This window comes from Streptomyces sp. NPDC005303 (genome assembly GCF_040607335.1).
Taxonomy (GTDB): domain Bacteria; phylum Actinomycetota; class Actinomycetes; order Streptomycetales; family Streptomycetaceae; genus Streptomyces.
Genome location: NZ_JBEXGM010000032.1, coordinates 56144 through 98352 on the forward strand (window position 1 = coordinate 56144; position 42209 = coordinate 98352).

Annotated in this window: 39 protein-coding genes, 1 tRNA gene and 3 pseudogenes (1 of these 43 cut by a window edge); 19 read left to right on the top strand and 24 right to left on the bottom strand. The window is 69.9% G+C overall.

The window, feature by feature from the left end; translation table 11 throughout:
* Positions 1 to 1261, top strand: partial view of an AAA family ATPase gene (locus ABZT93_RS32535; RefSeq protein ID WP_356111434.1) — the 3' portion only. Its footprint begins 1616 nt before the window's first position; only the last 1261 of its 2877 coding nucleotides appear in the window; its start codon lies off the left edge, out of view; it ends in the stop codon at positions 1259 to 1261.
* A 356-nt stretch (positions 1262 to 1617) separates the two neighbouring features.
* On the opposite strand, the pseudogene ABZT93_RS32540 reads toward ABZT93_RS32535, so the two are convergent.
* The 14 genes and pseudogenes from ABZT93_RS32540 to pdhA form a co-directional block, all read right to left on the bottom strand.
* Positions 1618 to 1728 (bottom strand): annotated as a pseudogene (locus ABZT93_RS32540) (hypothetical protein); the annotation flags it as partial.
* Between the two features lie 165 nt (positions 1729 to 1893).
* Positions 1894 to 3009: a 1,2-phenylacetyl-CoA epoxidase subunit PaaE gene (gene paaE, locus ABZT93_RS32545; protein ID WP_356111436.1), complete on the bottom strand. Its 1116-nt coding sequence runs from the start codon at positions 3007 to 3009 to the stop codon at positions 1894 to 1896.
* On the bottom strand, positions 3009 to 3533 hold the full coding sequence (paaD, locus tag ABZT93_RS32550; RefSeq protein ID WP_356111438.1) for a 1,2-phenylacetyl-CoA epoxidase subunit PaaD: 525 nt from the start codon (positions 3531 to 3533) through the stop codon (positions 3009 to 3011). Before paaD ends, paaE begins: the two co-directional genes overlap by 1 nt.
* Positions 3527 to 4393: a 1,2-phenylacetyl-CoA epoxidase subunit PaaC gene (gene paaC / locus ABZT93_RS32555; RefSeq protein ID WP_356111440.1), complete on the bottom strand. Its 867-nt coding sequence runs from the start codon at positions 4391 to 4393 to the stop codon at positions 3527 to 3529. The genes paaD and paaC overlap by 7 nt, the downstream gene beginning before the upstream one ends.
* Before the next feature lie 9 nt (positions 4394 to 4402).
* Positions 4403 to 4729 (bottom strand): 1,2-phenylacetyl-CoA epoxidase subunit PaaB, encoded by a 327-nt coding sequence (gene paaB / locus ABZT93_RS32560; RefSeq protein ID WP_356111442.1) that lies wholly within the window; start codon positions 4727 to 4729, stop codon positions 4403 to 4405.
* Positions 4726 to 5700: a 1,2-phenylacetyl-CoA epoxidase subunit PaaA gene (gene paaA / locus ABZT93_RS32565; RefSeq protein ID WP_356111443.1), complete on the bottom strand. Its 975-nt coding sequence runs from the start codon at positions 5698 to 5700 to the stop codon at positions 4726 to 4728. Before paaA ends, paaB begins: the two co-directional genes overlap by 4 nt.
* Before the next feature lie 37 nt (positions 5701 to 5737).
* Complete coding sequence (locus ABZT93_RS32570; protein WP_356111445.1) at positions 5738 to 6589, bottom strand: enoyl-CoA hydratase-related protein; 852 nt, start codon at positions 6587 to 6589, stop codon at positions 5738 to 5740.
* Positions 6580 to 7446 carry a 3-hydroxyacyl-CoA dehydrogenase family protein gene (locus ABZT93_RS32575; RefSeq protein ID WP_356111447.1) on the bottom strand — a complete coding sequence of 289 codons (867 nt, stop codon included), beginning with the start codon at positions 7444 to 7446 and terminating at the stop codon, positions 6580 to 6582. The genes ABZT93_RS32570 and ABZT93_RS32575 overlap by 10 nt, the downstream gene beginning before the upstream one ends.
* Positions 7443 to 8204, bottom strand: coding sequence for an enoyl-CoA hydratase/isomerase family protein (locus tag ABZT93_RS32580; RefSeq protein ID WP_356111449.1), 762 nt, complete (start codon positions 8202 to 8204; stop codon positions 7443 to 7445). The genes ABZT93_RS32575 and ABZT93_RS32580 overlap by 4 nt, the downstream gene beginning before the upstream one ends.
* Positions 8201 to 9382, bottom strand: a complete 1182-nt coding sequence (locus ABZT93_RS32585; protein ID WP_356111451.1) for a thiolase family protein — start codon at positions 9380 to 9382, stop codon at positions 8201 to 8203. Before ABZT93_RS32585 ends, ABZT93_RS32580 begins: the two co-directional genes overlap by 4 nt.
* Positions 9375 to 11081 carry a phenylacetic acid degradation protein PaaN gene (gene paaN / locus ABZT93_RS32590; protein WP_356111453.1) on the bottom strand — a complete coding sequence of 569 codons (1707 nt, stop codon included), beginning with the start codon at positions 11079 to 11081 and terminating at the stop codon, positions 9375 to 9377. The genes ABZT93_RS32585 and paaN overlap by 8 nt, the downstream gene beginning before the upstream one ends.
* Positions 11082 to 11157: 76 nt before the next feature.
* Positions 11158 to 12525, bottom strand: coding sequence for a dihydrolipoamide acetyltransferase family protein (locus ABZT93_RS32595; protein ID WP_356111455.1), 1368 nt, complete (start codon positions 12523 to 12525; stop codon positions 11158 to 11160).
* Positions 12522 to 13541 (bottom strand): alpha-ketoacid dehydrogenase subunit beta, encoded by a 1020-nt coding sequence (locus ABZT93_RS32600; RefSeq protein WP_356111457.1) that lies wholly within the window; start codon positions 13539 to 13541, stop codon positions 12522 to 12524. The genes ABZT93_RS32595 and ABZT93_RS32600 overlap by 4 nt, the downstream gene beginning before the upstream one ends.
* A 5-nt stretch (positions 13542 to 13546) precedes the next feature.
* Positions 13547 to 14683, bottom strand: a complete 1137-nt coding sequence (gene pdhA, locus ABZT93_RS32605) for a pyruvate dehydrogenase (acetyl-transferring) E1 component subunit alpha (RefSeq protein WP_356111459.1) — start codon at positions 14681 to 14683, stop codon at positions 13547 to 13549.
* A 120-nt stretch (positions 14684 to 14803) separates the two neighbouring features.
* Here pdhA and ABZT93_RS32610 point away from each other — a divergent pair, with 120 nt between their 5' ends.
* On the top strand, positions 14804 to 15304 hold the full coding sequence (locus ABZT93_RS32610) for an Lrp/AsnC family transcriptional regulator (RefSeq protein WP_356111461.1): 501 nt from the start codon (positions 14804 to 14806) through the stop codon (positions 15302 to 15304).
* Positions 15305 to 15327: 23 nt separating this feature from the next.
* On the opposite strand, the gene ABZT93_RS32615 is transcribed toward ABZT93_RS32610, so the two are convergent.
* Positions 15328 to 17064: an aldehyde dehydrogenase family protein gene (locus ABZT93_RS32615; RefSeq protein WP_356111463.1), complete on the bottom strand. Its 1737-nt coding sequence runs from the start codon at positions 17062 to 17064 to the stop codon at positions 15328 to 15330.
* A 5-nt stretch (positions 17065 to 17069) separates the two neighbouring features.
* Positions 17070 to 18116, bottom strand: a complete 1047-nt coding sequence (gene hisC, locus ABZT93_RS32620) for a histidinol-phosphate transaminase (protein ID WP_356111465.1) — start codon at positions 18114 to 18116, stop codon at positions 17070 to 17072.
* Positions 18117 to 18456: 340 nt separating this feature from the next.
* Between hisC and ABZT93_RS32625 the strand changes: the two genes are divergently transcribed.
* On the top strand, positions 18457 to 19116 hold the full coding sequence (locus ABZT93_RS32625; RefSeq protein ID WP_356111466.1) for a hypothetical protein: 660 nt from the start codon (positions 18457 to 18459) through the stop codon (positions 19114 to 19116).
* Between the two features lie 86 nt (positions 19117 to 19202).
* Here the strand turns inward: ABZT93_RS32625 and ABZT93_RS32630 are convergent, their stop codons facing one another.
* The 3 genes from ABZT93_RS32630 to ABZT93_RS32640 all read right to left on the bottom strand — a co-directional run bounded on the left by ABZT93_RS32630 (position 19203) and on the right by ABZT93_RS32640 (position 22561).
* Positions 19203 to 20405, bottom strand: coding sequence for a beta-ketoacyl-[acyl-carrier-protein] synthase family protein (locus ABZT93_RS32630; RefSeq protein ID WP_356111467.1), 1203 nt, complete (start codon positions 20403 to 20405; stop codon positions 19203 to 19205).
* A gap of 66 nt (positions 20406 to 20471) precedes the next feature.
* Positions 20472 to 21869 carry an NAD(P)-binding protein gene (locus ABZT93_RS32635; RefSeq protein ID WP_356111469.1) on the bottom strand — a complete coding sequence of 466 codons (1398 nt, stop codon included), beginning with the start codon at positions 21867 to 21869 and terminating at the stop codon, positions 20472 to 20474.
* Positions 21866 to 22561 carry a hypothetical protein gene (locus ABZT93_RS32640; protein ID WP_356111470.1) on the bottom strand — a complete coding sequence of 232 codons (696 nt, stop codon included), beginning with the start codon at positions 22559 to 22561 and terminating at the stop codon, positions 21866 to 21868. Before ABZT93_RS32640 ends, ABZT93_RS32635 begins: the two co-directional genes overlap by 4 nt.
* Positions 22562 to 22935: 374 nt before the next feature.
* On the opposite strand from ABZT93_RS32640, the gene ABZT93_RS32645 reads away from it, so the two are divergent.
* The 7 genes from ABZT93_RS32645 (at position 22936) to ABZT93_RS32675 (ending at position 29415) form a co-directional block, all read left to right on the top strand.
* Positions 22936 to 23931 carry an acyl-ACP desaturase gene (locus ABZT93_RS32645; RefSeq protein WP_356111472.1) on the top strand — a complete coding sequence of 332 codons (996 nt, stop codon included), beginning with the start codon at positions 22936 to 22938 and terminating at the stop codon, positions 23929 to 23931.
* A complete protein-coding gene (locus tag ABZT93_RS32650; protein ID WP_356111474.1) occupies positions 23928 to 24746 on the top strand; it encodes a cupin-like domain-containing protein in 819 nt (272 codons plus the stop codon). Before ABZT93_RS32645 ends, ABZT93_RS32650 begins: the two co-directional genes overlap by 4 nt.
* Entirely contained in the window at positions 24725 to 24874 is a 150-nt protein-coding gene (locus ABZT93_RS32655) for a hypothetical protein (RefSeq protein WP_356111476.1), read from the top strand. The genes ABZT93_RS32650 and ABZT93_RS32655 overlap by 22 nt, the downstream gene beginning before the upstream one ends.
* A gap of 236 nt (positions 24875 to 25110) precedes the next feature.
* Positions 25111 to 25183 (top strand) — tRNA-Ser (locus ABZT93_RS32660).
* A 152-nt stretch (positions 25184 to 25335) separates the two neighbouring features.
* Positions 25336 to 26523 carry a hypothetical protein gene (locus tag ABZT93_RS32665; RefSeq protein WP_356111478.1) on the top strand — a complete coding sequence of 396 codons (1188 nt, stop codon included), beginning with the start codon at positions 25336 to 25338 and terminating at the stop codon, positions 26521 to 26523.
* Positions 26430 to 27647: a hypothetical protein gene (locus ABZT93_RS32670; RefSeq protein WP_356111481.1), complete on the top strand. Its 1218-nt coding sequence runs from the start codon at positions 26430 to 26432 to the stop codon at positions 27645 to 27647. Before ABZT93_RS32665 ends, ABZT93_RS32670 begins: the two co-directional genes overlap by 94 nt.
* Before the next feature lie 190 nt (positions 27648 to 27837).
* Positions 27838 to 29415 (top strand): ABC transporter substrate-binding protein, encoded by a 1578-nt coding sequence (locus ABZT93_RS32675; RefSeq protein ID WP_356111483.1) that lies wholly within the window; start codon positions 27838 to 27840, stop codon positions 29413 to 29415.
* A gap of 330 nt (positions 29416 to 29745) precedes the next feature.
* Here the strand turns inward: ABZT93_RS32675 and ABZT93_RS32680 are convergent, their stop codons facing one another.
* Positions 29746 to 29889 carry a hypothetical protein gene (locus tag ABZT93_RS32680; RefSeq protein ID WP_356111484.1) on the bottom strand — a complete coding sequence of 48 codons (144 nt, stop codon included), beginning with the start codon at positions 29887 to 29889 and terminating at the stop codon, positions 29746 to 29748.
* A 339-nt stretch (positions 29890 to 30228) separates the two neighbouring features.
* Between ABZT93_RS32680 and ABZT93_RS32685 the strand changes: the two genes are divergently transcribed.
* The 3 genes from ABZT93_RS32685 to ABZT93_RS32695 all read left to right on the top strand — a co-directional run bounded on the left by ABZT93_RS32685 (position 30229) and on the right by ABZT93_RS32695 (position 31420).
* Complete coding sequence (locus ABZT93_RS32685; protein ID WP_356111486.1) at positions 30229 to 30600, top strand: hypothetical protein; 372 nt, start codon at positions 30229 to 30231, stop codon at positions 30598 to 30600.
* Positions 30558 to 31127 carry a hypothetical protein gene (locus ABZT93_RS32690; protein ID WP_356111488.1) on the top strand — a complete coding sequence of 190 codons (570 nt, stop codon included), beginning with the start codon at positions 30558 to 30560 and terminating at the stop codon, positions 31125 to 31127. The genes ABZT93_RS32685 and ABZT93_RS32690 overlap by 43 nt, the downstream gene beginning before the upstream one ends.
* A gap of 83 nt (positions 31128 to 31210) precedes the next feature.
* A complete protein-coding gene (locus tag ABZT93_RS32695) occupies positions 31211 to 31420 on the top strand; it encodes a hypothetical protein (protein WP_356111490.1) in 210 nt (69 codons plus the stop codon).
* Between the two features lie 161 nt (positions 31421 to 31581).
* Here the strand turns inward: ABZT93_RS32695 and ABZT93_RS32700 are convergent, their stop codons facing one another.
* Positions 31582 to 33456 (bottom strand): hypothetical protein, encoded by a 1875-nt coding sequence (locus ABZT93_RS32700; RefSeq protein ID WP_356111492.1) that lies wholly within the window; start codon positions 33454 to 33456, stop codon positions 31582 to 31584.
* A gap of 290 nt (positions 33457 to 33746) precedes the next feature.
* On the bottom strand, positions 33747 to 35240 hold the full coding sequence (locus tag ABZT93_RS32705) for a hypothetical protein (protein ID WP_356111494.1): 1494 nt from the start codon (positions 35238 to 35240) through the stop codon (positions 33747 to 33749).
* 1471 nt (positions 35241 to 36711) lie between these two features.
* On the opposite strand from ABZT93_RS32705, the gene ABZT93_RS32710 reads away from it, so the two are divergent.
* The 6 genes and pseudogenes from ABZT93_RS32710 to ABZT93_RS32735 all read left to right on the top strand — a co-directional run.
* Positions 36712 to 36903: a hypothetical protein gene (locus ABZT93_RS32710; RefSeq protein ID WP_356111496.1), complete on the top strand. Its 192-nt coding sequence runs from the start codon at positions 36712 to 36714 to the stop codon at positions 36901 to 36903.
* Between the two features lie 109 nt (positions 36904 to 37012).
* The gene (locus ABZT93_RS32715; RefSeq protein ID WP_356111498.1) at positions 37013 to 38245 is read left to right on the top strand and encodes a PQQ-binding-like beta-propeller repeat protein; all 1233 of its coding nucleotides are present in this window, start codon (positions 37013 to 37015) and stop codon (positions 38243 to 38245) included.
* Positions 38232 to 38594 (top strand): transposase, encoded by a 363-nt coding sequence (locus tag ABZT93_RS32720; protein WP_356111500.1) that lies wholly within the window; start codon positions 38232 to 38234, stop codon positions 38592 to 38594. Before ABZT93_RS32715 ends, ABZT93_RS32720 begins: the two co-directional genes overlap by 14 nt.
* A 364-nt stretch (positions 38595 to 38958) precedes the next feature.
* Entirely contained in the window at positions 38959 to 39366 is a 408-nt protein-coding gene (locus ABZT93_RS32725) for a hypothetical protein (RefSeq protein WP_356111501.1), read from the top strand.
* Between the two features lie 375 nt (positions 39367 to 39741).
* Complete coding sequence (locus ABZT93_RS32730) at positions 39742 to 40074, top strand: hypothetical protein (RefSeq protein ID WP_356111503.1); 333 nt, start codon at positions 39742 to 39744, stop codon at positions 40072 to 40074.
* 326 nt (positions 40075 to 40400) lie between these two features.
* Positions 40401 to 40761 (top strand): annotated as a pseudogene (locus tag ABZT93_RS32735) (transposase); the annotation flags it as partial.
* Between the two features lie 22 nt (positions 40762 to 40783).
* On the opposite strand, the pseudogene ABZT93_RS32740 reads toward ABZT93_RS32735, so the two are convergent.
* Positions 40784 to 41403 (bottom strand): annotated as a pseudogene (locus tag ABZT93_RS32740) (transposase family protein); the annotation flags it as partial.
* Between the two features lie 84 nt (positions 41404 to 41487).
* Positions 41488 to 41940, bottom strand: a complete 453-nt coding sequence (locus tag ABZT93_RS32745) for a VOC family protein (protein WP_356111509.1) — start codon at positions 41938 to 41940, stop codon at positions 41488 to 41490.
* Positions 41941 to 42209 lie beyond the last annotated feature (269 nt).

The window sequence follows — 42209 nt, forward strand, 5'->3', positions numbered from 1 at the left end:
AGCCGACGACAACCCCGCGGGCGAAGCGGCGGCCCTTGCCCTGGCGGCCCTGGGAGAGTCGTACGAGGGCGAGACGGAAGCGGCCGCCGGATTCACCGACGCCGCTTCCCGGCTCGCGGATGCGCTGACCGACCCGGGCCTCACGGATCTGTGTGAGTCGTTGGGATGGCTGGCCTGGGCGGAGGCACTGCTGGAGCGCTACCCCGACGCCGAACGGCACTTCACCAGGGGGCTCGACATCGCCCGGCGTGGCGGCCGGCTCCACGTCCTGCCGCACCTGTTGACGAGCAAGGCCTTCGTCCACCTCACCACCTGCCGCCTGCCGTCCGCACTGGAGGCGGCCGAGGAAGCGGAGACACTGGCGCGGGCCGCGGGCAGCCCCGACCTTCTGGCGTTCACCCTGGCCATCAAGACGCTGGTGCTGCTGCTGGGCCGTCCTTTCGGCGACGACAGTGCCCTGAGAACCGCTGAGGAGGCTGTCGCGGCGGCCGGCGGGAGCAAGGGCTGGTGGCCCGCCCTGGCCTGGTGCATGCTCGGGCACGCGACGTTCGTGAGCGGAGACCCGCACCGTGCCCAGGAGGCCATCATGACGGCCGGCGGCGGCCGTGAACTTCCCCTGCTGCAACCCTCGATCCGGCCGGGACAGCTGGACACCCTCACCGGCGCGGCCCTCGCGGCAGGCGACGTCGACCAGGCCGGACGCTGGGCGGCGCAGGCCGCGCGCGAGGCTGACCGGCTCGGTCTCGACGGGCAGCGCGCAGGCGCCCTGCGAGCCGAAGCATCGCTGGCCGAGCACCGTGGCGACACCGGCAGGGCCGTTCGCCTCCTCGAAGCGGCCGCACAGGGATACGTCCGCTGCGGCCAGCGCCTGTGGGAGGCGTACGCCCTGCTCCGTGCGGCGCCCCTGGTACAGCGCACCGGGCAGGGCACGCGCGCCGCCGCCATGTGGCACCGCGCCCACCGGATCGCCGTGGACGGCGGCGCACGCCTGCTCGTGGACCTGGCCGAGCTGACTCGCCCTCAGGTGATACCTCAGACGCCCGTAGTCCCGGTGGAGCTGGCGGAACTGACGGTACGTGAGGTGGAGGTGGCCGGGCTGCTGGCGGAGGGCCTGAGCAACCAGGACATCGCCGCCCGACTCCACCTCAGCCGGCGCACCGTCGAAACGCACCTGTCCTCGATCTACCGCAAGCTGTCCGTACCGTCCCGTTCGGCCCTGACCCGCCTCATGACCCGCATCGGGCTGGGAGCCGGATCGTGAGCGGTCCGGTAAGTCCTGAGCCCGCATGAACCGCAGTGGACGCGCCCGGCGCGGGCTGCACGCGGTGCTCGCGGGGTGGAGGGCTGGATCAGGTGTGCATCGCGTACAGGAAATGGTCCTTGCTGCCGACGTACACGGTCCTGTCTGCGCCCATGTACACGGTCCCGTCGACGACCGTCGGCGTCCACAGCGGCCGGCCAATGGGGGCGTCGAGCGCTGGCTGTCGCGGCCCCCGCTCCGGTAAGGACCCCTTTCACCTGGCGATGACGCCGGTCGCCCGCACGGCCCGCCGCAGGAAGGTGCCGGGCGAGGGACTCCGGCCTCTGACGGTCGGCGAACAAGGATCCAATCCGGTCTCAGCCAGGGATGGTTCGGGCAAGTGAGGGGGTGCCGCTGTTCAGCATGATGCGAGTGAGGCTCGCGCGGTTGGAGACGCCGAGTTTGCGATATGCCTGTCCCAGGTGGGTCTCGACCGTTCAGGGTTCGGGCGGGCCGGGCGATGTCGGTCACCAGGCTCCATACCCAGCGACGGAGTTGCTTCCGCACAGATGTCACAGGACACCCGCGGCCCCTCGGCACACCCCACAGGTTCCTGATCATGGTCGGGCCTTCCGGCCGGCCGGCGTCGTACCTCAACTGTCGAAGTCGACCGTGAGGGTGTCGGAGGCGGCGAAGGTCTGGCAGGTGAGGACGTAGCCCGCGGAGACCTCCGCCGGGTCCAGCGCGTAGTTGCGGCGCATGTCGGCCCGGCCGTGGGTGACGAGGGCACGGCAGGTGCCGCAGACTCCGCCCTTGCACGCGAACGGCAGGTCGGGGCGGACCTGTTGGGCTCCGTCGAGGACGGTGCTCTGGCGCGGGGCGGAGAACGTGGTGGCCCTCCCGTCCAGGACGACGGTGACCTCGCTCGTCGGACGGTCGTCCGTGACGTCGTCGTGATCGGCCGTGGTCCGTGCGGGAGGTTCCTCGTCCGCGTGGAACAGTTCCTGGTGGACGCGGTCGGCCGGTACACCCAGTCCGGAGAGGACAGCGTGGGCGTCGCGGACCATGCCGTGCGGGCCGCACAGCCACCAGTGTTCGGCGTCCCGCGCGTCGATGAGGCCGTCGATCAGCGCGGTGAGCCGCCCGGTGTCCAGGCGTCCCGAGAGCATGTCCGCCTCGCGCGGTTCACGGGAGAGGACGTGGACGAGTTGGAAGCGGGCGGGATACCGGTCCTTGAGGTCGGCGAGTTCGTCGGCGAACATCACCGAGCCGGTGCGCCGGTTGCCGTACAGCAGGGTGACGCGTGAAGTGTCGTCCGCGCCGAGGACGGAGGCGGCGATGGAGAGCATCGGCGTGATGCCGGATCCGGCGGCGACGAGCACATGGTGGCCGAGTTGACCCGGATCGCCGAGGTCGGGGGTGAAGGCGCCAGTTGGACCCATCACGTGCAGGGTGTCCCCCGGCCGTATTCCGTGGACGAGCCAGGAGGAGAACAACCCGCCGGGTACGGCGCGGACACCGATGCGGGGCGGCGTCCCGGCCGGTGAGCAGATGGAGTACGAGCGCCGCTCGTCGCGGCCGTCGATCTCGCGGCGCAGGGTGAGGCACTGTCCGGGGAGGAAGGCGAATTCCTCGGCCAGTCGGTGGGGGATCTCGAAGGTGAGGGCTGCGGCGTCGGCGCACAGCGGCTCGACGGCGGCGACGCGCACGGTGTGGAAGGCGGGACGGCGGCGGGCCCGTGGGGCGGCGGTGATCGCGGGGTCGGTCATCAGAGGTCCTTGATGTGTTCGAACGGCTCCAGGCAGACGTGGCAGCGCCGGAGTGCCGTGCAGGCGGTGGAGCCGAAGTGGGAGATCTCCTCGGTGTCGGGCGAGGCGCAGCGCGGGCAGGGTACGGCTGACGAAGCGGGAGGCCGGAACAGGGGCATGGGCAGCCGGACGGGTTCCGTACCCCGGTCCGGGGCCTGCCGCGCCCCGGGCGGCGCGATGCCGTGCGCGGTGAGTTTTCGGCCGCCCTCGGCGCTGATCCAGTCGGTGGTCCACGGCGGGTCCAGCGCCGTGACCACCTCGACCTCGGGAAAACCGGCAGCCCGCAGCCGGGCGGCGACCTCCGCGCGCATCTCCGCCATGGCCGGGCAGCCCGAGTACGTCGGCGTGAGACGTGCGACGACCGTGCCGTCCTGTGCCACCTCGACGCCGCGCAGCACTCCGAGGTCGGAGATCGTCAGCATCGGCAGCTCGGGGTCGGGAACCTCGCGGGCGGTGCGCCAGGCGCGTTCCGAGGGCGTCACCATGTCGCGCTCGGATGGGCGCGGGCGACACTCTGCAACTCGGCGAGGAGGGGCGCCAGGTACTCGGTGTGGATTCCGTCCCGGCCGGAGCCGGCGAGGACGGCGACCGGCGCCGAGCCGTGGAGACCGGCCCCGGTACGGTTCAGTCCGGCCGACCGGAGCACTTCGGCGAGTTCCGACCGGATCCGGTGCGCGACGGCGGCGGGGGCGGCGCCGAGGGGGGCCGCGGTGCGGTCGGTCAGCAGTTCCTGCAGCCAAGGTGCGACCGTGTCCAGGGCGGTTTCCATGCGCCGGCGGGACTCCGCGGTGCCGTCACCGAGCCGCACGGTCCACTCGGCGGCGTAACGGCGGTGGTACGCCAGTTCCTTGACGCTCTTCGCGGCGATGGCGGCCAGCACCGGGTCGGGCGCGGCGGTCAGAGCCTCGAAGAGGGCCAGCCGCCAGGTGGACAGCACCAGTAGCCGGGCGATGGTGAACGCGAAGTCACCGCCCGGCAGTTCGGCAAGTCGTACGTTGCGGAAGTCCGCCGGGTCACGGAAGTAGGCGTAGGCGTCCTCGCCACGTCCGGTGGCGTCGGCCCGGCCGGTCCTCGCGTACAGCAGGCGGGCCTGGCCCAGCAGATCAAGGCCGATGTTGGCCAGTGCCAGCTCCTCCTCCAGCTCCGGGGCGCGGGTGCACCACTCGGCCAGCCGCTGGGCGGACACCAGGGCGTCGTCACCCAGAGCGAGGCAGCAGGCCGCCAGGGCCTCCGCGTCGACACCGTCCGGCACGGCCTGGTCCAGGCCGTGCAGCGGGTCGGTGAATCCGGTTCCGAACGCCCACCGCGTCACGTCGTGGTGTGCGTACATGTCCTCGTCGCTCATGCGCTGTTCCTAGATGTGGGGGACGTCGTCGGGGATGGTGTAGAAGGTTGGGTGCCGGTAGACCTTGTCGCCGCTGGGCGCGAAGAAGGCGTCCTTCTCGTCGGGGGTGGAGGCGGCGATGGTGTCGGAGCGCACCGCCCAGATGCTCACACCCTCGTTGCGCCGTGTGTACAGGTCGCGGGCGTGGAGGAGGGCCATGTGGTCGTCGGCCGCGCGCAGGGAGCCGACATGGACGTGGTTGAGGCCGCGCTTGCCGCGGACGAACACCTCGTACAGGGGCCAATCCCGCCGCGTACGATCCACAGCTCGCTCGTCCGTGCCGGTGGTCTCGCTCATGCCGCCGCTCCTTCCCGTACCCGGACGGCCTGCTTGGCGGCGTACGCGGTCGCTGCCTCCCGCACCCAGGCGCCGTCCTCGTGCGCGGCGCGGCGTCGCCTGATCCGGTCGTCGTTGCACGGTCCGTCTCCGGAGATCACCCGCCGCAGCTCCTCCCAGTCGGGAGTGCCGAAGTCGTGGTGTCCGCGCTTCTCGTTCCACCTCAGGTCCGGGTCGGGCAGGGTGACGCCCAGCTTCTCGGCCTGCGGGACCGTCATGTCGACGAAGCGCTGACGCAGTTCGTCGTTGGAGTGCCGCTTGATCTTCCAGGCCATGGACCGCACGGAGTTGGGGGAGTCGTCGTCGGGCGGGCCGAACATCATCAGCGAGGGCCACCACCAGCGGTCGACGGCGTCCTGCACCATGGCCCGCTGTTCGTCGGTGCCCCGCATCATGGTCAGCAGCAGTTCGTAGCCCTGCCGCTGGTGGAAGGACTCCTCCTTGCAGACGCGGACCATGGCGCGTCCGTACGGGCCGTACGAGGTGCGGCACAGCGGTACCTGGTTGCAGATGGCTGCGCCGTCCACGAACCAGCCGATCACGCCGACGTCCGCGAAGGTGGGGGTGGGGTAATTGAAGATGGAGGAGTACTTCTGGCGGCCCTCGATCAGGAGTTCGGTCAGCTCCGTGCGGTCGGCGCCGAGGGTCTCGGCCGCCGAGTAGAGGTACAGCCCGTGTCCGGCCTCGTCCTGCACCTTGGCGAACAGGATCGCCTTGCGGCGCAGCGAGGGGGCCCTCGTGATCCACTCGCCCTCCGGCTGCATGCCGATGATCTCGGAGTGGGCGTGCTGGGCGATCTGCCGGACCAGCGTGGCGCGGTAGCCGTCGGGCATCCAGTCCCGGGGTTCGATGCGCTGGTCGCGGGCGATGGTGTCCTCGAAGGACGATTCGAGGCTCTGTGCCCCGGGGGGTGTGCCGGTGGGGTCGTTCATGGTGGTTCTGTCCCGTCGTACTGGGTGTGTGGGTGGGTCAGTGGCCGCGGAAGGCCGGAGCGCGGCGTTCGAGGAAGGCCGCGACGGCTTCCTGGTGGTCCTCGGTGGCGCCGAGCCGCCGCTGGATCACGGCCTCGCGTTCAAGTGCCGCCGGCAGCGGGGTGGTGGCCGCACCCCGGAGCAGTGCCTTGATCTCCCGGTAGGCGGCGGTGGGCCCGTCGGCCAGGGAGCGCGCCATGGCCAGCGCCTCGGCCGTGGCCGAGCCGTCCGGTACGACGCGCTGGACCAGGCCCCAGCGTTCGGCGTCCCACGCTGAGAAGCGCTCGCCCAGAATCATGAGCCCGGCGGCGCGGGAAGGGCCGAGCTGGCGGGCGAGGGCGCGGGCGACCCCGGAGTCGGAGGCCAGTCCGAGGCCGGTGAAGGCGGTGGCGAAGCGTGCGCTCTCAGCGGCGACGCGCAGGTCGGCGCAGAGCGCGATGCCCAGTCCGGCCCCGACACAGTTGCCCTCGACGGCCGCGACGAGCGGGATCCGCAGCGCGTTCAGCTCCTTCACCAGTGGGTTGTAGTCCTCGGGAAGGTTCGCGAACGCCCGGGTGGGCGAGGTTTTCAGCAGCCGGGCGTGTTCCGTGAGGTCCTGTCCGACGCTGAAGCTCTTGCCGCGTGCGGTGATCAGGGCCGCCCGGACTCCGCGGGCGGCGTCCGTGGTCAGGCGCCGGGCTGCCGTGAGCAGCGCGCTGCGCATGTGCGCGTCGAGCGCGTTGCCGCTTGTGGGGCCGCGCAACTCGATGACGGCCACGGAGTCGGTGACGTCGTACGCCACCCCGTACGTGCCGAGGTGCTCCCCGCCGTCTTCCCGGGTCGGGGCGGCCGGGCTGTCGTTCACCGCCATGAGTAGAACCCCTGACCGGTCTTGCGGCCCAGTTCGCCGCGGGAGACCTTCTCGCGCAGCAGCCGGGGCGGCGCGAACCGCTCCCCGAGTGTCGTGTGCAGGTGTTCGGCGATGGCCAGCCGTACGTCGAGGCCCACCACGTCGGTGAGGCGCAGCGGCCCCATCGGGTGCCGGTAGCCGAGGCGCATGGCCGTGTCGACGGCCTCCGGATCGGCGACACCCTCCTCGACCATGCGGATCGCCTCCAGACCGAGTGCGAGACCGAGGCGGCTGCTGGCGAACCCCGGCGAGTCCTTGACGACGATCTCCTGCTTGCCGAGGGCGCGGGTCCAGCCGATCGCCGACCTCAGGGTCTCCTCGCTGGTGTCGGGAGCGGTGACCAGTTCGACCAGCGCGGAGACGGGCACAGGGTTGAAGAAGTGCATCCCCAGGAACCGTGCCGGACGCTTCAGGGCCGCGGCGATTTCGGTCACCGGCAGGGAACTGGTGTTGCTCGCCAGTACGCACTCCGCCCCCACGGCCTGTTCGGCGGCGGCGAGCAGCCCGGCCTTGAGCGCGACGTCCTCCGGCACCGCCTCGACCACGAGCCCCGCGTCCCCGGGCAGTTCGGCCACCGAGGTCACGGTGGTGACCCGGGCCGCCGCGTCGCGGGCCGCGGTTTCGTCGAGCCCCCCGCGCTCGGCGACCTGCCGCAGCCCGGCGGCGATCCGGTCGTGGGCGGCGATCGCGGCCGCCGCGTCGCGTTCCACGACCGCCACGGACGACCCGGCGGCCGCGAAGGACTGTGCGATGCCGGCGCCCATCCGGCCGCCGCCGATCACCCCCACGACGGCGGGCGGTGCTGCTGCCGAGGTCATGTCCGGCCTCCGTTCTTCTCCAGGAAGCGCGTCATGCGCTCCTTTTTGTCCGGGCTTTCGAAGAGCACGGCCTGAGCCAGGTCGTCTGCCACGGGATGGGCTCCCGGGGCGTCGGTGACGAGCTTCGTGAGCCGTAGGGCGAGCGCCGAGGAGCGGGCCATGCGGTCGAGCAGTGCGTGTGCCTCGGCCATCAGCCGGTCCGCCGGTACGACGTCCATGACCAGCCCGCAGGCGAGCGCGGCACGCGCGTCGAGGGTGCGGCCGGCGAGCAGGACCTGTTTGGCCACCGACTCGCCGAGCAGTTCGCGCAGCCGCCAGCACGCGCCGGCGGCGGCGAGGATGCCCAGACCTGGCTCGGGATTGCCGAAAATCGCGTCCGGCCCGGCGATCCGCAGGTCGCAGGCGTACGCCAGTTCGGCGCCGCCGCCGAGCGCCCAGCCGGGCACGGCGGCCACCGTGGGCATGGGCAGTCTGCGGATCCGCTCGAACAGGCGGCTGTTGATGCCCTGCAGCGCTTCATCCCTGCCGCGCTCGCGCAGTTCGGCGATGTCGGCGCCCCCGGCGAACACCCCGCCGTGCCCGGTGAGCAGGAGCAGCTTGGGATTGTGCTCCAACTCCTCGCACACGCCGTGCAGTTCGGCGATCATGCGGCCGCTGATGGCGTTGCGGGCCTCGGGGCGGTGCAGGGTGACGACGACGCGGTCCGCGCGTCGCTCGACGAGCAAGGTGTCGTACGAGGTGCCGGCGGTCGTGCTCATACGCGCTCCACCAGCATCGACACGCCCATCCCGACCCCCACGCACATGGACGCCAGGCCCCGGTGGCCGCCCTCGCGTTCCATCCGGCCGAGCAGGGTGAGCACGATACGGGCGCCGGAGCAGCCCAGCGGGTGGCCGAGGGCGATGGCGCCGCCGTCGGCGTTGACGCGGTCCTCGTCGAGCTTCAGCCTGCGGATCACCGCGAGAGCCTGGGAGGCGAACGCCTCGTTCAGCTCGACCGTGTCGACGTCGTCGGCGTTCCAGGCCGCCCGGTCCAGCGCCTTCGCGGTGGCCGGCACGGGGCCGAGCCCCATGAGACGGGGCTCGACCCCCGCCGAGGCGGCGGCGACGACACGGGCGCGGGGAGTCAGCCCGTACCGTTCGACCGCCGCCGCGCTCGCCACCGTCAGGGCGGCTGCCCCGTCGGACAGGGGTGAGGAGTTGCCCGCGGTGACGATCCCGTCCCTGCGGAAGGATGTGCGCAGCGCGCTCAGCTTCTCCAGCGAGGTGGACGGCCGGGGCCCCTCGTCCCGGGTGACCTCGCCGTCCGTCACCGGCACAGGGACGATCTCCCGCTCGAACCGGCCTGCCCGCTGGGCGGCCAGGGCCCGACGGTGGCTGCGGAGCGCGAAGGCGTCCGCTTCCAGGCGGGTGATGCCGTCCAGGGCGGCGACCTCTTCGGCGGTCTCGCCCATCGACACGGTGGTCCGGGACTCGAAGCGCGGGTTGGTGAACCGCCAGCCGAGAGGGGTGTCGTGCACTTCGCCGGGCCGAGCCCAGGGCGTGCCGGGCTTGGCCATCACCCAGGGGGCACGGGTCATCGACTCCACCCCGCCCGCGACGATCAGGTCGGCCTCGCCCGCCCGTATCGTCTGGGCGGCCGAAGCCACGGCCGTCAGACCGGACGCGCACAGCCGGTTGACGGTGTATCCGGGCACGGTGTCCGGCAGACCTGCCAGCAATGCCGCCATGCGGGCCACGTTGCGGTTGTCCTCGCCGGCCTGGTTGGCGGCGCCGAGGATCACCTCGTCGACGGCTTCGGCGGGGATCCCGGAGCGTCGTACCGCCTCGCCGACGACGAGGGCGGCCAGGTCGTCGGGGCGTACGGAGGCCAGCGCACCGCGGTGGCGGCCCAGCGGGGTGCGGGCGCCGTCGATCAGATAGACCTCATCAGGCATGGACGTGCTCCTCTGCGGAGGCGTGGCGGCGGGACTGGATCACCGAGAAACGGCCGGTGACGAACGCCGGGTCGGTGAGAGCGGCGTTGGCGGCGGGGTTGGCCGCGGTGCCGTGGAAATCGCTGAACGCCGCGGACTGGTTGACGAAGACGCCGCCGGTCAGGTTCTCCGACAGGTGCACGCCCGCATCCAGTGCGGTCTGCCGGGCCGCCTCCAGTACGGCGGCGTCGGCCGTGTACACGGAGGCGGTCAGCGCGCCGTGCCGTCGCACGGTGTCGTGCAGGAGCCGCAGGCTGTGCGCGGTGGAGTCGGTTGCGATGACGAAGGAGACCGGTCCGAACCACTCGGTGGCGTAGATGTCCTCGTCGGTTTCGGGGTCGAGCCGGGCCACCAGAGGGGTGCGTACGACGGCGTCCGGGTGGTCGGGGTGGGGCAGCTCCCGGGAGGGGTGGGCGGTGCGGTCCAGGGCCGTGGCCTGGTTGAGGCGGTCCAGGACACCGCCGTTCACCACGGCGCCGAGGATGGCGGTGGCACGCGCCGGGTCACCGAGCAGCTTGTCCAGCGCGGCCCCGAGGTCCTTGGCGAACTCGTCGGCGGTGCGCGGGCCCTGGTCGGTGGGGAAGTCTTCGCGGGGGACGAAGATGTTCTGCGGGGTGGTGCACATCTGGCCGCTGTAGAGCGCCAGCGAGAACGCCAGGTTGCGCAGCAGCCCCGCGTAGTCGTCCGCGGAGTCCACGACGACGGTGTTCAGTCCCGCCTTCTCGGTGTGCACGGTGGCCTGGAGGGCGTTGGCCTCCAGCCAGTCGCCGAACTCGCGGGAGCCGGTGAAGTCCACGATCCGCACGTCGGGATGCGTGGCCAGGGCCGGGGCGGTCCGCTCGTCGGAACGCGATGCGGCGAGCAGCACCACATCCGGGTCGAACCCGGCCTCCGCCAGGACCTCGCGGGCGATGCGCACCGTGATCGCCAGCGGCAGCACGGCCCGCCGGTGCGGCTTGACCACCACCGGGTTGCCGGTGACCAGGCTCGCGAAGAGCCCCGGATAGCCGTTCCAAGTGGGGAAGGTGTTGCAGGCGATCAGCACCGACACCCCGTGGCCGACGGGGGTGAAGGTCTTGTCCATGACGAGGGGACCGCCCTTGTGCTGCGGCTTGCTCCAGCGAGCGGTGGCCGGATGGCGCTTCTGCTCGCGCCAGGCGTACGCGACCGCTTCGAGGCCGCGGTCCTGGGCGTGCGGGCCGCCCGCCTGGAAGGCCATCATGAAGGGCTGGCCGGTGGTGTGCTGGACGGCGTGCGCGATCTCGAAGCTCGCCGCGTTCAGCCGGGCCAGGATCTCGGCGGCGACGCCGGCCCGGGTGTCCGGACTCGCGGCACGCCAGGCCGTGGCCGCCGACTTGGCGGTCGCGACGGCCACCTCGGGCACCAGATGGGGGTAACTGACGCCGAGGGGAAAGCCGTAGGGCGACACCTCGGCGGCGGAGACGGTGCCGGTGGCGGGGTGTCCGTCGAGCGGGAAGCGGCCGTCGAGGAGATCACGGAAGGATGCCTCGCCGAGTTCGGGTGCGTCGGCTCCGTAAGCGGAGGTGCTGGGGGTTTCCGGGTACGGCGTCCAGTAACCGCGGTCGTGGGTGCGTTCCACCGCCTGGTGGAGAAGACCCTCGTGGCGGGCGAAGTAGTCGGGGTGCTGGTCGGTGGACATGAGACTCCAGGCCGAACGTTCGGTAGGTGGGTGGGTGTGGTGTGCCCAAGTGGGCGGACAGGGGAGGTGTGTCGGATCAGACGTCGGCGAGCAGGACCGCCGGGCGCTCCACGCAGTCGGCCACGAAGCGCAGGAAGCCGCCGGCCACACCGCCGTCGCAGACCCGGTGGTCGAAGCTGAACGAGAGCTGCGTGACCTTGCGTACGGCGAGCGCGCCGTCCACCACCCAGGGTTTGTCGACGATGCGGCCTACGCCGAGGAGCGCCGCCTCCGGGTGGTTGATGATGGGCGTCGAACCGTCGACACCGAATACGCCGTAGTTGTTGAGGGTGAAGGTCCCGCCGGTCAGCCGGTCGGGCGGCAGGCTTCCCGTCCGGGCAAGTTCGGTCAACCGGGCGAGCTCGGCGGCCAGTTGTACGGTCGTCAGCCGGTGGGCGTCACGGACGACCGGGACGACGAGCCCGCGTTCGGTCTGGGCGGCGAAGCCGAGGTGTATCTCCTCGAAGCGCAGGATCTCCCGCTGTTCGGTGTCGACCGCTGAGTTCAACTCGGGGTAGCGGCGCAGACCGGCGACACAGATCCGGGCCAGCAGTGCCAGCAGCCCGATGCGATGGCCGGGTTGGGCGGCCTCCAGCGCCTTCTTGGCCTGGAGCAGTCCGGTGGCGTCCACGTCCACCCAGGTAGTGGCGTCGGGGATCTCGGTCCGGCTGCGCGAGAGCTTGTCCGCCACGGCCCGGCGGACACCGCGCAGGGGGATTCGCACGGGACCGTTCGAGACGGGCTGTGCACGAGGCCCGGCGGCGGGCTCTGCCGAGGTCCGCACGCCCTGGGCGACGGCCTCCTCCACGTCCCGCCGCAGGACGACTCCGGCGGGACCGGAAGGCACCAGCGCGGAGAGGTCGATTCCGTGGTCCCGGGCCATCCTTCGCACCAGGGGCGAGATGACCCGGGGGGCGTGCGGCTCGACCGGAGTCAAAGGCCTGGCCGACGGGCCCACCGCGGCCGTCGGTCCGGCCACGGACGTCGAGTCGATCACGGCGGTCGTTGTGCCTCGTCGGCGGCGACGGCGCCGTTCAGGTTCGTGGCCGGTGCCGTAGCCGATCAGCACGTTGCCGGATCCGGCCTGCTCCTCCTCGCGGTACCGCTTCGCGGCATGGTCGCCCGGACGTCCGTCGGCCCCGGCGGAGGTACTCGCCCCCACCGTGATCAGCGGTTCGCCCACCCCCAACGCCGTGCCCGCCTCGGCGTGCAGCCGCAGCACGGTGCCCGCGTAGGGGACCGGCACCTCGACCGCGGCCTTGGCGGTCTCCACCTCGACCACGATCTGGTCGATCGTCACCGTGTCGCCGACGGCGACCTTCCAGTCGACGATCTCCGCCTCGGTCAGTCCCTCCCCGAGGTCGGGCAGCCGGAACAGCTGCTCGTGCAGCGTCGCGGTGGTCATGCGGCCGTTCCCTTCATCAGGTGGCGGATGTCCGGCGTGTCGGTGAACTGGAGGCGGTCGACGGCGTCGAGGATCCGGTCGACACCGGGCAGGTGCGCGTGCTCCAGCTTCGGCGGCGGATAGGGGATGTCGAACCCGGAGACCCGCAGGACGGGCGCGGCCAGGGAGTGGAAACAGCGTTCCTGGACTCGCGCGGCGATCTCCGCGCCCACTCCGGCGAAGCCCTGGGCCTCCTGCACGACCACGCAGCGTCCGGTCCTGCGGACCGACTCCGTGACGGTCTCGTCGTCGAAGGGCACCAAGGTCCGCAGGTCCACGACTTCGAGGTCGACCCCGTCCTCGGCAGCGGCTTCGGCCGCCGCCAGGGCCACCGGGACCGACGGCCCGTAGGCGATCAGGGTGGCATCCCGCCCCGTCCTCCGTACCGCCGCCCGGCCGAACGGCGGTGCTTCCCGCGTCTCCAGATCGGCGTCCTCGCGAGACCAGTACAGCTTCTTCGGCTCCAGGAAGACCACAGGATCGGGGTCGGCCACCGCGTCGCGCAGCAGCCAGTACGCGTCCTCCGCCGTCGCCGGCGTGACTACCTTCAGGCCCGGGGTGTGTGCGTAGTAGGCCTCACTGGAGTCGCAGTGGTGCTCCACTCCGCCGATCCCGCCCGCGTACGGGATGCGGATCACCATCGGCAGGCCGATCCGCCCGCGGGTACGGTTGCGCAGCTTGGCGACGTGCGAGGCGATCTGCTCGAACGCGGGGTACGCGAAGGCGTCGAACTGCATCTCCACCACGGGCCGGTACCCGCCCATCGCCATGCCGACCGCCAGTCCGACGATGCCGGCCTCGGCCAGCGGAGTGTCGAAGCAGCGCTGCTCCCCGAAGTCGCGGGTCAACCCGTCGGTGATGCGGAACACCCCGCCGAGCGGACCGACGTCCTCCCCGAAGACGAGCACCCGCTCGTCCCCGCGCATTGCGTCACGCAGGGCGGTGTTGAGCGCCTGCGCCATCGTGACCTTGCCCATGGTCGTCAGTCCTCCTGGTCGTGCGGTACGGGGGCGGCGTCGGCCGACGCCAGTTCGGCCGCCAACTGGGCGCGCTGTTCGCGCAGTTGCGGGGTCGGTTCGGCGTAGACGTGGTCGAACAGCTCCAGCGGGTCGAGCACGGAGTCCGCGTTCATGCCCGCGCGCACCCGCGCAGCCAACTCCTCGGCCTCCTCCCGCAGCGCCGCCACGTCCTCGTCGGTGAGCGCGTGCCGCGATCGCAGGTACGCCTCCAGACGGTCGACCGGGTCGGCGGCCCGCCACTGCTCGACCTCGTCGTCCTCCCGGTAGCGGGTGGCGTCGTCGGCGTTGGTGTGCGCGTCCATGCGGTAGGTGTGCGCCTCGACCAGGACGGGACCGTGTCCGGCGCGTGCGTGCTCGACGGCCGCTGTCAGCACCGCCAGCACGGCGACCAGGTCATTGCCGTCGACCTGCTCCGAGCGCACTCCGTAGCCGATGCCCTTGTACGCGAGCGCGGGCGCCGCGGTCTGCCGGGCCAGCGGCACGGAGATCGCGTACTTGTTGTTCTGGACGAAGAAGACGACCGGCGCGCGGAAGACGGCCGCGAAGTTCAGCGCCTCATGGAAGTCGCCCTCACTGGTGGCGCCGTCACCGACGAGAGCCATCGTCACGCCGTCGGTGCCCGCGCGGCGCAGGGACTCGGCCATACCGGTCGCGTGCAGCACCTGCGTGGCCAGCGGGGTGCACTGGGGGGCGACACGGGTGGCGGCGGGGTCGTAACCGCAGTGCCAGTCGCCGCGCAGCAGTGTCAGCACCTCGACCGGGTCGATGTCCCGGGTCACCAGGGCCACGGAGTCGCGGTAGGTGGGGAACAGCCAGTCGTCGGGGCGCAGCGCGAGCACGGCACCGATCTGGCAGGCCTCCTGTCCGCGGCTGGACGGGTAGACCGCGAGTCGGCCCTGCTTGGTGAGCGCGGTCGCCTGGGTGTCGAACCGCCGTCCCAGGACCATCCGCCGGTAGGCCTCCCGCAGGGCCGCGACCGGGGGCTCGGCGTAGTCGGCCGGCTGTCTGGCGACCGGCGTGCCGTCCTCGGCCACGAACCGTACCGGCGTCAGCGACGGCAGGAGGCCCTGGACCGTCTGGCGGAGGCTCTTCACAGACATGGAGGGCACTCACTTTCTCTGGACACTTGACAGGAGAATGGTGGCCATAGCGGAATGTGTGTTCAATACTTCGGCTCAACTGGCGATGAACTGCTGAATTGGGCGGGACAGGAGAGCAATGTGTTCGAGGAAAACGTGCTGCCGGGGTCGGCGGCCGGACGAACTGCCGTCCCGCTCGACGACATCGACCGGCAGATCCTCGGTCGGCTCCTCGAAGACGGCCGGATCTCGGTCCGGGCGCTCGCCGAGCAGGTGCACATCTCCCGGGCGAACGCCTACACACGTATCGGCAGACTCGTGGCCGAGGACGTCATCACGGGCTTCACCGCACAACTGAACGCCCAGCGAGCCGGCCTCGGTACGAGCGCCTACGTGACGATGAGCATCGAGCAGGACGCCTGGCGCGACATCTCGCGCGAACTGCGTGAGATGCCGTACGTGGAGCATGTCGCCCTCGTCACGGGCGACTTCGACGTCCTGGTGCTGGTGCGCGCACCGGACAACCTCGTGCTGCGCCAGGTCGTGCTGGAGAGCATCCAGGCGGTGCCAGGGGTGCGCTCGACCCGCACCTGGCTCGTCTTCGACGAGGTGCGCGGGCGCGGCGCCACCTGGACCGGCTGAACACCGGCCCGTTCACACATCGATCATCCGGCGGTGAGGCCGGGGCCGGACAGGGCAACCCCGGCGGGTTCCGGCACCGTGACCGTTAGCTGTTCTGCCACCGGTGCGCGTGCGGGAGCCGCCCGCGGGGTGTGCCACCTGGAGCGCACCACGCGAAACCGTCCGGTGACGAAATGGGCGCCCGCGCCCGGCAGGTCGGCGAGTACCGAGGAAGGGTCGGCCGGCAGGTCGCTGAGGTTCGCCACCAGATCGACCCCGGCGTCCAGCGCGGCCGCCTCGGCCGCCGCCAGCACCAGCGGGTCGGTGGAGTGCACAGCGGCGTAGAGCGCGCCGTGCCGTGCCACCGTACGGCGCAGGAGCGCCAGACTCTGCGAGGTCGACTCGGTCCCCACCAGGAAGGAGACCGGCCCGGGCCATTCACGCGTGTAGACCGGCTCGTCCGATGCCCGCAGCCGCACGAGCAGCGGGCTGCGCACATCGGCGCGCGGATGGTCCGGGTGGGCCACGGGAGCGGAAGCATGCAGGACCGGGCCGTACCGGGCGGCCTCCGCGAGGGCGCCGAGCACCTCGTCGGCGGTGATCGCGCCCAGTACTCGCGCCACGCGTGTGGGATGCCCGAGCAGGCGGTCCACGGCGTCGCCGAGGTCGGCCCCGAGGTCCCGGAGGGTCTTGTGGCCCTCGTCGGTGCCGAAGCCCTGCTCGGGCACCAGGATGTTCTGCGGCGTGGTGCGCACCGTGCCGTTGCACAGGCACAGGGAGAGGGCGAGTCCGCGGACCAGGCGCCGGTAGTCGTCGGTCGAGTCCACGACCACGGTGTTCAGCCCGGTCCGGTCGGCGAACACGGCGGCCTGGTGGGCGTGTTGCTCCAGCCAGCGCGCGAAACGTGCGGAGCCGGTGAAGTCGACGATGCGCACAGCCGGGTCCGTGGCCAGCCGTCTGTGCACCTGCCGCTCCGGTTCCGCCACCGCCAGGGTCACGACGTCCGGGGCGTAACCGGCTTCCGCGAGTACCTGCCGGGCGACCCGCACCGTGATCGCCAGCGGTAGCACCGAGCGCGGGTGGGGAGCCACGACGACGGGGTTGCCCGTCACGAGGCTGGCGAACAGGCCGGGGAGCCCGTTCCAGAGCGGGAAGTCGGGACAGCCGATGAGCAGCGACACTCCGCGGGGCACGAGGGTGCAGGTGCCCCGCAGCGCCAGCGGTTGCCCGCCTCGTTCGGCGCTCTCCAGGTTCAGGTCGGCCGGGACGCGTTCCGACTCGGCAAAGGCCTGGGCCACGGCTTCCAGGGCACGATCCTGGGCGCGGGGCCCGGCGGTGCGGAGCGCGGCCGGCACCGGCTGGCCGGTGGTGTGGTGAACGGCCAGGGCCAGCTCGTGGGTGCGGGTGTTCAGCCGGCGCAGGATCTCCACGGCGAGCCCCGCACGCTGGTGCAGCCCTGCGGCACGCCAGCCGGCCGCAGTCCGCCCGGCCGCCGCGACCAGCTCGGCCGGGTCGCAGCGCGGATAGGCGATGTCCAGATCGATGCCGTAGGGCGACGACTCCGTGCGCACTTGGCCGCGTTCGCCGGGCTGCCCCAGCTCGAAGGGCCGCCCCAACAGGGAGTCGAACACCTTCCCGGCGGTGCGTGTCGATCTCATCCCCGCGTCCGCTGCGTCCTGGCCGGTCGCCTCCGTGAAGGGGCGGCGGCGCTCACCGGCGGCGAGGGCCCGGACGACGCTCTGGAGCAGCTCGCGGTGCCTTTCGTAGGCACTGGGGCGCATGGCCTTCAGCCTATCCAGGTCGCCGCGAGTGCGAGCAGGGCGTCGTTCTCCTCCGGCAGACCGAGCGTCACCCGGATGCCCTCGCCGAGGAACGGGCGGACCACCACTCTCCCGCCGAGGCAGTGCACCGCGAAGTCCCCGCTGGCGTCGGCGAGCGGCAGCCACACGAAGTTGGACTGGGAGTCGGGGACGTCGTGACCCAGCGCGCGCAACCGCTGGGTGACACGGTCCCGTTCGGTGATCGTGCGCGCGGCCCGTCGGGCGACCTCCGCGGCTTCGCCGAGGGCGACGACGGCCGCCCGCTGGGCGAGGGCGCTGACGCTGAACGGCACCTGGGTCTTGCGCACATGTGAGGCGAGATCGGGCTCGGCGACGCAGTAGCCGACGCGCAGCCCCGCCAGGCCGTACGCCTTCGAGAAAGTCCGCAGAACCACCACGTTCGGCCGGTCGCCGAGGAGAGCGAGGGCGTCGGGGACCAAAGCGGGATCGGCGTACTCCCGGTACGCCTCGTCGACGACGATCAGCACATCCCGCGGCACCCGGTCCGCGAAGTCGAGAAGTTCCCGCTCACCGACCGCGGTCGAGGTGGGGTTGTTGGGGTTGCACACGAACACCAGCCGGGTCCGTGGGGTGATCGCGGCGGCCATGGCGTCCAGGTCGAGCGTGTGATCACGCAGGGGCACCCTCACCGCGGTGCCGCCCGCGACCGCGGTGAGGATCGGGTATGCCTCGAAGGAGCGCCAGCCGAAGACGACCTCGTCGCCGGGGCCGACGACCGTGTGCAGCAACTGCCCGCAGACCTCGGAGGAGCCGGCGCCCACCGCGATCCGCTCCGGATCGATCCCGTGACGCGCTGCCAGCGCCTCGATGAGGTCGGTGGCATCCAGATCGGGATACCGCGACACACCGCCCGCGGCCTCCGCGAGTGTTCCGGCCACGCCGGGCAGCAGCCCGTAGGGCGATTCGTTGCTGGCCAGAATGATGGCCCCGGGCAGTTTGCGGCCCGGGACGTAGGAGGGTAGCTGGGACAGGGATGCACGGACACGCACCATGCTGGACTCGCTTCTGCAGCGCTGGGCCCGAGGTTTTACTGTCGGGCGCTTGACAGGCAAATCGTGAAGAACGGACGACAACCGCTCAACTGTTTGGCGGATTCCGCGACGGATCGCCGGAAGTGGCTCATCGATCGGCAAACCGTCTCGCACAGGCTGCTCCGGAGCATCCGGCACGAGACGGACGGCGTGCCATCCACCGGGCATCGCATCTCCTGCTCGGTCACGACACGGACACAGCGGCCGATCGGCGCCCGCGCCGTGGGCGACGTCCGTACAGACTGCTCGCCGCCAGAGCCACGAGATGCCCGCGGCCCGCTCGTTCCGATCGAGGGAGAACATGTACAGAACCCACCTCCGGCTGCGCCACAAGGCTCTGACGGCCTGCGCGGCTGCTCTCGCGCTGCTCACGGCCGGCTGCGTGAAGGCGTCGGCAGGTGAACAGACCGGGGGCTGCCGTGGGGACGACCACTGGTCGCAACGGCAGCAGGCCGCCTGGCTGCGGTCCGCGGTGGCCTTCCGCGATCCGACCGGCCGGGGCGGATCTCCGTACCAGGTCGCGGCTGTCGAGATTCGCGCAGCGCGCACGGGCGATGTCCGGCCGTTGTGCGAACCGGTCGCGGTGCAGGTCGAATTCTGGAGCCTCACCGCGACAGCGACGGGGACGGAGATGTCGTCCGTCATGCGCTACCGGCTGTCCGCCGACGGAAGCAGGACCCGTAGCGTCGACTTCCCCGCCGGCCTTCCTGCCGCGCGGGACAGCGCCTGCACCAGGGTCCTCGTAGCGGCGTACGTGGGCGCCCCCCTCACGCAGGACCAACTGCCGCGGCGCCTGACGGATCTGGCCACCGTTCGGACCGCGGACGTGCGGTTCGGTACGGAGCGCATCGGTGCCTTCCGAATGCTCCTGCCGTCAGATCCCACGCGGTGCGACACAGCCCGGCCGACCGCGAGCCCCTCGCCCTCCAGGTCGGTGACGTGGGACATCCACCACCCGTGAACCGGCGATGCGCGGCTGTGACCGTGGGACCGGGGATGCATTGCACACCCATCGCCCTGTGGTCTGCCCCGCGGCTCGGTAGACGTTCAACGGGTCAGGGTCAGGCAGACGTTGTGGCCGCCGAAGCCGAAGGAGTTCGCGAGGGCGGCGGTGACCGGGCCGCGGAACGGCCGCCCGGTCACGATGTCCAGGTCGATCCGCGGATCCTGGTCGTCGAGGTTGATCGTCGGCGGGACGGCCTGCTCGCGCAGGGCGAGGACGGTCACCAGGGCGCCGAGGGCCCCGGCAGCGCCGAAGAGATGCCCGGTCATCGCCTTGGTCGCGGTGACGGTCGGGTGGTTGCCGATGGCTTCGCTGATCGAGCGGGCTTCGGTGAGATCGCCGTGGGGTGTGGCGGTGGCGTGGGCCATGACCAGGTCGATGTCCCCGGCGGCGAGCCCGGCGTCGGCGAGGGCCAGACACATGCTGCGGGTCTGGCCTTCGGGGTGACCCGCGGTCATGTGGTGGGCGTCGGAGGTGATGCCGGACCCGGTGAGCCGGGCATGCACCCGGGCGCCGCGTGCGGCGGCGAACTCGTCGCGTTCCAGGACCAGTACGGCGGAGCCCTCACCGATCACGAAGCCGTCCCTCGCACTGTCGAAGGGCCGGGACGCCTGATGTGGGGCGTGGTTGCGGGTGGAGTGGGCCATCGCCTGCGCGAAGCCGGCGAGGGGCAGTGGATGCAGACATGCTTCGGCACCGCCCGCCACCACGACGTCGGCGCGGCCGAGCCGGATCAGGTCCATGCCCAGGGCGAGAGCCTCGGCGCCGGAGGCACACGCGCTGACCGGGGTGTGGGCACCCGCCCGGGCTCCCAGTTCCAGGCTGACGACGGCCGCCGGGCCGTTGCTCATGAGCATCGTCACAGCACGCGGGGACACCCGCCGGGCTCCGGCGCGTTCCAGGATGTCGTCCTGGCCGAGCAGGGTGAGCACGCCGCCGGTGCCCGTGCCGATCGCCACCGCCAGGCGGTGTGGATCGACCTCGGGGCGGCCGGCGTCCCGCCAGGCTTCACGGGCGGCGATCAGAGCGACCTGTTCGCATCGGTCCAGGCGCCGGGCCTCCACCCGATCGAGGATCTGCGTCGGCTCCACGCGCAGCCGGGCAGCGATGCGCACCGGGAGCGGGTCGGCCCAGTCCTCATCGAGCCGGGAGACCCCCGACTCGCCGGCCAGCAGAGCGGACCAGGTGCTGGGGACGTCGCCGCCCAGGGGCGTCGTGGCGCCGAGCCCGGTCACCGCGATGTTCATCAGAGGGTTCTCCTTGGGGTGTACGGCCGCTCGGGAGCCGGGGCGTATGCCGGCGCGGCCGCGCGGTCAGGACCGGGGAGCCAGGTCGCGGCCGAGCGGTGGACGTGGAGTGGGAGCCGGCAGCCCCAGCAGGCGGCCGCGGATCACGGAGGCCACCACCATGGGATCGAACAGGCAGGTGGGCGAGTCCATGAGGTGGTAGACGCGGTCGAGCGTCCGCTGGGCCCGCACATTGCCATGTGCGGCGAGTCGGTCGACCTCACCGGACCACCGGCCGAACAGCCCTGCCACTCCACCGGAACGGCGATCGGTTCGGAGGTACCCCACGTCCTCACCCGTCGCGATGGTCCACGGGAGGTCGGCGGCGCGGGCGAACCGCCGCAGCAGTCGGCCTTCCCAGCCGGGTGCCGTACTGCCGGTCAGCGACTGCCGCAGCAGCAGCGCCTGGACGGCGGCCACGGTGATTCCCTGCCCGTACACCGGATTGAAGGCACACAGACTGTCGCCGGTCACCAGCACCCCGGCGGGCCAGTGCCGCAGCCGTTCGTAGTGATGACGGACGTTGCCCGTTCGCCGGTGCACGGCCACCTCACCCAGGGGACGGGCCCGGGCCGCGAGGTCGGCGAGCGCGGGGTCGCGCAGCCTGTTCAGGAAGCCGTCGAATCCTTCCGGATCACGGGGCGGCCGGTGTTCACCCGCGCCCACCGCCGCCACCATCCAACGGCCGCCCTCGACGGGCAGGGCCACGCCGCCCGCCGGAACCTCACGGGTCGGCAGGACGACGACGCCCGCCACGCGACCGAGGACATCGGCGGGCGCGCGGTAGACGCGGCCGGCGTAGCCGAACCGGGCGTCGACGGTCGAGGTGGGCACCTGTCCATGTCCCAGGAGCGTCAGCCATCGGGGCAGCCTCGATCCGTGTCCGGACGCATCCACCACGAGGTCCGCCCGCAAGGACGGACCATCGGCGCGTTCGACGAGCCATCCGTCCCCCGAAGGCGCGCGGCTCAGGCCGCGTACGCGGACGCCGGACAGCAGGCTCACCCCGGGGAGAGCCGCCACACGTCCTCTGACGAGGTATTCGACCAACGGGCGCGTGGCCGAGACGAGTTCGAAAGCGGGCGTACCGAACGGTGCCCAGCCCTGTTGGCCGAGCCAAGCGAGGTTGCCCGTGTCCAGCGGCACGCCGCCGGCCGCGACCAACTGCGCGCGCAGACCGGGCAGAAGCTCCTCGATCGCGCACAGTCCACGGTGCAGCAGCACGTGCGGCTGCCTGCCCTGGGGGACCCCGGGGCGCGGGGAGACTGTCGGGGTGCTCTGCCCGAGGTCCTGCTCCGGGCGCAGCCCAGGCGCGATCTGGTCCTGTTCCAGGACGGTCACCGGTCGACCGGCCGCCCCGAGGGCGGCAGCCGCCAGCAGGCCCGCCATCCCCGCTCCGATGACGACGGTGTGACCGGCGCTCATGAGGTGCGCACGAGCCGGAAGAGAAGGTGCCGCATGCGCTTCAGCCACGGCAGGGGCACATGACGCCACAGCGGGTTACCGGCGGAAAGGGGGATGTGTCCGCGGATCACGGCACCGTAGTCGAGTGACGCCGGATGCGGGAAATAGTCCGGCTTGCAGGCCACGATTTCCCTGAATCCCTTGTTGTAGTAATAGCGGAGCTGTGGATCACGGGGGAGGCCATGATGCATTTCATGCATGTAGACGTCGGCCGGTAGATCTGGATTAATCTGTTTCCAGGCCCGCAGTCCGGGCATCGGGGAGCCCAGATAGATATCGCGCCAGCCGTGCTTAAGGGCGTACGGCCAGAAGAACTCGAAAACAGCCGTCACCGATTCGGCGTCGACGCTGCTGAGGCTGATCCCGAACAGGGAATTCCCGGGTTCTTCGTCGCTTTCCTCCACTCGGGCGCAGCCGACCCAGTCGGGCGCCGAACGCAGCTGCGCGACACTGATCGGCTTCATGAAGAGCGAGGTCATTGCCGCTCCACTGGAAGTGTCGAACGCGCCTATGCTGAGCTGCGGGTATGCCTGTATTCGGGCGGTCAGATCCGAGGCGTCGGCCGCCTGGTCGCGGTCCCATTTCGTCTGCTCCAGGGTGAGGAGCGCGTCGATGTCGTCTTGCTTCAGGAATCGCGTCTCGATCGGACGCACGGGGGAATCAGGACCCCGTCCGGCGCGGTTTCCGCGGGGTTGGGAAGTGCTCGGCAAGGTCATTTTCTGTGTCTCCGGAAGGCCGTCTCATGTGGATGCCACAATAATGCCGACCGACCGATCGTTCGGGGAAGAGGGAAAGGGGGTCGAGTGGTATCTGTACATCGCGTGTTCGCGCGGATTCCATGTTGGAAATCTCGTATTCATCGCTGATTATGATCCGCATGTGACGCTGGTTACCCTTTTCGGCCGGGCGGGGAATTCCTGTTATTGTCCCGACGGAGCTCGAATCGGCCCCTCATTTCGGTTGAGGCCGATTCGGTGCTGCTTGCGTGCCAAACGCGCGCGCCCCCTCACTGCCTCAGGGAAGCTGTATGACTACTGAGTCGACCGCAGACGTCCGACTGCTCAAGGACCTGGAGCCGGCGGTGGAGGCCGGCCTGAACCGCCACTTGGCCGGCGCGAAAGAGTGGTTCCCGCACGAGTACGTGCCCTGGAGCCGCGGCCACGACTTCGGCGCGGTGTTCGGCGGCCGGGCCTGGCAGCCGGACCAGTCATCGCTGCCGGAAGCCGTAGGCACCTCACTGGTCGTCAATCTGCTGTCTGAGGACAACCCGCCGAGCTGCCACCCCATCATCGCGGAGCACTTCGGCCGCGACGGCGCCTGGGATACCTGGTTCCACAGATGGACAGCGGAGGAGGACCTTCATGGCCAGGCGATCCGGGACTACCTCCTGGCTTCACGGACCGTCGACCCGGTGGCCCTCGGACGTGCCCGGTTGGCGCATGTCAGCGCCGGTTTCGAACTCGAACACGCCTCTGTCGCCGAGGTGATCGCGTACGTCTCGTTCCAGGAACTCGACACTCGGGTGGCCCACCGCAACACCGGCCGGCTGTCCGGCGATCCCGTCTGCGAGGGGCTGCTGACCCGTGTCACCCAGGACGAGAACCTGCACATGCTGTTCTACCGCGACCTGCTCGACGCGCTCCTCGAGCTGGTCCCGGACGTCGCCATGCGGGCGGTCGCCACGGTGGTGACCGCCTTCCGGATGCCGGGTCACGGCATCGAGGGCTTCAGGCGCAAGTCCGCGCAGATCGCGCTGGCCGGAATCTACGACCCCCGTCTGCACGACGACGACGTGCTCCTGCCCGTGCTGCGCAGACTGAACATCTTCGAGCGCCCCGCAAGGGGCGCGGACGGCGAACGTGCCCGTGGGGAACTGGCCGCACATCTCACCGCACTCGACCGCGCCGCGCAGTGCTTCACGCAGCGACGCGAAGCCGCCCGACAGCGCATCACCGACGCCGACCGACCTACCCGCGTCGCCCGGAACGCCGGGCCGACAGTAGGAACGGAACGAACGCAGTGACGTACGCGACGGACTTTCGACCGCTGCCGCCGCCGGACAAAAGCCCGGCGGAACACCTGCGGCGTCGCACACCCGCGGTCTTCCGCGGGGTGGCCGCGCACTGGCCGGCCGTCAGCACCTGGACGCTTCCCTACATCGCCTCTCTCGACCCGTCGCTGCCGGTGCGGCTGGTACGGGGCAACCGGGAGAACACCCCCACCGCGTTCACCCGGTCGGAACTGGGAACGTACCTGCACCACCTGTCCGAACCGCCCCGGGCGGACGGCGATCTGCTCTATCTGAAGGAGTTCGATCTGCTCAGACAATTCCCGGCGCTGCGGGACGATCTGAAGGACATACCGTTCCTCCCGCGTGGCGCCGTCACCTCCAACAGCGTCTGGATCGGTCCGGCCCGGGCCCGTACCGGCCTCCACCAGGACCTGCTGGACAACTGCGCCGTCCAGATCGCCGGGACGAAGCGCTTCCTCCTCGCCCGCCCCGGCGTCGTCGAACGCGCCGGCGCGCTCTCCGCCAAGTACGACACCTGGGCGCGCCTGTCCCGAGTGGGCATCGAGGAACTGCTCGCCGACAGGGGAACGGTGACGGACGACGAGGACTTCTTCTCCGTGGAACTGGAACCGGGTGATGTGCTCTACGTGCCGGCTCGCTGGTGGCACGAAGTGGTGAACCTCGACGCAAGCATCCTTCTCAGCGGATTCTTCGGCTCCAGGGCGCACGTGGCGCGATTGTGGACACAGGTCGGCCTGCGAGACACCCTGCACCGCGCCCGGCTGCTCAACCCGAGGGACTGCACGTGTCATCCAGCCCGGCGATGACGACCTGCCGCCGGATCGCCATGCGGGACCGTCGTGCCGTCAGGTTTCGTCGCGCCGAAGACACCGGCCGCCCCGATCTGCTCACCATGGCCGAGAAGAGCGGACTCGCCCAACTATGTAACTGCTGACAAAGACTTGCACCATTCATGCCGCATACGGCGAGACCTATGGCGCTCGCAGCACCCATCGCCAGCCGCGGCACGAGGGCATCACCGCGGCCCGCTGCACCTGCCTGTTGGCTGTTCTGGATGCGAAGCGCGCGGCCTGGGGACCTGAGTCCGAACGACGTTTGCGACCGCGGTGCCGCTGAGCAGGCACACGTCGATTGCGCGATCAGTCGTGGCAAATATCGTGTCGGGCCCATCGGCGTGTAGCTCAGTGAGCAGAGCACCGGGCTCGAGACCCGGAGGGCGCGGGGGCGGATCCGGCCACGTCGGCTATGAACGGCAACGAGGAAAAGCCTGGGACTCCGGCCGCGCATCGAGGCTACCGCGAATCCCAGTTGGCCAAGGCCTTCGTCACTGCGGTCACCGATGAGGACGCCGTTGTCCGGGTACGCGCCGCGGAGCGAGTCCGGGTCTGGAGCGCCGTGTCGCAAGGGGCCGACGACGGCACGCTTTCGATCGGGTGGCGCACACCGATCGACGGGATGCCGGCCTGGGTCACGCCGAAGGTGGCACGGGGCGGCTTCGCCACGGGTGCGGCGAGTGCCGGCGGCCCGTTGCAGCCGTATGAGGGCGAGGCCGCCCGCCGGGCAAGGGTCACGGTCGCCCGCAAGGCGCTGTTCGCGCATTACCTGACCGACGCCGGCCTGGCCGAGCTGACCGCTCTGCTCGCCGATGGCGGGTATCAGGTGACCGTTCCCGAGGAGGCCGCCCTGCTGACGGTGGCGTGGCTTGCCGGCCATGGCGATGCGGCCGGCGCACTGCGGCTCGTCGACGAACTGGCTCCGTGGGTGGCCCGGTTGCGCTTCGCGCCGCCACCCGGGCCTGTCCGGGAACCCGCGGCTGATGACTGGGCGGTTTACCGCCTCACGGTGGGGGAGGCCCACGCGGCGGTCGCAGGGCGGCGCCCCGATCCGGCGGTGGAGGCGATGCGGGAGGCGCTGGCGGTGTGGAACCCCTTCGCGGACGAACTGCTCGCCCACTGGCTGGAGACCGCCGGGGACGGACGGGTCCTGGCACACGCACCGGACGCCGACTGGCGAGCCCGGGGAGCGGCTCTGCTGAAGCAGTACCGGCGGCTGGCCGAGGAGCACCGCTGGTGCGGCAAGCACCGCAGGCCGAAGGAGAACCTGGCCATCCTGCGTACGGCGATGGAGGAAGCGGTCGCCGGGCGGGAGCTGGACGCGCGGCGCAAGGGCCTGCTCCAGCACGCCGTCGAGGCGATAGTGCGCCGCCGCGGCCGTCCCGGCACCGTCGAACACGCCGCGCTGCGCGCTCGGCAGGCGGCCGACGCCGCCAGGCCCACCCATCACGCCCTGGCACGACTGGTCGTACGCCGGATGTCCGGCCTGCCACAGGACAGCGGGACGCCACAGGCCGACCGGCTCATCGGTCCGGTCACGGCCCAGGAGCACACTGCACCGGTTTGCCCGAGGGCACGCAAGTGCCGGAGGCGGTCGCCCGCGTCGTCCGAGGGACGCTCGCCGCGCCGATCGGCACGCTCATCGAACGGGGCGTGGTGTCCTCAGCCGAAGTCCTGGCCGAACTGGTTCCCCAACTCGCGGCGCCCACCGTCGCCTTGGCCTACCCCGATGCGGAACTGCGCCGCCTGATGGCCGCCACCTACCGGGCGTTCCGCAACCGCCGCTCCCTCCTGCTGCTCCACCTGGAGCAGCAGGTGCGGTTCGAGGAGCTTCCCTGGGTGCAGGCGGTCGCACGACACCGACGTGAGACGGGCCGGGCACGGCAGGACGCCCGCGCGGCACTTGCCGGTCTCGGGGAACTCGCTCTCCAGGGCTTCCCGGCGACGCCTTTGCCGAACCCGCTCGTCCGCGAACTCGGCACCATCGCCCGTACGGCGGGCGTGCGGGTGCCGTGGGTGGAGGACCTTGCTGCGGACATCTTCGTGGGCACCTTCACCGGCAAGTTCCTCGCGGCGGCCCGGCTGGCCGGTGGGCTGCTCGGCGGGACCCTGTACGAGCGGTACTACGGCATTGACTACGCCGCCGTCGCGGCGCTCGAAGCCGGCGAGAGCGGCGGGGGGCGCGACTGCCCCGCGTTCCGGGAGCTGTGCCACGCACGCGCCGGTGTGACGGGGGCACCGCCGTCGATGGCTGCCAAGGGGATGGTGATCGAACAGGCCCAGATCCTGACCACCCACAACCTCGCCGCCCTTGTCCACCCGATCGGCGTTTCTCCGGCACCCGGCTGGGACGACCTCGCCCGCCGTAGCTTCACCGCCGTTTGTCGCCTCACCGCACGGGTGCACCACAACCCGCGCCCGCTGGCGACCGTCAAGAACGCGGCCTCCGCGTGGCGCAACATGCTCTTCCACCTGTCTCTGTGCTCGCCGGAGCAGCAAGCCGCCGTTGTCCCATGGCTGGACGCAGAGGCCTCCCGCCACCCGGACCACGTGGCCGCCCGCCTCGCCCCCGTCCTTTCCGGCCTGCGCGTCGTGCGAGCGGGTGGAGCCTTCGCCGCAGATGGCACAGCGGATACCGGCAGGGCCCGCCGTTTCCTCGGCTGGAGGACGGCGGTCACTGGATGCCGGCCGCCCTCCTGCCCAGCCGGGCGACGATGCACTGAGGCGTTTTCGAGAGCGAAGCACAGACCCCTCCGAGAGCCTCGTGCGTCATACGTGCGTCACCGCCAGGCCCTGCGCCAGACGCTCGTGACACCGGTCGACGCCCCGACCGCAGGCCACGTGGTGGCGGCCAGTGGCACTGGAACTGTGTGAGTCGGCGATCACGGAATCGTCACAAGGACGATCAAGGGGGCGCTTCTTCGGCTACATGACGGCGGACACACCAGGATGACAGCGTCGACACAGCACATTCCGGCAACAACGCGCTTTCGGGGTGGTTCGGGTCGGGGCGGCACCCAATACGTTCTGCCGAACTTTGGCCGGCGGATCGAGGAGTGTGCGCGTGTTCAACCAGAACCGAGTCCTGCGAAGAGTGGCCGCGGTCGCATCCATATCCCTGGTGGCAGGATGCGGCGTCCTCTCCAGCAGCAGCGCGGGAGCCGGCGGGCCGATAGTCGTCGGGACGACCAGCGCCCCCAGCACCCTTGATCCCGCCGGATCCTGGGACGGATCCTGGGAACTGTTCCGGAACATCTACCAGACGCTGCTCGCCTACCCCGACGGCGCCACCGCCCCTCAACCCGACGCCGCCAAGAGCTGCGCCTTCACGGACTCAGGCAGCCGCACCTACCGCTGTGAACTGCGCTCCGGCCTGAAGTTCAGCGACGGCGACACACTCGACGCACGGGCCGTCAAGTACTCCATCGACCGGATCCGGACCATCAACGCGCCGAGCGGCCCGGCCGGACTGCTCGGCAGCCTCGACCGGGTGCAGGTGGTCGGTGACCGCGAGGTGGTCTTCCACCTCGACAAGGCCGACGCCACCTTCCCGTTCGTGCTCGCCACCCCGGCCATGTCGATCGTCGACCCCGACGACTACCCCGCCACGTCGCTGCGCAAGGACGAGTCGGCGCACGGCTCCGGGCCGTACACGCTCAAGTCCTACGAGGGCGGTAAGCAGGCAGAACTGGTCCGCAATGACAGCTACCAGGGCTTCGCCGACCGGCGGAACGACGCGGTGACCATCCGCTACTTCCATGATTCAGCCACAATGGTCGAAGCCCTGCGCTCCAGAGCGATCGATGTCACCTACCGCGGTCTTGCCGCGTCCGACATCATCGCCCTGCAGTCATACAACTCCTCTGACCTGCAACTGATTGATGGTGCCGGTATCGACATCAACTATCTGGTGTTCAACCCCAAAGCCCCATGGGCCAGGATTCCGGCCGTGCGCAAAGCCGTTGCCCAGGTCGTAAACCGTCCCGCCATCGCCTTCACGGTCTACCAGGGCACCGTCGACCCCCTCTACTCCATGGTCCCGGCCGGGCTGACCGGCCACACAGCCGGCTACTTCGACACATATGGCGACCCCAGTACCTCCAAAGCCCGCCAGATCCTTGCTGACGCCGGCATCACCCAGCGGGTCCCGCTCACTCTCTGGTACACGACTGACCGCTATGGCTCGGAGACTGCGCGGGAGTTCCGGGAGCTAAAGCGGCAACTGGACGGCTCGGGCCTGTTCACCATCACCCTCAAGAGCCGGCCGTGGAAGACGTACGTCGTCGGTTACCAGAGGGGCGAGTACCCGGTGTTTGGGCGCGGCTGGTTCCCCGACTTCCCCGACCCCGACAACTTCATCGCCCCCTTCGTCGGCGACCACAACATTCTCGGTACGCCCTACCCGTCACCCGTGATCACCGGCAAGCTGCTGCCCGAGTCGCGCGCCGAGAGCAACCGCGGTGAGGTCGTCGTGGACTTCGAGAAGGCGCAGCAGATCCTCGTCGACGACGCCCGACTCATCCCACTCTGGCAGGGGCGGCAGTACATCGCGGCCAGCGACGACATCTCCGGCGGCGAACAGGCGCTAGACCCCTCGACGATCATGATGATGTGGGACCTGCACCGCAAGACCAGTTGGTGAATCGGCTGTCCGGCGCTGCTTGCCGGTGATTCCTGACGTGGTTCGTCAAGCCGTGGGGACTATTGGCGTATCAACCCGGGATGTTCCGGACGAGATCGCCGAAGCGCTGGGAGGCCTGGAGGAGGCACCCCTACGCACTCTGGAACGACCGCTTCTGCCTGGGGCGCGATTCCTGGCGATGTTCGATGCCAAGGACCGCCACCGTTCCCGGACAGGCAGAAACGGCACACGTCGACGGCAGCAAGTAGTCGCCTCGGTAAAAGGCGCGATGAGCAAAGGGCATCGGTCAGGTGTGGCTGGTCGGCTCTGGCTGGATGACGCGCCCTACTTCTACTCCAGGTCGTCGGTGTCCTCGGGAGCATTCGGGTCGCGCAATGGGCGCAGGCCCGCGTTCGGGCTCCTGGCCTGGATGTTGAACTGGTAGAGGCCCAGGAAGTTGATGTGCCGGTCCTTCAGGTGGAGAGCCGGGCGCATACGCCACGACGTGGAGCGTGCTGCGCGCGATGATTCCGGGACTGCTGACGTCCGGCGCGACCCCGAGAGAGGACTCGGTGATCCCCCTCGGTGGCGGCCGAGTGCGTCGAGCGATGTTGTGCCCAGGACGCCCGACCCGGGCTCGACGCGATCGCGGCGCGCGGCGGCGCATCGCAGTTGGTCAAGCAGGCCCGGCGGCTGAAGGAGACGCTGGCCACCTGAAGCCGACCTCGTGCTCCGCGGACCGCTCTTCCCGGCCTGCTCTTCCCGGCTCTCACCTGAGCGATCTAGGTAAAAACACGCAGGTCCAGGGTCCGCATCGCCACATAGCCTCCCGGTGTGCACAGAAGAAGGAGCGCCGACGCCGTTCCCGTGCGCGTCGGCATAACCGGGGTCGGCGCCAGCCTGCCCGACCAGGTCGTGAACTCCGAGCAACTGCGTCGGCAGGTGGCACGGACCAGCGGACTGCCGCTGCCGACCGGGATATTCGAGCGGGCCACCGGCATCCTGACCCGCAGGGTCGCGGCGGAGGGCGAGTACGCCTCCACCCTGGCGGTGTGTGCGGCGCGCGGTGCCCTCGGCCGGGCCGGGCTCGACCGCTCGACATCGACCTGGTGGTGTTCGCCTCAGCCACCCGGGACGTGGCCGAGCCGGCGACCGCGCACATCGTGCAGGACCAACTGGGCTCCCAGGCATACGCCCTGGACGTGACCAACGCCTGCAACAGCTTCGTCAACGGGATCGACACAGCCCGGGCCATGATCATGGCCGGGTGGGCCACGCGCCCCCTGGTCGTCACCGGCGAGACACCCAGCCGGGCCGTCCGCCGGGACCCGGCTGGCCCCGCCCGGTTCCGGGACGCCTTCGCCGGCTACACCTTCGGGGACGCCGGCGCGGCGGTCGTCCTGGAAACGGTCCACCGCGGCGGGATACTCGACGTCGACTCCGAGACCCACTCCGAGCACTGGCGACTCGGCGGCATCGCGGGCGGCGGATCACGCCATCCCCGAGGAGACGAGCACACCTACTTCCACGGCGACGGCCGCGCACTGCGCGAGGTGTTCGAGAAGGTCGGCACATCGGTACTGGACCGGGTGCGCCACCGCACCGGCCTGGACTGGGACGACCTGCGGTATGTGCTGGTCCAGCAGGTCAGCCGTCATGGATGCGCTGAAGATGGCCGCGGGACGCGGTCAGCTGAAGCCTGGATGCATTGCGCACTCGGACCGAAGCAGTGAATACACCTCGGACGAACTCCGGTGTGAGATAGGTCGGTTGGGGCTGCGGCAGAGCATGGGCCGCACCGGCTCCTGCTTCGACAATGCCACCGCCGAGTCGTTCTTCAGCTCTGCTGAAGGAGGAGATCGGAACCCGTCGCTGGCCCGACCGGACCAGCGCCCGCGCTGACATCTTCGCTTTCGTCGAGACCTTCTACAACCGACAGCGCCTACGCCGCCATCCACGCTGGGGCTACCTCACCCCACTGGAGACCCGGCAGCGTCTGGAACAACAACACGCCTTCGTGGCGTAAGCATCGAGTGTCCAAGATCGCGGGGAAGCTTCAATCGCGCTTGGCTGCGTCAGGGGGCGCTGGAGCGATGCTTGGAGGGCGAGGGCCGCGGCGGCCATGACGAGTGCACCGAGCACATGGCGCGGGCGGGCCCCGCGGCACATGGACGGTGCGCGCACAGTTCACTGCCGTATGAGGGGGAGTCGGAGGACTCCGCGGTCGTGTCCGACGATCACATCGGGGCCTGCGGTGGCCAGGCAGGTGACCGCCACATCCAAGGCGATGTGCTGCACCGTGCCGCTCTCCGGTTCCCATACCCGCAGTCTGTGACCGTGTTTTCTGCTGGTGACCAGGACAGTGCGGCCGTCGGGCAGGGTGGTGCCAGTGATGACCGGCAGGCCGGCAGTACCTGTGGAGACAGGCAGACCGTCGCCGATCGGGGCGCCGGTGGTAAGGTCCCACAGCATGACCACGCCGCGGTTGTCTCCCGTAGCCAGCACGGTTCGGTCGTGCGTGGGCACCGCCGCCACGGCTGCCACACGGTGGTCGGCATCGGCGAGCGCACGTGCGCTCAGTTGCACGGCCGCGCCTCGTGCCCAGGGGTCGTCGACGGCCGGATCCCACACGTGAAGGCGGCCCCCGGTGTCCGAGGCCGCGATCAGCGTATGGCCGACAGAGATCGGGATGGCGGCGATCGACTGGATCGGACTGCCATAGGGGTTGAGGCGCCCGACAGACTCACCAGTGACTGGATCCCACAACCGGACAGCGCCTCGGGGGGTGGCGGTGACGAGCAGGGTGCGGCCGTCGGGGACGGTCGCGGTACACATTCCGGTCACCCCGCCGGGCCAGTTGCCGGCCGGTTCGCGAACCGGTCGCCCGATGACGGGGTCCCATACGGCGATCGTCCCGGTGTCGCCTCCGCTTGCCAGGAGGATGCGGCCGTCGGGCAGGGGCAGGGCCGTCATCGTGCAGATACGGTCAGGATGTCCCGGCAGCGGTCCATGGACGAGTCGGCCGTCGGCCACGTCCCACAGGCACACCACACCCCTGTCCCCGGCGCCGGCCACGAGCGTCGGCTGACCGGAGCGGGAAATCACCGCCAGTGAGTCGACACCCCCGAATGAACCGGGCGCGGAATCGGAGAACACTGATATACGGCCCCAAGGTGTGCCGTCGGCCGCAAGCAGAGCGTTCCCCTCCCGCCGGAACCGGGTCGCTGCTTCACCTGTTCCGCCCGCCGCCGCTGACTCTCCCGTGGCAGCCGACCAGCCGGAGTCCGTCCACGCCTCCGTCAGATGGCTCTGAGGGCGCGCACCGTTCGGATTCTCCGCCAGACCGTCAACGATCGCCCATGTCTGCTCGCAGTCCCAGCAGCGGAAGTATCCGGATAGCGACATCAGTTTGCGGGCCCATTCCCTCCCGGCCCATTGCGGGGCAGCCTTGACCGCGACCAGGCCGGCGACCAGGCACAGGACGGCCTGCCCCGGTGTCTCGGGGTGTACGCCCGCCGCTGCGACTTCGCGTGCCACCCGCAGGAAGGGCTCCCACCCCTCTCCCAGCGCCTCCTCCCGCAAGGCTGCGGCGACCTCGCCCCAGGGATGCCCGCCTTGGCGGACATGGGCGGGATCAGGCATCCCCGGAGCCTCGACAGCCGGACGCACCGGGTCCACGAAGAACCCAGGGATCTCGGTATCGCTCCCGCACCCGGGACACAACAGCAGCAGCTCACTTTCCTGGGTATCGGGAAACTGCTGCAGCGCTGGGGCGATGTGGTGACCGGCGAAGGCCACACAGGACAGCGCGAGGTGGGCGCAGACCGTCGCGGGAGCGCCGGCGGCAAGGAGGCTTCGGGTGGCTGCCCGCTCGGCCAGACGCAGTGCGGCGCTGAACCCCGCCGCGAGGTCGGCCGGGACGGGTGGCCTGTAGTCCGCGGTCATGATGAAGCCCATGTCCACCCAGAAGTCCACGGTCCGTCCAGGAGGCAAGGCCGCTGCCGCCTCGACGAGATGCGGCAGGGCTGCATAGGCCCCGTCGGAGACGACTCCGTCGTCCATGAGGCCGCCGGCCAGGTGCGACCAGGTCCGCCTCCATTCATCACCGGTCCCGGTGGCAGCCATGGACGCCATCTGCTCCAGGAGTGCTCTTACCTCGTCGGCTGTCACACCGTCAAGATCACGCCAACGAGGTTCGTGCAGGGGCAGCTTCGGAATCATGGAGTGAGTCTCGCAATCGTCGCTGACAAGTGAGGGGGCCTGCTGCTCCCAGGCCGGCGCCGCGTTGAGATGCTGTGGCCTGGCAGACGAGGTGCCGTGCGGCTCGGCAGGGCGTCATACCTCGCCGCGGATCAGCTCGTCATCTGATCGACGACAACTGACACGGAACGGGGCACGATCCGCTCCAGTACCGGCAGTACAGGGTTCCAGCCGTCGAGAACCACGACCTGTGCGGCAAGCCTGCAAGCCTGGGACGGCTCGGACAGTTCCACGAGTGCGGCCAGTGCGCGGGCTCGTGTTGCACGGTAGGCGATCGAGCGGGTGAGGGCCTCGGCCCGGCCGGGATCGCCGCGCCGGGCCAGTTCTCGGACCACTGCGACGAGTGCCTCGCCTTTGGCCCAGCGGTCGGTGATCGAGTGGACGAGGGCCTCGGCCCGGTCCGGATCGCCGCGCCGGGCCAGCTCCCGGACCACTTCGATCTGCGCACTGGACTGTGCCCGGCGGTCGGGGATCGCGTGGGCGAGAGCCTCAGCCCTTCCCGTGTCGCCGTAGCGGGCCAGCTCCCCGACGATCTCCGCCTGCCGCCCGACGCGCAGATCGGGGTCGAGCAGGTCGGCGAGTGCCATGGCCCGCTCGACCTGCCCGTGCCGGGCCAGCAGGAGTGTCACGGACCTCACCAGAATGTCGTGATCACGGCCGTCGCCGGTCTCGAGCAGTGCCTCGGCCCGGTCGGCCAGGGCCAGGGCCACGTCCTGGTCGGCGGTTTCCGCGACCGCGTCCAGCACGCATGCCATGTCCCAGGCGTCGAGCGGGGATCTGGGTGAGGGCGGGCCAGCGTCAGCCTCGTCCAGATCTCCTTCCAGGACCATGTCCTGGTCGGCGGCTTCGCCGAGCGCCCACCCACAAAGCGTGCCATCAGCTCCGACGGCGGGTTCGGGTTCGGTGTGCAGGAGAGCGTCCAGCCGGTCAAGGTCTCCCGCGAGCGCCTCGCGGGCCAACACCACCGCCAGGCGCCGTGGATTGGACCACCCTGCCGGGTTGCGGGACCGGAAGCGGTCCTCGACGCGGTCGGCGAGTGCGGCGGCCCGGTCATGGTCGCCGGTGGCGACTGCCACCTCCACGAGGAGGGCGAGCACCTTTTCCGTCCCGTCGACGGGGTAAGAACTCACCTCGTCGTCGGCGCGAGCGGCGAACCTGAGCGCCTCATCGATGTCGCCGCTGTCCGCCACCGCCTTCGCCAGCAGGGCCCAGGCCCAACCCCAGTTGTGGGGGTAGCGGATCCTCACCACCAGAGCGACAGCCCTGGCGCGCTCACCGGCACGGGCCCATGCCGGCACGAGAGCGAGCAGTGCCTGGTCTCGCTGCTGCCGTAGCGGAATCGACTCGGCCAATGCCTGGGCGCCGCCCAGGTCTCCCGCGCCGGCCGCGGCTTTCACCAGCTCCAGAAGCTCCCTGCCCTGCTTGAGCTCCTCACTGATCGTGTACGCCAGCTCAGCCGCGCGGACGAGGTGACCGGTGCGGGCGAGCGCACTCGGCAACCACCCTCCGGCGAGGTCGGTGCCTGGGGGCCTGCCCACCGACAGCCGGAGAACGGCCAGCAGACAGGGCTCGAACCCGCTTTGCACGATGTTCCTTCCGGCGTCGCTCTTCGGTGCCAGGCCGCGACGTCGCTCCCGTTCCCGCCTCATGAAAAGCTCATGCCCCCACTGGGCCAACCCCTCTGGCATGCCTGGTACTCCCTTGGTGAAGCTGGCCCCTGGCGACGCGTCTATTCACTCCGGCCGTTGTTGCCGGTGCGCGAGAGTGGCGGCAAAGGCCCCGATCTGACGGAGTCCTGCCAGTGACCTGGTCGAGATGTTGTTCCTATTGGTGCGCAGGATGGCGACACTGCGCCCGCTCAGCTGGATCGCGGCGGAGATCCGCTCACCGTCTGTGCGAGCGATGCCGTACGGCCCCGATGGCAAAAGCCCATCGGCAGGCCATATGGCGCGCCGTCAGGTGGCCGCCGTCTGCACCACCGTCCTCGACGGCCGCCTTGTGGAGCCTCTCGATGCGCCAATCCCCGCAGCCGACGCCCGGTGAACAGGACGAGGACGCTGCCGTCAGGTCCCTTCAGAGTCCTACGCGTCCCGACGTCCTCATGGCCCCGCGACGTCACTCTGCCGATCGAGATCTCCTGCCGGCCGAAGGGCCGCAGCACGCGGCCGTGGCCACCACGACGCCGTCCTCGAAGCAGTAGAGACGAGGCGTGGGGCCGCCCGCCCGTCGTTGGTATCGGGGCAGCGTCAGAACTACGACCGAGGCCACGGCAGCCGTGAGGAAGAAGACGGCAACCGGCAACTGCAACCACCAGGGACTCCCTTGGCGATGTTCGCAAGACGGGTCGAGGCCTCCCAGCCGGTCCAGCCGGCAAGGGGAACGAACCATAGCCACGCGGCCCCGTTGGGCGACTCGTCGGGGCATGCGAATGCCACGTGGCTGCCACAGCCGTTGGCGGTGGCATCTCCGCCACTTGTTCGCGTTCTCGCATGCCACCCCTCGGATGAACATCCGTAGCTCTCCGATGCCGAGTGTTCCGGTCACGCGGTCCCCTGTCATCCGTGGAACTACGGAGATGGCCGACCTGACAGGGAAAGATGCGTAATTCCACTGAGGACTTCCAGTCCAGCAACTGGAAGGCTCTCGCCGTTGTGGACAGAGTTCGACCTCACGTGTGGCGAGGCGGGGATTGACGGATGTCAGGAAACGCGTTGCTGCTGCTGTTGGCCGCCGGCTTCGGAGGGTGGGCGCTGGTGGAGGCGGTCTGGTACGCGACAAGGTTCACCTCGGACCCGGTGGCGCGCTCCGTCGGCTCCCGGGTCGTGCGGGTCGAGGTACCGCCGCCCGAGACGGATCGAACGCACGGCCTGCCGGTGACCGTGGCCTTCCAGGTCCCGTCGACCGGGCAGGAGCTGACGCTGCGAACGGCCGACGGGAAGAACGGCGCGCTGTACGCCGCCTGGGAGGGCCGACCGGTCTGGGTGCGTTTCCCGTCGGGAGAACCCTCCGCGTTCCGCGTGCAGAGCTCGCCGGTCAGCCGGGGACAGGATTTGGCCGGTGCGGGCCGCGGTGCTCTGCGCGACCGTCCTGCTCCTGCGTTTCACGACCGTCCAGCACCACAGTTACGGCTGGGCCCTGCTCGGTTTCGGCGACGGCCTGACCGTCCTCCTCACATGCGCCTGCGTCGGCGCCGTCCGGCGGCGAGGGCGTCGCCGGGCTCTGCTCGACAGCGCACCGACAGCCGGATGAATACGACGATCCATCGGCGCCTTGCACCGAAGTTCCGCGTCATTAACCGGCGTTGACGTTTCCATAATCTTGACCGATTCAGTGGCCGAGCGATCATATGAGGTCGTACATGCTATTTCGAGGCCTTCGCGCCAAAGGAACTCTCGAGCTTTTCGCGGCCAGTTGTTCGGGGCTCGGCTGTGCCGCCGCGCTGATATCGATCGTCGCGGGCCAGTTGACGCCGTGGTGGGCGCTGGTCGTCCTGCCCTTGGGAATTCTCAACGCGATCGAGGTCATCGGCTACTTCGCGTACCTGCCGGTCGCCGAGAAACCGTACATCCTCCGTTCCGCCCGCAGCGGCGCCGACGCCGACGGCGAGCAGCAGGGTGAGGACGGTCGGCGCGGCGCCTTGTGCTGGCAGCTGGAAACCGGCGGAGCGGTGAAGGAGTCGTCCCCAGCAGTGGTCGACGGCACGGTCTTCGTCGGCAGTTGGAACTACCTTTTGTGGGCCGTCGACGCCGCCTCCGGCGAGGAACGCTGGCGCTTCCGGACCGGCGGTGTGGTCTCCGCGTCGCCGGCCGTCGCCGACGGCACCGTCTACATCGGCAGTTGGGACAAGTGCCTGTACGCGGTGGACGCCGTCTCGGGCCGGGAGCGGTGGCGGTTCAGGACGAACGGCCTGCTGCGGTCCACTCCGGTGGCGGTCGACGGCATGGTCCTCTTCGGCGGCAACGACGGCTTGTTCCGGGCGGTCGACGCCGCCTCCGGCGAGGCCCGTTGGCAAACCGGCGTCGGCAAAGGCGTGGTCTCCTCACCGACGGTGGCGGGGAACTTGGTCTACGTCGGAAGCAACAACGGTGTTTTGTGGGCCCTGGACACCGCCTCCGGCCAGGTGCGGTGGCGGCTCAAGACACACAGCGGCCTGTGGTCGTCCCCCGTGGTGGCCGACGGCCTCCTCTACGTCGGCAGCGCCGACTGGCACCTGTGGGCGGTGGAAACGGCAACTGGCCAGGTCCGGTGGAAGCTCCCGGCAGGCACCTGGGTGAAATCCACGCCGGCGGTGGCCCACGGCCTCGTCTACTTCGGCACCGGCGACGGGTATCTGTGGGCGGTCGACGCGGTGACCGGCGAAAGACGGTGGAGGCACAAGGTCGGTGTCTGGGTGCGCTGGGCTCCGCTGGTGGCGAACGGCACGCTGTATGTCGGTACGAACGACGGCCGTATGGTGGCGCGGGACGCCGTCTCGGGCGAGGAACGGTGGACGGCGGAGACCGGCAGCCCGGTCTTCTCCACCCCGGCGGTGGCCGACGGCGTACTGTACTTCGGCCTCCAGAACGGGCGTCTGCTGGGTGTCCGCGCCTGAGCGGGAAGCGGGACCGCCTCATCCAGGTCGCCACCGTCAACAACCTGCTGTCCCCCACGCGCGTCAAGTCCAGCGCATCCAGCGCAAGCGGCGTGCGGCCGGGCAGAAGCGCCAGCGCACCGTCTACGCGATCACCGACCTGCTCGCCGAACAGGCCACCGCGCCCGAGATCGCCTCCTGGGCCCGAAGCCACTGGACCGTGGAAAACACCGTGCACTGCTGTCGCGACGTCACCTTCGGCGAGGACGCCAGCCAGGTCCGCCACCACCACACCCCCGCCGTCCTACGCGACCTGATCCGTTCCTGCCTCAAGCTCGCACATGATCACGAACTCAGACATCCGGCCTGAACGCCGGGGCCCTGGGGCCCCGTTCCTCTACGTGCACGATTCAGTAATTTCCGCGATGGATCTGGGGCTGCCCCTTGCGACCATGGTGAATCGCGTGCACCGGGTGGTCGGTGCGGAGGGGCAGTACATGAGGGTTTCCCAGAGGCGGCACGCTGCTCCGGAAGCGTGGGCGAAGGCGCCCGTGCCAGGCCGAGGGGGACGAACGGCGCGGTTCCTCCGGACCAGTCATCGTCACGCGCCCAGAGGCATGCACCGTCGTCCGACGAGGAGCGACGAACAGTTCCAGCGTTTCACACGAAGAGAAGGATGCTGTCCCGTGAACATGTCGGTCCGCTCCCGTCCCGCTGTGCGAGGTGTTCTCGCCATGACAGGCACAGCGCTGCTGCTCACCGCCCTCGTCGGGTGCTCTAAGGGCAGGGAGACGATGGTGGGCTGGGCCAAGAACGGCAGCGAAAAACACGTCCGTGCCATCGCCACGGATTTGAAGACCCTGGGTGACGTGAGCGATCACTCTACTGCGGACCCCACGATCGCGCCGCGCTGCACTCAGGTGCTCGATGACGTGAAGGCGGCGAAGGCCTTCCGTGACCCGCCGGACAAGATCGTCAACACCAGTTGGCAGGAGACGCTCAATCACGTCCAGACGGCCGCTTCCCACTGCCTGCGCAACGTCAAGACCGGCGGGGGACTGAGCCTCGTCGAGGCCATAGACGCGCAGACCTCATTTCGCGATTTCCTCAGCGAGTTCGAGCGCGCCCTCAGTCAGTCCTGATCCTCGCTGTGCCCGCGCGCGGCTCGTCGGTCCGGGTCCGGCGGATCCCACAACGAGCCAAGTGCAGAACGGTGTTTCGCACTACGCCGACTTGCCGCCGCATCCGAAGCTCGGTCCGCAATGTGTGTCAGTGGTCCCTTTCAGGATGGGAAGGGCCTGCAAAGGTCGACTGTGCGGGCAAGGCGGAAGCGGGCGCGTGGTAATGCTGCCACAGCGGCAGGTAGCTCAGTAGGCGCCGTCGCGGAGGATCGCGAACAGCGCATTGATTGTTTGTCGGGCCAGCCGAGCAGGGCCTGGATCGAATCTTTCCTGCTGCTGCGCTGCCCGGCCATCTCAATGGTTAGCAATTTGCTGCGAATTATCAAACCATAGACAATGGAGGTACAGATGGGGCTTGCGGAACGCCGTAGCGTTGAGCGGTTCAAGAGCGAGGACTACCCCGCCTGGAAGTCGCGGATCGACGAGGCGGCAGGGTTCGAGGTGCCGATCGAGGTGACGTGGGAGGAGCTGGCTGTCGCCGATTACGCGGACAGGTACGCAGACTACTTCCCGCAGGTCTTCTTCCAACCGCTGGTGGACGCGTTGAGAGCGGTCGCGGTCGATGACATGGGCAGGAAGCCCTCCGCGAGGGGATATCGAAAGTCTTCATCAGGAATACCGGAAAGTTCATCAGCCCGGCAGGGATTTCCTTCATCGACGGTGTGTTGACGTTTGACCACATGTCAGACACCAACACCCATCACGGAGAGGAGCGAACGAAAAAGCTTCAGGATGTCCTCGAGTCCAGCCTCTAGCACACCAGAGGCACTTTGACGTCTTCTCTCCTTGAGGGGCGGTCTGGGTGGGTCCGCCGGCTGATTGCCTGTGCACGCTCTTTTCCGGACTGCCCCGATCATGTGCGGTAGTCGCTGACAATTACAACGTCCCCATCAGCCTGCCAGTGTGATCCACGAGCCCGCACGGTTGACGTGATAACCACTAATAGTGCTTCGTTAGGTCTCGGCGTTTTCGCCGATCAAGAGCATGTTGGGTACGTGGACATGCATGAAGTGAGCCGATTACGGGCCGCGTTGGGGTTGTTCGTGGCGGATGTGTTCGCCTCGGTGCCGCGTACGGATCAGCGGTCCAAGGGCGAGTGCTATCTGCGGGGGCTGATGCTGGATGGCCGGGCGTTAGTCGATCCAGCCGATGGCCCAGCGTCTGCCGGACGGGAACATGCAGGCCCTGCAGCAGTTCGTGAACCAGTCGCCGTGGGATCCGCTGCCGGTCAGACAGCGGATCGCCGAGTTGCTGTCCCAAGTTGTCAGGCCCGAGGTGTGGGTGATCGACGACGTGTCGTTCCCCAAGTGCGGCAAGGCGTCGGTCGGGGTGGGCCGCCAGTACCGTGGGGGCGTCCTGGCCGTGCGGCCATTCGACCGGACTTGTTGTGTGCTTCCTTCCAGTCCGGAAGGTCTTCGCCCTTGCGCCGGCGGTGGGGCATGACGAGCCCGGTGCCGGGATAGCCGCCGTCGGCGATCGTGAGTGTTCTGGCGACGGCGGCTTTGGCGCCGGATTCCTCCACGCCTTGCAGTCGTTGCAGTTGCCAGGCACTGGCCGTCCGACCGCGACGACCAAGCGGGGGTCGGCATCGATGACGACCTGGTGATTCGTCGAGTAGCGATAGTTCTTGGACTGCTCGGCGATGGTGTGGTCGCGGGTCGGCACGAGGGTGCCGTCGACGATGAGCACGGTGTCCCTCCGGAAGCGCTGCCGCTGTTTAAGGGCGAGCTGTGGCGCGGTGTGGTCAATGATGCGGTCGGCGCTGGACGTTGAGATGCCGAACAAGGGCGCAAGTTGGCGCAGTGTCAGGTTGGTTCGCCAGTAGGCCGCGACGAGGAGCACTCGGTCTTCCAGCGGCAGCGGCCAGGGGCGCACCGGGCGAGTTCGTTCAGCTCCTTCCCGTCGCAGACGGGTGATCAGCTTGCGGAAGTCGCGCGGGCTCAGCCCGGTGAAGGGAGCTATCCAGGACGGCTCCGACGCCGTGATCACACCAGCCACCGCGAGATCATCCCATCCAGCGCTGGGTGCCTTGGCGCCCAGACGGAGTGCGGGCTGGTCGCACGCCGCACGGCCTCCGTACGTTCAATGAACGCAGAATTCGTTGCCCTCTGGGTCCTCCATCACGACGAAGAAAGAACCCGAGCCCTCCGAGTCCTCCACGCGCAACCGGGACGCGCCCGCGGTCTCCAGGCGCGCCACCTCGGCAAGCACTCGCTCCTTGCGGGTGGCAAACGGGATGCCACGCCCTCCGCTCACGCCCAGGTCAAGGTGGAGCCGGTTCTTGACGACCTTCGGCTCGGGTACCTGCTGGAACCAGATCCGCGGGCCGACGCCATCCGGATCGATGACGGAGTCACTGCAGTCGCCTGCACCCAGCTCCTCCTCCGACACGCCTTGCTCCAGCCAGTACGCGCGCCAAGTAGCAAACGGTGCAGGCGGCGGCTCGACCCGGTACCCCAGTGCAGCGGCCCAGAATGCCGCGAGCCGCTCGGGCTCAGCACAGTCGATGGCCAGCTGGAGTTTGAGTTCAGTGATCACCGGCCAACTGTACTGGCCACATGAGCGCCGCCTCTGCGCCCCGGCGACGACCGGATGCAGCCAACGACCGGTGGGTGCCGCTGACGCCAAGACATCAGTAAATCGGCGCTGATGACTCTTGGAAGGATGGCACCATCCTCACCCGCTGCAACGTGATTGCGGGACAGGCCTTAAAGGGTGTTGCACAAGGCCGTGTTCGGGCAGGTCAGAGCCTGTGATCGCGGTCTTCTGGTCATGATGCGAGGGCGAGGTTGTGCATGTGGGCG

Excerpts from the sequence above, each read along its gene's own strand:
- paaE (WP_356111436.1), bottom strand. The coding sequence starts at position 3,009 with ATGACCGACCCCGCGATCACCGCCGCCCCACGGGCCCGCCGCCGTCCC.
- paaD (WP_356111438.1), bottom strand. The coding sequence starts at position 3,533 with ATGGTGACGCCCTCGGAACGCGCCTGGCGCACCGCCCGCGAGGTTCCC.
- paaC (WP_356111440.1), bottom strand. The coding sequence starts at position 4,393 with ATGAGCGACGAGGACATGTACGCACACCACGACGTGACGCGGTGGGCG.
- paaB (WP_356111442.1), bottom strand. The coding sequence starts at position 4,729 with ATGAGCGAGACCACCGGCACGGACGAGCGAGCTGTGGATCGTACGCGG.
- paaA (WP_356111443.1), bottom strand. The coding sequence starts at position 5,700 with ATGAACGACCCCACCGGCACACCCCCCGGGGCACAGAGCCTCGAATCG.
- ABZT93_RS32570 (WP_356111445.1), bottom strand. The coding sequence starts at position 6,589 with ATGGCGGTGAACGACAGCCCGGCCGCCCCGACCCGGGAAGACGGCGGG.
- ABZT93_RS32575 (WP_356111447.1), bottom strand. The coding sequence starts at position 7,446 with ATGACCTCGGCAGCAGCACCGCCCGCCGTCGTGGGGGTGATCGGCGGC.
- ABZT93_RS32580 (WP_356111449.1), bottom strand. The coding sequence starts at position 8,204 with ATGAGCACGACCGCCGGCACCTCGTACGACACCTTGCTCGTCGAGCGA.
- ABZT93_RS32585 (WP_356111451.1), bottom strand. The coding sequence starts at position 9,382 with ATGCCTGATGAGGTCTATCTGATCGACGGCGCCCGCACCCCGCTGGGC.
- paaN (WP_356111453.1), bottom strand. The coding sequence starts at position 11,081 with ATGTCCACCGACCAGCACCCCGACTACTTCGCCCGCCACGAGGGTCTT.
- ABZT93_RS32595 (WP_356111455.1), bottom strand. The coding sequence starts at position 12,525 with ATGACCACCGCGACGCTGCACGAGCAGCTGTTCCGGCTGCCCGACCTC.
- ABZT93_RS32600 (WP_356111457.1), bottom strand. The coding sequence starts at position 13,541 with ATGGGCAAGGTCACGATGGCGCAGGCGCTCAACACCGCCCTGCGTGAC.
- pdhA (WP_356111459.1), bottom strand. The coding sequence starts at position 14,683 with ATGTCTGTGAAGAGCCTCCGCCAGACGGTCCAGGGCCTCCTGCCGTCG.
- ABZT93_RS32615 (WP_356111463.1), bottom strand. The coding sequence starts at position 17,064 with ATGCGCCCCAGTGCCTACGAAAGGCACCGCGAGCTGCTCCAGAGCGTC.
- hisC (WP_356111465.1), bottom strand. The coding sequence starts at position 18,116 with ATGGTGCGTGTCCGTGCATCCCTGTCCCAGCTACCCTCCTACGTCCCG.
- ABZT93_RS32625 (WP_356111466.1), top strand. The coding sequence starts at position 18,457 with ATGTACAGAACCCACCTCCGGCTGCGCCACAAGGCTCTGACGGCCTGC.
- ABZT93_RS32630 (WP_356111467.1), bottom strand. The coding sequence starts at position 20,405 with ATGAACATCGCGGTGACCGGGCTCGGCGCCACGACGCCCCTGGGCGGC.
- ABZT93_RS32635 (WP_356111469.1), bottom strand. The coding sequence starts at position 21,869 with ATGAGCGCCGGTCACACCGTCGTCATCGGAGCGGGGATGGCGGGCCTG.
- ABZT93_RS32645 (WP_356111472.1), top strand. The coding sequence starts at position 22,936 with ATGACTACTGAGTCGACCGCAGACGTCCGACTGCTCAAGGACCTGGAG.
- ABZT93_RS32680 (WP_356111484.1), bottom strand. The coding sequence starts at position 29,889 with ATGCGCCCGGCTCTCCACCTGAAGGACCGGCACATCAACTTCCTGGGC.
- ABZT93_RS32695 (WP_356111490.1), top strand. The coding sequence starts at position 31,211 with ATGCCACCGCCGAGTCGTTCTTCAGCTCTGCTGAAGGAGGAGATCGGA.
- ABZT93_RS32700 (WP_356111492.1), bottom strand. The coding sequence starts at position 33,456 with ATGGACGACGGAGTCGTCTCCGACGGGGCCTATGCAGCCCTGCCGCAT.
- ABZT93_RS32715 (WP_356111498.1), top strand. The coding sequence starts at position 37,013 with ATGCTATTTCGAGGCCTTCGCGCCAAAGGAACTCTCGAGCTTTTCGCG.
- ABZT93_RS32725 (WP_356111501.1), top strand. The coding sequence starts at position 38,959 with ATGACAGGCACAGCGCTGCTGCTCACCGCCCTCGTCGGGTGCTCTAAG.
- ABZT93_RS32730 (WP_356111503.1), top strand. The coding sequence starts at position 39,742 with ATGGAGGTACAGATGGGGCTTGCGGAACGCCGTAGCGTTGAGCGGTTC.